54 protein-coding genes and 1 tRNA gene (2 of these 55 running past the window's edge) are annotated in these 57671 nt (G+C 71.0%); 39 read left to right on the forward strand and 16 right to left on the reverse strand.

Going from position 1 to position 57671, the window contains the following annotated elements:
* A protein-coding gene (locus OG738_RS14160; protein WP_329054261.1) for a VIT1/CCC1 transporter family protein crosses the window boundary here: on the reverse strand, positions 1–382 show its 5' portion. 347 nt of this gene lie to the left of the window's left edge; the window shows 382 of its 729 coding nt (coding positions 1–382); its start codon is at positions 380–382; its stop codon lies beyond the left edge, outside the window.
* Between the two features lie 129 nt (positions 383–511).
* On the opposite strand from OG738_RS14160, the gene OG738_RS14165 reads away from it, so the two are divergent.
* Positions 512–853: a cupin domain-containing protein gene (locus tag OG738_RS14165; protein WP_329054263.1), complete on the forward strand. Its 342-nt coding sequence runs from the start codon at positions 512–514 to the stop codon at positions 851–853.
* A gap of 66 nt (positions 854–919) precedes the next feature.
* Here the strand turns inward: OG738_RS14165 and OG738_RS14170 are convergent, their stop codons facing one another.
* The 3 genes from OG738_RS14170 to OG738_RS14180 all read right to left on the reverse strand — a co-directional run bounded on the left by OG738_RS14170 (position 920) and on the right by OG738_RS14180 (position 4208).
* On the reverse strand, positions 920–1381 hold the full coding sequence (locus tag OG738_RS14170) for a DUF6319 family protein (protein ID WP_329054264.1): 462 nt from the start codon (positions 1379–1381) through the stop codon (positions 920–922).
* A 142-nt stretch (positions 1382–1523) separates the two neighbouring features.
* On the reverse strand, positions 1524–3506 hold the full coding sequence (acs, locus tag OG738_RS14175) for an acetate--CoA ligase (RefSeq protein ID WP_329054266.1): 1983 nt from the start codon (positions 3504–3506) through the stop codon (positions 1524–1526).
* Positions 3507–3605: 99 nt separating this feature from the next.
* Positions 3606–4208 carry a GNAT family N-acetyltransferase gene (locus OG738_RS14180; protein WP_329054268.1) on the reverse strand — a complete coding sequence of 201 codons (603 nt, stop codon included), beginning with the start codon at positions 4206–4208 and terminating at the stop codon, positions 3606–3608.
* A gap of 112 nt (positions 4209–4320) precedes the next feature.
* Here OG738_RS14180 and OG738_RS14185 point away from each other — a divergent pair, with 112 nt between their 5' ends.
* Complete coding sequence (locus tag OG738_RS14185; RefSeq protein ID WP_329054270.1) at positions 4321–4818, forward strand: phosphoribosyltransferase; 498 nt, start codon at positions 4321–4323, stop codon at positions 4816–4818.
* A complete protein-coding gene (locus OG738_RS14190) occupies positions 4811–5533 on the forward strand; it encodes an oxidoreductase (RefSeq protein ID WP_329054271.1) in 723 nt (240 codons plus the stop codon). Before OG738_RS14185 ends, OG738_RS14190 begins: the two co-directional genes overlap by 8 nt.
* Here OG738_RS14190 and OG738_RS14195 read toward each other — a convergent pair.
* The 7 genes from OG738_RS14195 to OG738_RS14225 form a co-directional block, all read right to left on the reverse strand.
* A complete protein-coding gene (locus OG738_RS14195) occupies positions 5530–6618 on the reverse strand; it encodes a HoxN/HupN/NixA family nickel/cobalt transporter (RefSeq protein WP_329054273.1) in 1089 nt (362 codons plus the stop codon). The genes OG738_RS14190 and OG738_RS14195 overlap by 4 nt on opposite strands.
* 63 nt (positions 6619–6681) lie before the next feature.
* A complete protein-coding gene (locus tag OG738_RS14200; RefSeq protein ID WP_329054275.1) occupies positions 6682–7611 on the reverse strand; it encodes an N-acetylmuramic acid 6-phosphate etherase in 930 nt (309 codons plus the stop codon).
* A gap of 23 nt (positions 7612–7634) precedes the next feature.
* Positions 7635–8609 (reverse strand): MurR/RpiR family transcriptional regulator, encoded by a 975-nt coding sequence (locus OG738_RS14205; RefSeq protein WP_329054277.1) that lies wholly within the window; start codon positions 8607–8609, stop codon positions 7635–7637.
* A 238-nt stretch (positions 8610–8847) separates the two neighbouring features.
* Complete coding sequence (locus OG738_RS14210) at positions 8848–10569, reverse strand: serine hydrolase domain-containing protein (protein WP_329056699.1); 1722 nt, start codon at positions 10567–10569, stop codon at positions 8848–8850.
* A gap of 46 nt (positions 10570–10615) precedes the next feature.
* Positions 10616–11875, reverse strand: a complete 1260-nt coding sequence (locus OG738_RS14215) for an exo-beta-N-acetylmuramidase NamZ family protein (RefSeq protein ID WP_329054279.1) — start codon at positions 11873–11875, stop codon at positions 10616–10618.
* On the reverse strand, positions 11872–13629 hold the full coding sequence (locus OG738_RS14220) for a glycoside hydrolase family 3 protein (protein ID WP_329056701.1): 1758 nt from the start codon (positions 13627–13629) through the stop codon (positions 11872–11874). The genes OG738_RS14215 and OG738_RS14220 overlap by 4 nt, the downstream gene beginning before the upstream one ends.
* Before the next feature lie 663 nt (positions 13630–14292).
* Positions 14293–15123, reverse strand: coding sequence for an HAD family hydrolase (locus OG738_RS14225; protein ID WP_329054281.1), 831 nt, complete (start codon positions 15121–15123; stop codon positions 14293–14295).
* 610 nt (positions 15124–15733) lie between these two features.
* On the opposite strand from OG738_RS14225, the gene ssd reads away from it, so the two are divergent.
* The 9 genes from ssd (at position 15734) to OG738_RS14270 (ending at position 22153) form a co-directional block, all read left to right on the forward strand.
* Positions 15734–16807, forward strand: a complete 1074-nt coding sequence (gene ssd, locus OG738_RS14230; RefSeq protein WP_329054283.1) for a septum site-determining protein Ssd — start codon at positions 15734–15736, stop codon at positions 16805–16807.
* Between the two features lie 35 nt (positions 16808–16842).
* Positions 16843–16989 carry a hypothetical protein gene (locus tag OG738_RS14235; protein WP_329054285.1) on the forward strand — a complete coding sequence of 49 codons (147 nt, stop codon included), beginning with the start codon at positions 16843–16845 and terminating at the stop codon, positions 16987–16989.
* Positions 16986–18137, forward strand: a complete 1152-nt coding sequence (locus tag OG738_RS14240; protein ID WP_329054287.1) for a TadA family conjugal transfer-associated ATPase — start codon at positions 16986–16988, stop codon at positions 18135–18137. Before OG738_RS14235 ends, OG738_RS14240 begins: the two co-directional genes overlap by 4 nt.
* Positions 18138–18201: 64 nt before the next feature.
* Positions 18202–18960, forward strand: coding sequence for a type II secretion system F family protein (locus OG738_RS14245; RefSeq protein ID WP_329054288.1), 759 nt, complete (start codon positions 18202–18204; stop codon positions 18958–18960).
* Between the two features lie 49 nt (positions 18961–19009).
* Positions 19010–19732 (forward strand): type II secretion system F family protein, encoded by a 723-nt coding sequence (locus OG738_RS14250; RefSeq protein WP_329054289.1) that lies wholly within the window; start codon positions 19010–19012, stop codon positions 19730–19732.
* A 20-nt stretch (positions 19733–19752) separates the two neighbouring features.
* Positions 19753–19929, forward strand: a complete 177-nt coding sequence (locus OG738_RS14255; RefSeq protein ID WP_329054290.1) for a DUF4244 domain-containing protein — start codon at positions 19753–19755, stop codon at positions 19927–19929.
* Positions 19930–19949: 20 nt separating this feature from the next.
* A complete protein-coding gene (locus OG738_RS14260; protein WP_329054291.1) occupies positions 19950–20282 on the forward strand; it encodes a TadE family type IV pilus minor pilin in 333 nt (110 codons plus the stop codon).
* 139 nt (positions 20283–20421) lie between these two features.
* Positions 20422–20754, forward strand: a complete 333-nt coding sequence (locus tag OG738_RS14265; protein ID WP_329054293.1) for an Rv3654c family TadE-like protein — start codon at positions 20422–20424, stop codon at positions 20752–20754.
* Positions 20755–21535: 781 nt separating this feature from the next.
* Positions 21536–22153 carry a bifunctional DNA primase/polymerase gene (locus OG738_RS14270; protein WP_329054295.1) on the forward strand — a complete coding sequence of 206 codons (618 nt, stop codon included), beginning with the start codon at positions 21536–21538 and terminating at the stop codon, positions 22151–22153.
* Between the two features lie 85 nt (positions 22154–22238).
* Here OG738_RS14270 and OG738_RS14275 read toward each other — a convergent pair whose 3' ends face one another.
* On the reverse strand, positions 22239–24761 hold the full coding sequence (locus OG738_RS14275) for a DEAD/DEAH box helicase (RefSeq protein ID WP_329056702.1): 2523 nt from the start codon (positions 24759–24761) through the stop codon (positions 22239–22241).
* Between the two features lie 349 nt (positions 24762–25110).
* On the opposite strand from OG738_RS14275, the gene OG738_RS14280 reads away from it, so the two are divergent.
* The 3 genes from OG738_RS14280 to OG738_RS14290 all read left to right on the forward strand — a co-directional run bounded on the left by OG738_RS14280 (position 25111) and on the right by OG738_RS14290 (position 28847).
* Positions 25111–27405 (forward strand): sodium-translocating pyrophosphatase, encoded by a 2295-nt coding sequence (locus tag OG738_RS14280; protein ID WP_329054296.1) that lies wholly within the window; start codon positions 25111–25113, stop codon positions 27403–27405.
* A gap of 149 nt (positions 27406–27554) precedes the next feature.
* Positions 27555–28145, forward strand: a complete 591-nt coding sequence (locus OG738_RS14285; protein ID WP_329054298.1) for a hypothetical protein — start codon at positions 27555–27557, stop codon at positions 28143–28145.
* 51 nt (positions 28146–28196) lie between these two features.
* Positions 28197–28847, forward strand: coding sequence for a hypothetical protein (locus tag OG738_RS14290; protein WP_329054299.1), 651 nt, complete (start codon positions 28197–28199; stop codon positions 28845–28847).
* An 18-nt stretch (positions 28848–28865) separates the two neighbouring features.
* Here the strand turns inward: OG738_RS14290 and OG738_RS14295 are convergent, their stop codons facing one another.
* Positions 28866–29672 carry a S1 family peptidase gene (locus OG738_RS14295; RefSeq protein WP_329054301.1) on the reverse strand — a complete coding sequence of 269 codons (807 nt, stop codon included), beginning with the start codon at positions 29670–29672 and terminating at the stop codon, positions 28866–28868.
* Between the two features lie 296 nt (positions 29673–29968).
* On the opposite strand from OG738_RS14295, the gene topA reads away from it, so the two are divergent.
* The 9 genes from topA (at position 29969) to OG738_RS14340 (ending at position 40160) form a co-directional block, all read left to right on the forward strand.
* Positions 29969–32842: a type I DNA topoisomerase gene (topA, locus tag OG738_RS14300; protein ID WP_329054302.1), complete on the forward strand. Its 2874-nt coding sequence runs from the start codon at positions 29969–29971 to the stop codon at positions 32840–32842.
* A 119-nt stretch (positions 32843–32961) separates the two neighbouring features.
* A complete protein-coding gene (locus OG738_RS14305) occupies positions 32962–33570 on the forward strand; it encodes a hypothetical protein (RefSeq protein ID WP_329054303.1) in 609 nt (202 codons plus the stop codon).
* Between the two features lie 86 nt (positions 33571–33656).
* Positions 33657–34448 carry an ESX secretion-associated protein EspG gene (locus OG738_RS14310; RefSeq protein ID WP_329054304.1) on the forward strand — a complete coding sequence of 264 codons (792 nt, stop codon included), beginning with the start codon at positions 33657–33659 and terminating at the stop codon, positions 34446–34448.
* Positions 34441–34638 (forward strand): hypothetical protein, encoded by a 198-nt coding sequence (locus tag OG738_RS14315; RefSeq protein ID WP_329054305.1) that lies wholly within the window; start codon positions 34441–34443, stop codon positions 34636–34638. Before OG738_RS14310 ends, OG738_RS14315 begins: the two co-directional genes overlap by 8 nt.
* Positions 34631–34804, forward strand: coding sequence for a hypothetical protein (locus tag OG738_RS14320; protein WP_329054306.1), 174 nt, complete (start codon positions 34631–34633; stop codon positions 34802–34804). The genes OG738_RS14315 and OG738_RS14320 overlap by 8 nt, the downstream gene beginning before the upstream one ends.
* Positions 34797–35588 carry a hypothetical protein gene (locus OG738_RS14325; protein ID WP_329054307.1) on the forward strand — a complete coding sequence of 264 codons (792 nt, stop codon included), beginning with the start codon at positions 34797–34799 and terminating at the stop codon, positions 35586–35588. Before OG738_RS14320 ends, OG738_RS14325 begins: the two co-directional genes overlap by 8 nt.
* A 444-nt stretch (positions 35589–36032) precedes the next feature.
* Complete coding sequence (locus tag OG738_RS14330; protein ID WP_329054308.1) at positions 36033–36638, forward strand: hypothetical protein; 606 nt, start codon at positions 36033–36035, stop codon at positions 36636–36638.
* A 148-nt stretch (positions 36639–36786) separates the two neighbouring features.
* A complete protein-coding gene (locus tag OG738_RS14335) occupies positions 36787–38958 on the forward strand; it encodes a bifunctional MFS transporter/dTMP kinase (RefSeq protein WP_329054309.1) in 2172 nt (723 codons plus the stop codon).
* Positions 38955–40160: a DNA polymerase III subunit delta' gene (locus OG738_RS14340; protein WP_329054310.1), complete on the forward strand. Its 1206-nt coding sequence runs from the start codon at positions 38955–38957 to the stop codon at positions 40158–40160. The genes OG738_RS14335 and OG738_RS14340 overlap by 4 nt, the downstream gene beginning before the upstream one ends.
* Before the next feature lie 65 nt (positions 40161–40225).
* Here OG738_RS14340 and OG738_RS14345 read toward each other — a convergent pair whose 3' ends face one another.
* On the reverse strand, positions 40226–41884 hold the full coding sequence (locus tag OG738_RS14345) for a hypothetical protein (RefSeq protein WP_329054311.1): 1659 nt from the start codon (positions 41882–41884) through the stop codon (positions 40226–40228).
* Between the two features lie 133 nt (positions 41885–42017).
* On the opposite strand from OG738_RS14345, the gene OG738_RS14350 reads away from it, so the two are divergent.
* Positions 42018–42091 (forward strand) — tRNA-Thr (locus tag OG738_RS14350).
* Between the two features lie 216 nt (positions 42092–42307).
* Here OG738_RS14350 and OG738_RS14355 read toward each other — a convergent pair.
* Positions 42308–42763, reverse strand: a complete 456-nt coding sequence (locus OG738_RS14355; protein WP_329054313.1) for a GreA/GreB family elongation factor — start codon at positions 42761–42763, stop codon at positions 42308–42310.
* 123 nt (positions 42764–42886) lie between these two features.
* Here OG738_RS14355 and OG738_RS14360 point away from each other — a divergent pair, with 123 nt between their 5' ends.
* From OG738_RS14360 to OG738_RS14385, 6 genes are all read left to right on the forward strand, one after another.
* A complete protein-coding gene (locus tag OG738_RS14360; RefSeq protein WP_329054314.1) occupies positions 42887–43477 on the forward strand; it encodes a TetR/AcrR family transcriptional regulator in 591 nt (196 codons plus the stop codon).
* A gap of 9 nt (positions 43478–43486) precedes the next feature.
* Positions 43487–44017 carry a gamma carbonic anhydrase family protein gene (locus OG738_RS14365; protein ID WP_329054315.1) on the forward strand — a complete coding sequence of 177 codons (531 nt, stop codon included), beginning with the start codon at positions 43487–43489 and terminating at the stop codon, positions 44015–44017.
* 33 nt (positions 44018–44050) lie between these two features.
* Complete coding sequence (rplK, locus tag OG738_RS14370) at positions 44051–44473, forward strand: 50S ribosomal protein L11 (RefSeq protein ID WP_329054317.1); 423 nt, start codon at positions 44051–44053, stop codon at positions 44471–44473.
* A gap of 1 nt (position 44474) precedes the next feature.
* A complete protein-coding gene (locus OG738_RS14375; RefSeq protein WP_329054318.1) occupies positions 44475–44879 on the forward strand; it encodes an ABATE domain-containing protein in 405 nt (134 codons plus the stop codon).
* Between the two features lie 113 nt (positions 44880–44992).
* Positions 44993–46261, forward strand: a complete 1269-nt coding sequence (glyA, locus tag OG738_RS14380) for a serine hydroxymethyltransferase (protein WP_329054320.1) — start codon at positions 44993–44995, stop codon at positions 46259–46261.
* 178 nt (positions 46262–46439) lie between these two features.
* Positions 46440–48092: an MDR family MFS transporter gene (locus tag OG738_RS14385; RefSeq protein ID WP_329054322.1), complete on the forward strand. Its 1653-nt coding sequence runs from the start codon at positions 46440–46442 to the stop codon at positions 48090–48092.
* Positions 48093–48146: 54 nt separating this feature from the next.
* Here the strand turns inward: OG738_RS14385 and OG738_RS14390 are convergent, their stop codons facing one another.
* On the reverse strand, positions 48147–48665 hold the full coding sequence (locus OG738_RS14390) for an inorganic diphosphatase (RefSeq protein ID WP_329056703.1): 519 nt from the start codon (positions 48663–48665) through the stop codon (positions 48147–48149).
* A gap of 176 nt (positions 48666–48841) precedes the next feature.
* On the opposite strand from OG738_RS14390, the gene dacB reads away from it, so the two are divergent.
* The 8 genes from dacB to OG738_RS14430 form a co-directional block, all read left to right on the forward strand.
* A complete protein-coding gene (gene dacB, locus OG738_RS14395) occupies positions 48842–51178 on the forward strand; it encodes a D-alanyl-D-alanine carboxypeptidase/D-alanyl-D-alanine endopeptidase (RefSeq protein WP_329054323.1) in 2337 nt (778 codons plus the stop codon).
* Positions 51179–51425: 247 nt separating this feature from the next.
* Positions 51426–52436 carry a zinc-dependent metalloprotease gene (locus tag OG738_RS14400; RefSeq protein WP_329056704.1) on the forward strand — a complete coding sequence of 337 codons (1011 nt, stop codon included), beginning with the start codon at positions 51426–51428 and terminating at the stop codon, positions 52434–52436.
* Positions 52433–53392: a tRNA lysidine(34) synthetase TilS gene (gene tilS, locus OG738_RS14405; protein ID WP_329054325.1), complete on the forward strand. Its 960-nt coding sequence runs from the start codon at positions 52433–52435 to the stop codon at positions 53390–53392. The genes OG738_RS14400 and tilS overlap by 4 nt, the downstream gene beginning before the upstream one ends.
* A gap of 3 nt (positions 53393–53395) precedes the next feature.
* Complete coding sequence (gene hpt, locus OG738_RS14410; RefSeq protein ID WP_072475819.1) at positions 53396–53947, forward strand: hypoxanthine phosphoribosyltransferase; 552 nt, start codon at positions 53396–53398, stop codon at positions 53945–53947.
* Between the two features lie 144 nt (positions 53948–54091).
* A complete protein-coding gene (locus OG738_RS14415) occupies positions 54092–54457 on the forward strand; it encodes a hypothetical protein (protein WP_329054328.1) in 366 nt (121 codons plus the stop codon).
* Positions 54458–54479: 22 nt separating this feature from the next.
* Positions 54480–55898, forward strand: a complete 1419-nt coding sequence (locus tag OG738_RS14420) for a hypothetical protein (protein ID WP_329054330.1) — start codon at positions 54480–54482, stop codon at positions 55896–55898.
* Between the two features lie 60 nt (positions 55899–55958).
* On the forward strand, positions 55959–56744 hold the full coding sequence (locus tag OG738_RS14425; protein WP_329054331.1) for an ESX secretion-associated protein EspG: 786 nt from the start codon (positions 55959–55961) through the stop codon (positions 56742–56744).
* Between the two features lie 139 nt (positions 56745–56883).
* On the forward strand, positions 56884–57671 hold the 5' portion of the coding sequence (locus OG738_RS14430; RefSeq protein WP_329054332.1) for an ESX secretion-associated protein EspG. Its footprint extends 28 nt past the window's final position; the window shows 788 of its 816 coding nt (coding positions 1–788); its start codon is at positions 56884–56886; its stop codon lies off the right edge, out of view.

Here is a 57671-nt window from a genome sequence, read left to right on the forward strand (position 1 = left end):
CGACCCGGCCGGCCAGCTCCGGCGAAAGCCCTTTCCGCTCGTAGATCTCGGCGAGCTCGCGCTCCTCGGCCTCCGGCATCGTCTTGAGCTCCTGCTTTTCCAGCCGGAGCAAGGCCTGTTCGGTGTCGCGCTGGGTGCTCACCGAGACGTATTCCCCGCCGGCCATGGAAAAGGCGCCGGCGACGAGCCCGGCGATTCCGGCGGTGAGGATCGTGGTGCTTTCGGTGGTCGCGCCGGCCACGCCGACGACGATCCCGGCGACGGACACGATCCCGTCGTTCGCCCCGAGAACCCCGGCCCGCAGCCAGTTCAGCTTGCCGCCCACGCCCTCGTGCGGTTCGTGGGCGTGTTCCACGGCGTCGCCGTCGATCGTTTCGGTCACCGGACCAGTGAAACACGAACGGAGAATCGTGGCGAGACCTCCGGTTTGGGTCAGGTTCGCCTAATTAACGCGTGCCTTGCCTAAGCCAGTCCTGTGTGGACTCGGCGGTTCTGGGTCATCATGGGCGGCATGGACGAGCAAGTGTGGCAGCCGCTGACGACGGTCGAGGGCCGGCCGCTCCAGGGCGGCGAGGGCCGGTTCCGGCAGCTGGAGACGGCGGAGAGCGGTCTGGCGTACTTGATCCACTACCCGGCCGGGGTGGCTTCGCCGACGCACGCCCACGACCACGACTCGATCGTCTACGTCCTATCGGGCCGGCTGCGGGGCGCGGTCGACGGCGTCGAGGCGGAGCTGGAGCCGGGGGATTCGGTACTGCACCCGCGCGGCGTGGCCCACCACGTGGAGGCCCTGACGGACTCGATGTGGGTGGAGTTCAAGTCGCCCCTGCCGGGACGTCCGCCGATCGCCTGAACTGCTCCGAGCGCGGAAACGCCCGGCCCCGCCAACGCGGGACCGGGCGTCTCCCGGAGTGAAGCCTCAGGCGTCCAGCTCGGCGAGGGCCTGCTTGGCCTTCTCGAGCTCGGCCTCCAGCGCCGCGACCTTCGCCGCCTGCGCCTCGCGGGCCTGGTTGATCACCTCGTCGATCGGGCCCGACAGGTCCGCGTGCAGCTCCTTCGCCGCGCGCGAGACGGCCGCCGCCGGGATCTCGAGGCCCTTCGCGACCCACTTGGCGCCGTTCTTCAGCTCGGCCTGCCACTCGCCGTCGGCGGTGCCGGTGACGGTGAGGGTCAGCTCGACCGTGCGGGTCTTCTTCGCCGTCGACGCCGTCGCACCCTTCGGGCGGCCGCGCTTCGGCTTGGGGGCCTCCTCGGCGGCGGGCTCGGTCGAGCCCTCCTCGGAGGTGGACGCGGACTCGGTGACGGTCGCCTCGGCGGTGGACAGCTCCGGAGCCGGGACCTCGGCCGTTTCCTCGTCGTGCGTCAGGACATCCACGGTCATCGTCGTGTCGTCTCCTTGCCCGGGAAGGGGGTGTGGTTCGCGGCACAGCGTAGAACATGCGTTCGAGCCGCGCCACTCGGGGGTGTCATGACAGAGCCCCTCCGGCGCGAAGCCGGAAGGGCTCTGACGGGAGAACGCTAGCTCACTCCTCGGACTTGCCCGACTTCAGGCCCGACGAGATCAGGTCCATCACCGACGAGTCGGCCAGCGTGGTGACGTCGCCGACCTGGCGGTTCTCCGCGACGTCGCGCAGCAGCCGGCGCATGATCTTGCCCGAGCGCGTCTTCGGCAGCTCCGGCACGACCATGATCTGCCGCGGCTTCGCGATCGGCCCGATCTCCTTCGCGACATGGTTGCGCAGTGCCTGGATGGCCTCCTCGCCCCCGTCGACGGCGTTGCCGCGGAGGATGACGAACGCGACGATGCCCTGGCCGGTCGTCGGGTCGGTCGCGCCGACGACCGCGGCCTCGGCCACCGTCGGGTGCGACACCAGTGCCGACTCGACCTCGGTGGTCGAGATGCGGTGGCCGGACACGTTCATCACGTCGTCGACGCGGCCCAGCAGCCAGACGTCACCGTCATTGTCGTACTTCGCGCCGTCGCCGGCGAAGTAGAAGCCCTGGTCCTTGAAGCGCGACCAGTACGTGTCGCGGAAGCGCTCCTCGTCGCCCCAGACGCCCCGCAGCATCGACGGCCACGGCTTGTCGAGCACCAGGTACCCGCCACCGCCGGGCCCGACCTCGGTGCCGGTGTCGTCGACGACCTTCGCGGAGATGCCCGGCAGCGCCTTCTGCGCCGAGCCCGGCTTGGTCGAGGTGACACCCGGCAGCGGCGAGATCATGATCGCGCCGGTCTCGGTCTGCCACCACGTGTCGACGATCGGGGTCTTGCCCGCGCCGATGTTCTCGCGGTACCAGATCCACGCCTCGGGGTTGATCGGCTCGCCGACCGAGCCCAGCACCCGCAGCGACGACAGGTCGTACTTCTCCGGGATTTCCGCGCCCCACTTCATGAACGTGCGGATCAGCGTCGGTGCGGTGTAGTAGAGGGAGACCTGGTACTTCTGGACGATCTCCCAGTGCCGGCCCTCGTGCGGGGTGTTCGGCGTGCCTTCGTAGACGACCTGCGTGACGCGGTTGGCGAGCGGGCCGTAGACGATGTAGCTGTGGCCGGTGATCCAGCCGATGTCCGCGGTGCACCAGTAGACGTCTTCGCCGGCCTTGTGGTCGAAGACGTTGTGGTGCGTGTACGCCGTCTGCGTCAGGTAGCCGCCGGAGGTGTGCAGGATGCCCTTCGGCTTCCCGGTCGTGCCCGACGTGTAGAGGATGAACAGCGGGTGCTCGCTGTCGAAGGCTTCGGGAGTGTGCTCTTCGGACTGTCCGTCGACGAGTTCGTGCCACCAGAGGTCGCGGCCGTCGGTCCACGGGACGTCGCCCTCGAGCTTGTCGCCCGTGCGCTTGACGACGATGACCTTCTCGACGGTTTCGGCGCCTTCGAGCGCTTCGTCGACGTTGGCCTTCATCGGCGCGGCCTTGCCGCGGCGGAACTGGCCGTCGGAGGTGATGACGACCTTCGCGGCGGCATCGTCGACGCGGGCCCGCAGCGCCGTCGGCGAGAAGCCGCCGAAGACGACGTTGTGCAGCGCGCCGATCCGCGCGCACGCCAGCATCGCGAAGATGGCCTCGGGGACCATCTGCAGCTGGATCGCGACGACGTCGCCGGCGGTGACGCCGAGGGACGCGAGTGCGTTGGCGGCCTTGGAAACCTCGGTCTTCAGCTCGGCGTAGGTGATGTCCCGCGTGTCACCCGGTTCGCCGACCCAGTGGATCGCGACCTGGTCGCCGTGCCCGGACTCGACGTGGCGGTCGACGCAGTTGTACGCGACGTTCAGCTTGCCGCCGACGAACCACTTCGCGAACGGCGCATTGGTCCAGTCCAGTACCGTGGTCCACTTCGTGTCCCACGTCAGCCGCTCCGCCTGCTTCGCCCAGAACGCTTCGCGATCGGCATCCGCCTCGGCGTAGAGATCGGCCTTCGCGTTGGCCTGGCCAGCGAATTCGTCGCTGGGCGGGAACGTACGGCTCTCGGTGAGCAGGTTGTCCAGGGCTGGGGACTGCTCGGTCATGGTTGCAAGGCCTCCTGTAGTGCGCCGATCACCGGCTAGCGGCACGCTAGCGACGTTAGTCCGCCTTGTAAAAGGTTGCACCCACGTTGCCCGGTCGTTTCACCGAGCCAGGCGAGTCGCGGTGACTAAGCGTTCGTTCAGCCGTGCCTTCGCGGCCGGCCACTCCGGCGCCAGCATCGAATAGAGGACGGTGTCGCGGGACGAGCCGTCCGGCCGGATCCGGTGCGCGCGCAGCACGCCTTCGCGAAGCGCGCCAAGTCGCTCGATGGCGCGTTGCGAACGCAGGTTGCGGAGGTCCGTCTCCCACGCGACCCGTTGCGCGCCAAGGGTTTCGAACGCGTGCGTGAGCAGGACGAGCTTCGCCTCGGTGTTCAGCCCGGTGCGTTGCCAGTCCGCGCCGATCCACGTGTGCCCGATCGAGAGGATCCGGTGCGCCTCGACGACCTGGTAGTACGACGTCGTCCCGGCGACGCGGCCGGACGTGACGTCGATCTGCGCGAACGCCCGGCGCGCGGGGTCGGCGAGCGCCTCCTCGACCATCCGCTCCGCAGCCGGAAGATCCCCCGGCTGCCGGATGCTCAGCCACGCCCAGATGCCCGGGTCGGCGCCGGCTTCGAGGAGGCCCTTGGCGTGGCCGGGCGTCAACGGCTCCAGGCGGACGTGCTCGCCGGACAGGGTCGGTCGGGTGCTCCAGTCGCTCACGTGATCACCGTAAGCACGGTAATGGCTTCCTGTGATAGCCAATTTCCGAGCATTTCCAGAGGCCACTTCGGCGTTGCCTATGCTCGGCGGACCACGACGAAGGGCGAGATCGATGGCCGAAGAGCGGGAAGAGCTGAGCTGGGAGCTGTTCGGCACGGCGAGCCGTGAACTGGCTCACACCATCGCCGACGACGGCTTCGCGCCGGACCTCGTCCTGTCCATCGCCCGCGGCGGCCTGTTCGTCGCCGGCGCGCTCGGCTACGCGCTCGACGTGAAGAACCTGCACGTGATGAACGTCGAGTTCTACACCGGCGTCGACCAGCGCCTCGACCTGCCGGTGATGCTGCCGCCGGTGCCCAACGTCGTCGACCTGACGAGCAAGAAGGTGCTGATCGCCGACGACGTCGCCGACACCGGCGCCACGCTCAAGCTGGTCCGCGACTTCTGCCTCCAGCACGTCGCCGAGGTGCGCTCGGCGGTCGTCTACGAGAAGCCGCACTCGACGGTCAAGTGCGAGTACGTCTGGCGGCACACCGACCGCTGGATCAACTTCCCGTGGTCGGTGCTGCCGCCCGTGGTCTCCCGCGAAGGCCAGGTCCTCGATGCCTGATCCGCTGAAGCCCCTCCTCGACCTCGAAGGCGTCGCGGCGGCCGCGAAGTCCGCGCAGGACGCCGTGTTCGCGGTCCACCGCCTCCCCGCGAACCTTCGCGGCGGCGCGGCGACCGCTGCCGAAGCGTCGGTCCGCGCGGCGCGGGCGTCGGCGGGGATCGAGGGCGCGAACCCGGAACTGCCCGCCGACGGCGCGGTGGCCGACCCGGTCCTGGCGGGCGCGCTGCGCGTCGCGGAGACGTTGGAGACGCTGCTCCCGACGTGGCGCCGCGCGCCCATGCAAGCCTTGGCGCGCATGCACGTTCTCGCCGCGGCGGACCTCGTCGACGACCCGGATGCGTTGGGGCGCCCGCATTCCGGCGGCGGCCGCCTCGAACTGCTCGCCCAGCTCGTGACGGGCGCGACGTCGGTACCGGGCCCCGTCCTGACCGCCGTCGTGCACGGAGAACTGTTGGCGCTCAAGCCGTTCGGCAGCGCGGACGGCATCGTGGCCCGCGCCGCGGCCCGGCTGACGATGGTCGCGACGGGCCTGGACCCGAAAGCCTTGAGCATTCCCGAAGTCGCGTTCTTCCGCCGCGTTCCGCGTTATCTCGAAGCGGCGGAAGGATTCGCGAGCGGGACGCCGGAAGGCGTACGCGCGTGGCTGCTCTTCAACTGCGAAGCATTCGAAGCGGGGGCGCGCGAAGCGAAGAGCATTTCGGATGCGGCTTCTTAAGCGGACAGCTTCGCCGACCATTTCTCTTCGATCCGCCCGAACCGCCACACCGCCAGCGCGATCACCCAGGTGAGCACGAACAGCCCGACGATCCCGAAGCCGACGTAGTCCAGGTTCACCGAAGCGATCGCGGCCAGCGGACCCGACGTGATGGCCAGCTTGTCGGCGAGGATCGACACCAGCTCGATCGTGCCGATGACGAACGCGACGGCTACCGACAGCGCCGTCACCGTGAGGTTGTAGAAGATCTTGCGCACCGGCCGCGCGAACGCCCAGCCGTACGCGAAGTTCATGAAGCAGCCGTCCACGGTGTCGAACAGGCTCATCCCGGCGGCGAACAGGATCGGCAGCACGAGGATCGCGTACCAGGGCAGGGCGAACGTCGCGGCGCCCGCGGCGAGCACGAGCAGGCCGATCTCCGTCGCGGTGTCGAAGCCCAGCCCGAACAGCAACCCGACCGGGTAGATGTGCCACGGCTTGCGCACGGCCTTCGTCGCCCCGCGCAGCACGCGGTTCAGCAGACCACGGTTGTCCAGTTGGTGCTCCAGCGCGGCCTCGTCGAACTCGCCGTGGCGCATCCGCCGGAACACTCGCAGGATGCCGATCAGCACCCCGAGGTTCAGGATCGCGATCACGTACAGGAACACGCCGGACACCGACGTCCCGATCAGGCCGGTGGCGTTGTGCAGCGCCGACGAGCCGTCCTCGACCTGCCCGGCCAGCGCGCGGACGCCCAGGGAAAGCAGCAGGCACAGCGCGAAGACGATCGTCGAGTGCCCGAGTGAGAACCAGAAGCCGACCGACAGCGGGCGCTGGCCGTCGGCCATCAGCTTGCGGGTCGTGTTGTCGATCGCCGCGATGTGGTCGGCGTCGAACGCGTGCCGCATGCCGAGCGTGAACGCCGTGACGCCCAGCCCGATCCCGAACACGCCGGAGGTGCCCAGCGCGTAGTGGTGAGGTGCGACGAAGGCCGCCAGCACGACCCAGCCCACGACGTTGAGGAGCAGGACGAACCCGGCCATCCCGCCGATCGACACCCACTCGCGGCGCGACAGCGCGCGCCGCGAGTCCTCCGTGTCCGCCATCGCCCACCCGCCTTCCCTCATCTGAGAGGTTAGACAGGTGAACAGATGAACGGCAATGAAGTTCTAGCTGGCGCGCACTCGCACCAGGTCCAACGCCTTGCGCACGTGCCCGCCCGACGCGTGCAGTGCCTTCGCCGCGCTCTTGACGTCCTCCCCGGACAGCAAGTGCACCAGCGCCACCTTGAGGTCGCCCCCGGCCTCGGTGAGCGCGTCCGAGCAGTCCGCCATCGTCATGCCGGTGGCTTCCTGCAGGATCCGGATGGTCCGGCCGCGCAGCTTCGCGTTCGTCGCCCGCATGCTGACCATCAGGTTGGAGTAGGTCCGGCCCAGCTTGATCATCGTCGCCGTGGAGAACGACGTCAGGATCATCTTCTGCGCCGTGCCCGCCTTCATCCGGGTCGAGCCGGCGATCGCCTCCGGGCCGGTGTCGACGGCGATGAGCACGTCGACGCCCGCCGGCTTGGCGGCCTTCGGGTTGCCCGACACCAGGCCGGTGCGGGCGCCCTGGCGCGACGCGGCCAGCAGCGCGCCCAAGACGTACGGCGTCCGGCCCGACGCCGTCAGCCCCAGCACGAAGTCGCCCGGCTGGACCATGGCGGCCAGCTCGGCCGCGCCGGCCCCGTCGTCGTCCTCCGCGTTTTCGACGGCCTGGCGCAGCGCGCGCTCGCCGCCGGCGTGGTGCGCGATGAACCAGTCCGCCGGCACGTTGAACGTCGGCACCAGCTCCGCCGCGTCCAGCGTGGCGAGGCGCCCGGACGTCCCCGCGCCGACGTAGTGCACCCGGCCGCCGGCCCGCAGGGCGTCCACCGCGTAGTCCACCGCGCGCGCCACCTGGGGCAGCACCGCGGCCACGGCGCCGGCGACCGTGCGGTCCTCGGCGTTGATCGCGCCGAGGATCCCCGCGGTGGACATCAGGTCGATGTCCGTGGTGCGGGGATTGCGGGTTTCGGTCGGCGAATCGACGTGCACCGCCTGCGTGGGGACGGTCATCATGCGCCTCACATTTTCTTCGGTCATTACTTGCCGGTTTCCCGCGGACGGCGACGACCGTCCGGCCTGACCCCCAAGCGGTGCGAGCCGACCGCGTCCCTGGTCGCGTCCAGGGCGTTGACCGACGCGTCCATGTGCCGCTGCGCGACGCCGATGAACAGGCAGTCGATGACGGTGAGCTGGGCGATGCGGCTCGCCGTCGCTCCCGAACGGAACGTGGTTTCCCGTGCTGCCGTGGTCAAAACGTAATCGGCGACCTCGGTGATCGGGGACCGCGGGAAGTTCGTCACGGCGATGGTGATCGCGCCGTGCTCGCGGGCCACCCGCAGCGCCTCGACGGTGTCGGTGGTCGCGCCGGTGTGCGAGACGCCGATCGCGACGTCACCGGGGCTCAGCACCGCGGCCGAGGTGAGCATGATGTGCGTGTCCGACCACGAGAAGCACACGCGGCCGATGCGGTGCAGCTTCTGCTGCAGGTCCGCGGCGACGAACGCGCTGGCGCCCACGCCGTAGACGTCCGCGCGGCCGGCGTTCGCGACGACCTCGATCACGCGCTCCAGCGTGGCGACGTCGAGCTGGTCGGCCGTCTCCTCGACGGCGCGCGCGTCGGCGAAGCTGACCTTGCCGATGACGGCCGCCAGGTCGTCCTCCGGGCCGATCTCGCCACCGAGGTTGCGCGTGGTGCGCGCCTCGGTGCGGGCGGTGTCCGCGGCCAGCGCGATGCGCAGCTGCGGGTACCCCCCGACGCCGACGGCCTTGCAGAAGCGCGTCACCGTCGTCTCGCTCGTGTTCGCGGCCAAGGCGACTTCGGTGATGCTGCGTCTCGCGACGTGCGCGGGATCCTCCAGCACCACCTTCGCCACGCGCTGCTCGGCGCGGGCCAGTCCGGGGAGCAGGGACCGGATCCGCACCAGCGGGCTGGAGTCCGCGTCCCGCACGGCCGTCTGGACCGCTACGGTCTCGGACGGTGCCGAGCCGACTACGGATTCGGTATCACTCATCGTCGGAAAGTTACTAACCGTCGGCATCTGCGACAAGGCTACCCACACCCTTCGGTCGGATCGCAACCCGTCCGTGTCTGCGGATCTGGATTTGCGATTAATCACTGACCAGAAAGTCGCCAACCAGGTCGGTCTTGTTAACGAGGTCAAGCTAACGACTTGGCAACTTAGTGTCGCAGCGCAAACGGCAAGAGGACGGTTAATTCGGCCGAAAGTTCGACAGTCGGCGACAGCGGTGTCACCTTGAGCTCAACTGCCAACCCTCAGCGACGAAAACGGCCGGGTTCCGTTCACCGTCGAGGAGTGATCGGCCGCTCTCGGTGACTTTCACACCGTCGACCGAAACACCGCGCCCGGTGTAGTTCGGATCGGTGCTGTAACGCCACCGGAGGCTCACCGACGCGCCATGGGGCAGCGGACCGCTCGCCTTCCACCAGGCACGGTGCCCGTGCCCGGAGAGCGACGTCACATCTCCGGAGGGTGCGCCCGGCCCCGATACCGATAGCGCGACCGGTTGCCAGTTCACCCCGTCGGTGGACGCCTGCAGCTGTAGTGGATCAGTGCTTCCCTCGGTGTCCACGAAGGCGTAGAAGGACACCCGCGCTTGATCACTTTGCGTAGTAAATGGTCGAGTACTCAGCGTGGCCACGCTGGCATTACCCAGCGTGCTCGTCCACGCGTCCTTCCCCACCTCGGGCTGGACGGCCATGGCCCTGGCCAGCGACGTCGCCCACACCTGGCGCGCGGTGTTGATCGAGCCCCAGCTGCGGCTCGGGTGCACGCGGTTGGTCAGCAGGATCGCGAAGGAGCGCGACTCCGGGTCGATGACCAGCGTCGTCCCGGTGAAGCCGGTGTGCCCGGCGGTGACCGGGGAGGCCAGCGCGCCCATGTACCAGGGCTGGTCGAGTTCGAAGCCCAGGCCGTGCGAGTCGTCGGGGAACTGCTGGTTGTAGTTCGTCAGCATCTGCCGCACGGTCTCCTGGCGCAGGATCCGGTGCCCGCGGTAGGTGCCGCCGTTGAGGATCGTCTGGGCGAGGGTGGCCATGTCGTTCGCGGTGCTGAACACCCCGGCGTGCCCGGCGACGCCGCCGAGCGACCACGCGTTCTCGTCGTGCACGCTGCCGCGCACCATCCCGCGTGGCGGGTTGGCCTCGAACTCCGTCGCGGCGATCCGGTTCAGCTTCGACGCGGGCGGGTTGTACCCGGTGTCGGCCATGCCCAGTGGCGCGGTGATCCGGTCGTGGACCACCTTGTCCAGGGTCTGCCCGGTCAGCTTCTCGACGATGAAGCCGAGGGTGAGCAGGTTGATGTCGGAGTAGAGGTACGTCGTGCCCGGCTTGTTCTTCAGCGGGCTGTCGAGCACCGCCTGCCGGCGCGACGGGATGTCCGGGTAGCCGGCCCACAGCGACGGGATCGGGTCGGCGTCGAACCCGGAGACGTGCGTGAGCAGCATCTTGATCGTGATGGCGGCCTTGTCGCCGGTGGCGAACTCCGGGAAGAAGCGGCTCACCGGCGTGTCGATGGTCAGCTGACCGCGTTCGACGAGCTGCAGCACGGCGATCGAGGTGAACAGCTTCGAGATCGACGCCATGTCGAAGATGGTGTCGTTCTTCATGGGGACCTGCTGGTCAGCCGGCAGTTCGGTGCCCGCGGCATCGGCGTACCTGAGCGCGCCACCGACGGCGTACCGGTCGACGACCACGCCGTCGTGGGCCAGGAGGCCGACCGCGCCGGAGAAGTGCGGGTGCCCGGTGGCGTCCGGCGTCGTCCAGCTCGCGAGGAAGTCCTCGGCGGCCTTGATCGGCGCCGGGTCGAGGTTCACCTCTCGGGGACTTCCGGTGCGCAGCGTCGTCCACGGCGGGGCGAAGCCCTGCTGCGGCCGGTCGAAGCGGCCCGCGTCGTCGTGGTGTCCGGTGATGGCGCTGGCTCCCGAGGTAAGCGTGGTCAGCGCGACCAGCACTCCGGTGGCCGCGGCGATGACCTTCCTAGCACGCACGAGTTCCCCCTCAGCGGTAGAGCAGGTGGCGACGACGTTTCCGGTCGAACTCGGCCAGCTCGGCCCGCCAGGCCCCGGTGACCTCGTCGACGCCCGCGCCGGCGTCGACCATCGTCCGGAGCCGGTCCGACCCGGAGAGCTTGTCGATGTAGTTGTCGGGCCGCCAGGCGAAGACGTCCGGGTGCAGTGCCTTCGCCGTCACGAGCATGGCGACCGCGGTCCGGATCGCGTCGAAGGCCCGCGGGTCGTCGACGCTCACCTGCACGCCCCCGCAGGTCTGGTTGACGAACTTGCTGAACGTCGGCACGAAGTAGATCTCGCGGAACCTCGCCCCGGGCAGCCGCAGCTCTTCGAGCTTCTCGCGCCAGCGCCAGTCGAGCCCGGGCGCGCCGATGATCTCGAACGGCCGGGTCGTCCCGCGGCCCTCGGAGAACACGGTGCCTTCGAACATGCCGGTGCCCGGGTAGACGAGCGCCGTGTCCGGCGTCGGCATGTTCGGGCTCGGCAGCACCCAGTTCAGCCCGGTCTGCGCGAAGAGCGTGTCGCGCTGCCAGCCGCGTACCTGGATGATTTCCAGCTTTTCGAGCCGGACGCCTTCGCCGGGCAGGAACTCTTCGGCGAAGAAGTGCGCCAGCTCGCCGACGGTCATGCCGTGCTGCTGGACGATCGGCTTCTTCCCGATCCCCGAGGCGAACTTCGGGTCGAGCAGCGGGCCGGCCGCCCGGCCGCCGATCGGGTTCGGCCGGTCGAGGACGACGAAGGCGGCCTTGACCTGCGCCGCGGCCACCATCGCCGTGTAGAGCGACCAGATGTAGGTGTAGAAGCGCGCGCCGACGTCGGCGATGTCGAAGACGACAGTGTCGACGCCCGCTTTGGTAAAGAGCGAAGCGAGCTTCGTCGCGTCGACGCCGTACGCGTCATACACGGGCACGCCGGTGCGCGGGTCCGTGTAGTCGCCTTCGGAGCCGCCGGCCTGCGCGCTGCCGCGGAAGCCGTGCTCGGGCCCGAAGGCCGCGACCGGCTTGACACCGGCCGCGACCATCGAGTCGACGATGTGGTCGCCGTTCAGCAGGACCCCGGTCGGGTTCGACAGGACGCCGAGCTTGCGGCCCTTCAAGGGCCCCCAACCTTGCGCGGCCAGCTGCTCGGCGCCGGTGAGAACCCGCCCCGGGCGGTTTTCCGGCTCGGCCCCGGCGACGGCGGAGCCGCCCGCCAACGCCGGGACCGCGAGCGCACCCGCGCCGAGGAAGTGGCGCCGGTTCAGGTTCACCAGGTCAGCCCGTGGCCGAAGGGGTACTTCACGGTGTTCACGTCGGCGCCCGCCGGGATGTCGACCGGCAGCTTCCCGACCGGCTTCGTCTCGCCGAGGATCACCTTGGCCAGCGCCTCCAGCGTCGGCCCGATGTAGCCGTACGTCGCCAGCCAGGTCTTCACCGTGGATGCGTAACCGGCGTCGTACGGGATCTGCGCGGCGACCGCGACGACCGGCTTGCCGGTGGCCTGCAGCGCGTCGAGGAGCTTCGTCTGCCGCGGGTAGGCGCCGATGTTGTTGGTCAGCACGACGACGAGGTCGACGTTCTTGGCGTTCGCGACCGCCTGGGCGATCTGGGCGTCCGTCGGGGCTTGGCCGGTCTGGTACGCCGTCGCGGCCGTGCCGTGCGCGGTCAGCTTCTGCGCGAGCGTCGCCGTCGTCGAGACACCCCAGCCGGTCACGAGAGTGCTCGCGGGCTTCTGCTTGAGCGGCAGGACGCCGGCGTCGTTGGCGATCGCCGTGATGCCGCGGTCGGCGATGTCCTGCGCCGTCTTGAGGTTCGCCGGCGTGCCGACGGTCCTCATCACCCGGTTCGGATCGTTGAACGGCGAGAAGAGGATGCCGCGTTCGAACTTCAGCTTCAGCACGCGAAGCACGCTCTGGTCGATCCGCTGCATCGGGATGTCGCCGGACTTCACCGCGTTGAGCACCGCGTTGATGGCGACGTCGAGGTGCACCGGCATGAGCAGCTGGTCGACGCCGGCCTTGAGCGCGAGGACCGGGATCTCGGCGTCGCTGTGCATCTCGCGCACGCCCTGCATTTCGAGGGAGTCGGTGATGACGACGCCGTTGTAACCCAGCTCGCCCCGCAGCTTGCCGGTGACGATCGGCTTCGACAGCGTCGCCGGCTCCAGCGACGGGTCGAGGCTGGGGAACTGGATGTGCGCGGTCATGATCGAGTCGATGCCGGCCTTGATGGCGGCCTTGAACGGCGGCACGTCGATGTCACGCCACTGCTGCTCGGTCCGGTCGATCCGGGGCAGGCCGGTGTGGCTGTCGGTGGCCGCGTCGCCGTGGCCGGGGAAGTGCTTGGCGGTCGCCGCGACGGTCTTCGTCGGCAGGTCGGAGTCCTGGTAGCCCTTGACCTCGGCGGTGACGAACTGGCTCGCCAGGCCGGGCTGCCCGGCGAAGGAGCGCACGCCGATGACCGGGTTGGCGGGGTTCGAGTTGACGTCGGAGTCGGGCGCGAAGTCCTGGTTGATGCCGACGGCACGCAGTTCGTGGCCGAGGATCGTGGCGGCCTTCGTCGCCCTCGCCGGGTCCCGGCCGGCGGAGATGGCCATCGAGTTCGGGAACTCCGTGGCGGGCGCGCCCATCCGGGTGACGGTGCCACCCTCCTGGTCGGCGCCGATCTGCAGCGGGATGTGCGCCCCGCTGCCGATGGCGGCCTGCTGGAGGCCGTTGGACAGCTTCGCGACCTGGACGGGGTCGTCGAAGTTGTCGCGCGTGTCGTTGTTGAAGTAGATGACGCCGCCCAGGTGGTACTTCTGGATCACCTGAGCAGGGGTGTCGACGCCGAAGTCGGTCTGGTTCTTCGGGTTCACCTCGTCGGCCGACTTGCCGTTCACCCAGGTCACGAACAGCTGGCCGACCTTCTGCTCGAGCGTCAGCCCACGCAGTGCCTGCGTCGCCGCGGCCTCCGCCTGTGCGCTCGCGGTCACCCGCGGTGCGCTCGCCGCGGTCGCGACACCCACACCGGTGAGGGCGAGCACCCCCGCGACGGGCAGGGCGAGCGCATGGAACCTCCGATTTCGGGTCGTCACGACCAGCCTCCCAGAAAGTTGCGGCGCCCGGCGGACGTCAGAAGTCCACTCGGAGGCGCCGGTATCGGGAAGCTACTCACCGAATCCGTCGATGTCCATCGACCGACGGCACCAACGGAGGAGTTCGTACCCGGATCGGTAAGAAACTCGCCGTTCGCACCGTGCAGGGGGGTCCGAACGGGTGGCGGGGCACTCCAGGCACAAAACGAGGCGGCGCCCGTGGCCTAGGGCCGACGGGCGCCGCCTGCAGAGCGCGAACTTCTCGGGCGACCAAGCGTGCAACTCTGGTCGTACCTACATGGACTCGGCGTGTGGCGTCCCACTACGCAGTCCCTAGACGACGAGCCTCCCGCGGCGCGCTGCGCGTGGGTACCCGGAGTCCGCGCACGGAGGTTTGCCGGGGTGGAACAGGCTTCTCTTCTACCTGCTCCCTGGCCGACCGAACGTCCGCACCTACTTTCTACGCCGTGAGCCCGGTCACTTCAAGTGCGCGGACGGGTGCACCGGTACAGAGGCTGGATCGGGTGACATCGGCACCCTCCGCGACGGACAATTCGGGGCTGGGCCAAGCAAAGCGGAGGCCGTACGGCCGTGTGGGTGGATCGCCGCCGGCTATCGGGACCGACGGCGACGGTTGAGGCCGTACCAGGTCGCTCCGGCCGCCATCGCGCCGACGCCGAGCGCCACCATCCCCGCCGATCGGGTCGGGATCCGGCTGCGGAGAGACATGGGCCGCTCGAAGGCCAGGATCGGCCAGCCGCGGTCGAGCGCCTCGCGCCGCAGCAGCCTGTCCGGGTTGACCGCGTGCGGGTGCCCGACGACTTCGAGCAGCGGGATGTCGGTGCTCGAATCGGTGTAGGCGAAGCACTCGGCGAGGTCGTAGCCGTGGGTCGCGGCGAGCTGCTTCGCGGCGACGGCCTTGTTGGCGCCGTAGCAGTAGAAGTCGACTTCGCCGGAGTAACGGCCGTTGACGATCTGCATCCGCGTGGCGACGCTGCGGGTCGCGCCGAGCATTTCCGCCACCGGCGCGACGACCTCCTCGCCGGTCGCCGACAGCACGATGACGTCGTGCCCGTCCTCGCGGTGGCGCGCGATCAGCTCGGCCGCCTCCGCGTAGACGAGCGGATCGACGACGTCGTGCAACGTTTCGCGGACGATCGCCGAGACCTGCGCGACGTCCCAGCCGGCGCACAGCGCGGAAACCTCGGCCCGCAGCCGCTCGGTCTTGTTCTCATCGGCTCCGGCGAGCGAGAACACCAGCTGCGCGTAGGCACTGCGCAACGCCGCGCGACGGTTGATCAATCCTTCTTTGAGCAACGGTTTGCTGAACGCCAGCGCGCTCGACGAAGCGATGATCGTCTTGTCCAGGTCGAAGAACGCGGCCACCGCGTGCTCCGGGCCCGGGTTCCGGATGCGCGACGGCGCGCTGCTCGGTTCGGCCACGTGCCCAGGATAGGAGCTTGATCGCGGCGCGTCCCGTTGATCCGCCACCCGCGCGCCGTGGCGGGGGAAAATCCATGACAGGAAGGCACTTCCGGCGCGCTGTGCCGTTACCGAACTGTATGCCTCGCCCGCCGCGCGCACCGGCCACCGGCGGAGTTACAGTGAGGGAGCCCGGTGTCCAACCGGGCCGGTTCAGTCCGACCCCCCGGGGCTGAACCCACGGCGGCCCCCGTCCCTCCCCCCTGGCGGGGGCCGCCCTCTTAACCTTCCTCTTGCATTTCGGTTCACGACGTCGGCGCGCGTCTTCTTGCCTTCGTCTTACCTTTCTCGATTCCGTTTTCGCGAGTCGGATCCGGCTTTCTTCGATACGGTCGAATCATCGAATGCGGATATTCCCGCCGTTTCCCGCCGCGCGTGCGTCGCGGGCGGGCGCGATCTTGTCACAACCCACCGACAAAACCGGCCCGCGAGCCCTCTGCCGGACGGCAGTTGTCCACAACACCCCGGTTGTCCACAGCCGCCCACTCGCCCCATTGCGCCCCCGAGCCGCCCACCGCGACGGTGGAACCCGGGCCACCCACGGCCCGCACCGATGACGGGGGAGGAACGCATGACGGGGGAACGACCGCTCGTGGTCGCCGCGGACGAAACCGTGCTCGACGAGATCCTGCGCGTGGCCGCGGTGGCGGGCTGCGAGCTCGACCGGGCACCGGATCTGACGGCGGCCCGCGGGCACTGGGCCCGGGCCCCGCTGGTGGTCCTCGACGAAGAAGCCGCGCGGCAGCCGCAAGTCCTGCCCCGCCGCGGCGGGATCCTCCTGGTCTGCAAGGGCAGTCCGGGTCCACGGACGTGGGAGCACGCGTTCCGCGTCGGCGTCGAGCGCGTGATCTCGTTGCCCGACGAGGAGACCGAGCTCGCGGGCGCGTTCGCCGACGTCGTCGAAGTCCCGGCGGAGGAGGCCGGCCTGGTCCTCGGCGTGGTCGGCGGCCGGGGCGGCGCGGGTGCGTCCGTCTTCGCCTCGACGTTGGCGCTGGCAGCCGACCGCGAGCCGGGCGGCGCCCTCCTGGTGGACTGCGACCCGCTCGGCGGCGGCCTGGACCTGTTGCTGGGCCTGGAAAAGACGTCCGGCCCCCGCTGGTCGGAGGTGCGGCTCAGCGGCCGCGTCTCGGTACCGGCACTGGCGGCAGCCCTCCCGCAACGAAGACATCGCGGCGGCAGCCTGCCGGTACTGGCGTGCGGTCGCGAGGGCGAGGGCCCCGCGGTCGAGTCCCTGTCGGCGGTCCTCACGGCCGGCCGTCGCGCCGGCCGCACGGTGGTCTGCGACCTCCCCCGCACCCTGAGTGGCGCGGCGGCGGAAGCGGCCGCGGTGGCCGACCTGGTGGTGCTGGTGGTCCCGGTGGAGTTCCGCGCCTGCATGGCGGCGAAGCAGGTGCTCCGAGGCCTGTCGGAACTGACGGCCCGCCTGGGCGTGGTCGCATGTGGACGATCCCGCGCCGGCGTCACACCGGTCCAGACGGCCGGCCTCCTCGGGCCGCCACTGCTGGCATCGATGGCTCCGGAGCGAGGCCTGCCATCGGCCATCGAGCGCGGCGAGTTCCCGGCCAAGCCGTCGGGCCCGCTGGCCCAGGCGGCAGCGGACGTCCTGTCGGTAGCCCGCCGCGAAGCCCGGGCAGCGGCCCGATGATCGCCCGCCTCCGCCCGCCGGGAGCGCCGATCAGAGTGGCCAACCTGCTCCTGCCGACAATCCTGACCCTCGCCGCCCGCGGCCCAGTGAGCGCGGCGAACTTCCTGACATTGCTACCGGGCACCCGCGTGACAGCCGGCCGTGCCTCCGACGACACCCAGCCCAAGGCGGTGAACCGATGACCACCGACTTCGTCGACCGCGTCCGCAACCGCCTCGCCGGCGACCGCCGCCAAGCCGATCCGGTCGCCGTCGCGACGGCGGTCCGTGCCGAAGCGGGTGGCGCGCTCGGCCACGTCGCGGTCCTCGACGCGGCACGCCAAGCCCGCGACGAGTTCATCGGCGCCGGCCCGCTGGCCCAGCTCCTCGAGGACCCGGCGACGACCGACGTGCTCGTCACCGGCCCGCACGAGGTCTGGACGGACGGTCCGGGCGGCCTCACCCGCACCGGCGTCCGCTTCACCGACGAGGAGGCCGTCCGCCGCCTGGCCCAGCGCCTCGCGCTCGCCGCCGGCCGACGGCTCGACGACGCCCAGCCCTATGTGGACGGCTGGCTGCCCGGCACCGGCCCCCACGGCCGCATCCGCGTGCACGCCGTCCTCCCACCGGTCGCGGCCGGCGGCACGTGCCTGTCATTGCGCGTCCTCCGCCCGGCCACGCACGACCTCACCGCGCTGCAGGAACTCGGCGCGTTCGACGCGAACGGCGCGAAGCTGCTGCGGACGGTCGTTTCGCGGCGGATGGCATTCCTCGTCACCGGAGGAACCGGCGCGGGCAAGACGACGCTCCTGGCCGCCCTCCTCGGCGCGGTCGATCCGGCCGAGCGGATCATCTGTGTCGAGGACGCCGGCGAACTACAACCGGCGCACCCACAGTTCGTCAGCCTCGTCGGCCGCCCGGCCAATGTGGAGGGTGCGGGCGCGGTAGGCCTGCCGGAGCTCGTCCGCCAGGCGCTGCGGATGCGTCCCGACCGGCTGGTGGTCGGCGAAGTCCGCGGTGCCGAGGTCGGCGCCCTGCTCACCGCCTTGAACACCGGCCATGACGGCGGCGCGTGCACAGTCCACGCCAACTCGCCGGCCGAGGTACCGGCCCGCATCGAAGCACTGGCGGCCCTCGGCGGCCTGGGTCGCGAAGCGGTGCACAGCCAGCTCGTCGCGGCGATCCGCGTGGTCCTCCACATGCGACGCGAGCCCGGCGGCCGACGACGTCTCGCAGAAGTCGGCGTGCTCCGCGCGGACCACGGCCGCGCGCGAGTCGTGCCGGTGTGGCGCGCCGGCCGCTGGACGGTCGACCGCCACCTGTTCGTCACGGCGGGAGCGATCGCGTGCTGACCCTGCTGCTGGTGCGCATCTCGTTGCTGGTGACCGTCTTCCCGCGCCGGCGAAGGAGGCCGCGATGATCACGCCGTGGTTCCCGCTCTGCGTCGGCGCGGCACTGGCGTGCTGGCCCGCGGCACCGACCCGCCTCGAGGCCGCGGTCGCGCAACCGACGACAGTGCACCTTCCCGACGTGTGGGCTGTGCTCCGATGGCTGCTCCCGGCTGGCCTCGCCTGCGTGCTGGCGGGACCCGGCGGCGCGATCGCCGCCGGCGTGCTGACGCTGGCGTGGCACCAGGAGCGCCAAGCCCATCGCCGAGCGACGACGGACCTGGAAGCGGCAGCCCACACGGCGACGGCCCTGCGCACCATGGTGTCCGAGCTCCGCTCCGGCGCCCACCCGGTGACGGCGGCCGAAGCGGCGGCGGAGGTCGTCCCGGCGGTGTCGAGCGACCTCCGGGCCCTGGCGACATCAGCCCGCCTCGACGGCGAGCTTCAGGCATCGGCCCTTCCGGAACTCGCGGCGGCCTGGACGTTGGGCAAGCGCTACGGCCTGCCCATGGCGGACGTCCTGAACGCGACCCGCCGCGACGCGGAAGCGAGCTTGACCTTCGCCCGCCGAGCGCGCGCGAAGCTGGCAGGCCCTCGGGCGAGCGCAGCGGTACTGACCGGTCTCCCGGCTTTGTGCATCGTGCTCGGCCAGGCGATGGGCGCGTCCCCGCTGCCAGTCCTGACCGAGAGCACGCCAGGTCAACTGCTCCTGGTGGTAGGCAGCATCCTGCTCTGGGCGGGAACGGCCTGGTGCCGAGCCCTGACCGGCAAGGTCCGCATCCGGTGACCGCAACGACCCGCCCGCGTCGGCCCTTCCTCAGCCGAGGACGGATCCGATGACCCCGACGGCACTCTTTCTCTGCGCTGCGGCGCTCCTCATCTGGCCGAGCAACTCGGCGGCAGCACGACGCTTCACCTGGCTGACCGGCACCGGAAACCCGGAGCCGCGCAGATGGCCGAGCGCGGTCCCACCCCTCGCAACGGCCTTGGGCGGCGTCTCGACGGCAGTTCTGGTCGGCGGCCTACCCGGCGCGGTCGCGGGCACCCTGGTCACCGCGACCGGATGGTGGGCGATCCGCCGCACCCGACGGCCGCGAGCACCGGGAATCGGCATAGCGGCCAAGCTGCGCCTCGCCGGCACGCTCGATCTCCTCGCGGCCTGCCTCCGCGCGGGACTACCGGTCCCGTCAGCCCTCGACGCGGTGGCCGACACCGCGCCGGCCGAGGCAGGCACGGCGCTGCGCTCGACCGCCGGCCTGCTCGCCCTCGGCTCCGGCCCGGAAGAGGCCTGGGCGCCGGTGCAGGCGGTCCCCGGCCTCGGCGAGCTGGCGGCCGCGGCCATCCGGACGTCCCGCTCGGGCGCGGCCTTCGCCACGTCGGCAGCCGACCTGGCCGGACGGTTCCGCGACGAGCTGGCCACCGAAGCGGAGGAACGCGCGGAACGAGCCGGAGTCGCTCTCGCACTGCCGGTCGGCCTGTGCTTCCTGCCCGCCTTCTTCTGCCTGGGCGTGCTGCCGGTCGTCCTCGGCCTGGCCGCACGTCTCGGCCCGCTCTTCTGACCAGTACCGAAGGGAATCCCATGCGCACGTTCAACCACCGGCCCGGCTCCGACGACGGGTCCACGACAGTCGAGTACGCGATCGTCACGGTCGCCGTCGCGGCTTTCGCGGCTGTCCTCTACACGTTGCTCACCGGCGACTCGGTGGTCTCCTGGCTCACGAGCTTGGTCATGAAGGCCCTGACGGTGCCGTCGTGAGATCCCGCGACGAAGGTGCGGTGACGGTAGAAGCGGCCTTCGGACTGGCCGGTCTGACCGTGGTGACCGTCCTCTTGATCGCGGGCTTGACGGTGCTGACAAGCCAGCTGCGCTGCACAGACGCAGCCCGCGAAGCAGCGCGGCTCCTGGCCAGAGGCCAACCCGAGGAGGCAGCGGCGGCGGTCCGCGAGATAGCCCCACCAGGCGCGAACCTCGACATCCAGCAGGCAGGAGACGCCATAACGGTCAAGGTGAGAGCCCACCCGGCAGGAGGCCTGCTCCCGGCGATCGACCTGAACGCAACGGCGTACGCGATGGCCGAGCCGGGAACGGGGGCGTCCGGTGCAGGTTGACCTCCGATCGCGGGCGCGTCGCGGACAGCGCCAGGGCGCCCACCGGAACGCCCGGGTTGCGGCTCGAACCTGGTGCCGGTCCGACACCCCGGTTGCCGGACCCAAGACCCGACAAGGCGTCCGCCGACCTGACAGTGGAGTGGCCACCATCTGGACAGCGATGGCGGTCGCCGCGCTGACCGGGGTGGCGGTGCTCGGCTTCTGGCTGGGCGCCGCGGTCCTCGCCCGCCACCGAGCCGAGACGGCCGCCGACCTGGGCGCACTCGCCGCGGCCTCACACGCGGTGGAGGGCCCAGCCCGAGCGTGCGAGCGCGCGAGATGGATCGCCGACCGGATGGCGGTCAGCCTCCTGACCTGCCGTTGGCAGCGCCTGGACGCCTTCATCGAGGTCCAGGCGCCAGGCTTGGGTTTCGCCGGACTGCCCGGCCCATCAGCCAGGGCTCGTGCCGGACCGACCGGTCAGCCGCCCTGAGTGCGCGGGGCAGCGCGCCCGGCGCGAAGACCGCCGACCACCAGGCAGCCAGTCCGGCGGCTCGCTCGCCGTGGTGACCACGCAGACCGCGGTGACCACCCAGAGGGCCGCGATCACCCACGCAGCGGTGACTCCCAGGACACCGCGATCGCCGGCACCGCCGTGACCACGCGTGCCGCCGCGGCAGCCCACGCGACCGTGACTACCCAGGCCGCGCCGACCACCCGCGGCCGTGACCGCGTACACCACCGCGACCGCCCACGCCAGCGTGACCGCTCGTCGCGACTCGTCCCGTCACCTCACCTCCGACAGCCCACCCGCCGCCACCGATGACCGGTGTGAGCCCCTCTCCGACCGTTCACCGGGACGCCCGCTCGCCGGACGCCGACCGGTCGGTATGCCACGGTGACCGGCTGATCCGTCCGGGCGGACGATGAGCGGCTGGTGGTCACGGGCAGCGGTCGGTAGTGCACGGCGAGCGGTCGAAACGGCTGTCCACCTGGGCCGATAGGACGCGCCTCGGCCGCCGTGTGCGTCTCCCGCGGTGGCGTGATCCCTGGGATTCGCACGACGAACGGTCCGCGGGCGGCTGCCGTTCACCGTCGATCCGCGCCGCCGGGTTCGGTCGGGCCGTAGGGATCACTGGGCGTTCATCGCCGCGTAACCACCGGTTGTCGCGTGGGGGTTCCGGGCAATGTGCAACTTGCCGTTAAGTGAGATGTGCGACACCACGACAGGGTCTAGCGGGTCGCGGAGAACCGAACCTAAGGCAGGAAAGACAATGTTGGACGCGAATTGGCCGGACAGCTGGCGGGGCGCCTTCCGCATCGAACTGCGGGCGGAGGCGATCGGTCTCGCCTGGCGTGGCTGGCCGGTGCTCCCGGGCGTCGACCCCGCTCCGCTCGGCGAAGGCGACGACCTCACCTGGCGCCGTCCGGTCCCGGCCAGTGACCACTGGCGCGAGCAGATCGGCACCCACGCCCACGAGGTCGCCACCTGGTTCTCCGACCGGACGCACAGCCTGCTCGTCGCCACCGGCACCGTGCTCGACGCCATCGAGGTCGACGACGAACTCGGCAAGCGCGCCTGCCGCCTGCTGCGCGCCCTCGGCCACCCCGCGCCCATCGTCGCGATGCCGAACGGCCGCTGGCTCTTCCTCACCACCGTCGCCGACCACATCCCGGCCGAGCTGGCTTCCGTCGCCTCGATCCAGTGGCACGGCAAGGACAGCTGGATCCCGCTCCCGCCCTCGCCGTTCCAGCACGGTGTCGTGCACTGGCGCGTGAAGCCCGAGGTGTGCGGCTGGCAGCTCCCCGACGCCGCCGAGGTGCACGACGTTCTCGCCCGCGCGCTCGTCGGCGAGCAGGTCCCGCAGCTGGTTCAGACCACCGCGGCCTGACCCACCCCGAACCACCGCCGCCGGCCGGTCCCAGCCCGGCCGAGGCGGAGCAGGACACAACTCCATGAACCACCAAGTGGCCGTTCTAGGCGCCGTGTAGACGCAACGCCCCGAGCACGGTTTCCAGAACAGCCACCGCACCCGCCTTGTCCAGCGGATCGTTGCCGTTCCCGCACTTCGGCGACTGGACGCAGGACGGGCATCCCGTCGGGCACTCGCAGGAGACGATCGCCTCCCGCGTTGCGGCCAGCCACGGGACAATCGCGGCATAACCGCGTTCGGCAAATCCCGCACCCCCGGGATGGCCGTCATGCACGAACACCGTCGCCTCCCCGGTGTCTTCGTGCCACGCGGTACTCACCCCGCCGATGTCCCACCGGTCGCACGTAGCAAACAGCGGTAGCAGGCCGATCGCCGCGTGCTCGGCGGCATGCAGGGCACCGGGGACCCGTGCCGGAACCAATCCGGCACCCCCCGGTGCCCTGCCACCCTCGTGAGCGGACCCCCGACCGCTCGCCAGGGTCTCCTCCCCGGTCCCCACCGGCCCCGCAGATTCGGTCCCCACCCGATGGCCCCCGGTCCCCGCCTCGCCATCGCCTGAAACCCCCGAGCCGCCCGCCGCGGAACCGGCCAAGACACCAGAACCACCCGAAGTCCCGGAGTCACCCGAACCACCGGCACCCGAAGCCCGCGAACCACGCCGCCCGCTCTCGGTCCCGAGCAACTCGGCCGAAATCGTGTACCAGACCGCCCGCGTGTGCAGGCTCTGCTCCGGCAGGTCGAGGGGTGTCGAATCCAGCACCTCACCCGACGGGCGCCGTCGCAGGTAGCCGACCACCTGGGAGGTCACCGCCACCTCGCCCAGGCACACGCTCACTCCGCCGAACTCCTGCTTCTCCTGCGTGCTCAGCACCGCGATGTCCACGATCTCGCGCGGCGTCGTCGTCCAGTCCGGGTTCTCCGCGTGGACCATCGCCAGGCCCTGGTCGAGGTCCAGTTCGTCGACGACGTACGACGACCCCTGGTGCAGGTACACCGCGCCGGGGTGCACCGCGAAGCAGGCTGATCCCGGGTCGACCGTTCCCAGCATCCGCCCGGAGTCCGACTCGACGACCGCGATCTGCTCGCCGCCCGTTCCGCGGATGCCGACCTCGGCGTGCGGCCTGTCCCGTGACGTCCAATACCAGCCGCTCGACCTGCGCCGGAGCAGCTTCTGCTCCGCCAGTTCCGTCAGCACTTCCTGCGCCGCCGCGCCGCCGAACATCTCCAGTTCGGGGACGGTCAGCGGCAGCTCGGCCACCGCGCACGCGAGTTGCGGCGCCAGCACGTACGGGTTCGCCGGGTCGAGCACCGCCGTCTCGACCGGGCGGTCGAGCAGCGCCGCCGGGTGGTGCACCAGGTACGTGTCCAGCGGGTCGTCCCGCGCGACGAACACCACCAGCGCCGAATCACCCGAACGACCCGCCCGGCCGGCCTGCTGCCAGAACGACGCGAGCGTGCCCGGATAGCCGGCCAGCACCACGGCGTCCAGCCCCGCGATGTCGACGCCGAGCTCCAAGGCGTTGGTCGTCGCGACGCCCAGCAGCCGACCCGACAGCAACGCCGCCTCCAACGCGCGACGCTCCTCGGGCAAGTAGCCAGACCTATATGCCGCAACGGTTTCCGCAAGCGCCGGGTCCACTTCGGACAGAATGCGACGCGCTCCCAGCGCGGCCAGCTCCGCGCCCCGCCGCGACCGGATGAACGCCAGCGACCGCGCGCCTTCGACGACGAGGTCGGCCAGGATCCGGGACGTCTCCGCGCCCGCCGAACGCCGGACCGGCGCGCCGTTCTCCCCGGTCAGCTCTTCGAGCAATGGCGGCTCCCACAACACGACCGTCCGTGCGCCGCGCGGTGAGGCATCCTCGGTCACCGCCTCACACGGAACCCCGGTGAGCCGCGAAGCAAACGAAGCAGGCGAAGCCGTCGTTGCCGAAGCGAGCACGAACACCGGCGAAGCGCCGTAGTGCTCGGCTACGCGCCGAAGCCGGCGAAGCAACAACGCGACGTGCGAGCCGAAGACACCGCGGTAGCTGTGGCACTCGTCGACCACCACGCAAGAGAGCCGCCGGAAGAACGGCGCCCACCGCCCGTGCTGCGAAAGGATCCCGCGGTGCAGCATGTCCGGGTTGGTGAACACCCAGTTCGCGTGCGCGCGCACCCAGTCGCGCTCCACCATCGGCGTGTCCCCGTCGAACGACGCGGCCCGGACGCCCGGCACGTCCAAAGAGGACACGGACCGCAGCTGGTCCGCCCCCAGCGCCTTGGTCGGTGACAGGTACAGCGCGTTCGCCTTTTCGCCCGCGGCCAGCCGCGACAGCACCGGCAGCTGGTAGGCCAGCGACTTGCCCGACGCCGTGCCCGTCGAGATCACGACGTGCCTGCCCGCGTACGCGTGCGCGGCCGCCTCCGCCTGGTGCGCCCACGGCAGCGAGACGCCGCAGTCACGCAGCGCGGCCACCACCGCCGGATCGGCCCACGACGGCCACGGCACGGACCGCGCGGCGCGTCCCGGCAGGTCCGCGACGTGCGTGACCGGGTCCTCGCGCGGCGGGATGCCGGCGGTCACCCGCCCCAGCAGCCGCCGCCCCCGTGAATCGTCCACGCGCCGAGCTTGGCACAGGGGTACGACAGTTCCGGAGAAGCCCGCCACCCCAACGAAATCCGGGCAAAGGGATCGATCAAGTGAGGAGGCTCACAAGGTAACGGAATGTGCTGTCCCCGGGACGGCTTGAAGACGCTGGTTGCGATACCAATACACTCCCGCAATCCACACCCTCTGTGGTGAGCGTCATGCGAGATGTGCATCGCCGCACGGCTAGCGTGTCGCTCGGTACAGGGTCCATGCCAGCGTCGGCCGTGTCGAACCCCCGGCCTGCCGTCGACGCTGGCGCACGGCGACGTCTCCTGGAGGACGAATGTCACGGCAGTTCCTCGCGGAGGGCGGGTCCATCACGCTCTCCGGAGGTGGCTACACGATTGTCGGTGTAGTCGCCGTGGTCGCGCTTGCCGCACTCGTCATCGGCTACGTCCTGCTCAAGGAGGTGCTGGCCGCAGGCCAGGGCACCGCCAAGATGCAGGACATCGCCAAGGCGGTGCAGGAAGGCGCGGCCGCTTACCTCAAGCGGCAGCGGAACACCCTCGCCATTTTCGGCGTGATCGTGTTCCTCCTGCTCTTCGCACTTCCCGCCGACGACTGGAACGAGAAGATCGGCCGTTCGATCTTCTTCCTGGTCGGCGCGGCGTTCTCGTTCGCGATCGGGTACCTCGGCATGTGGCTGGCGACGCAGGCGAACCTGCGCGTGGCCGCCGCGTCGCGCGAGGAAGGCGGCCGTGAGGTCGCCATGCGCGTGGCGTTCCGCACCGGTGGCGTGGTCGGCATGATCACCGTCGGCCTCGGCCTGTTCGGTGCCGCGGTCGTCGTGCTGGTCTACACCGGCCAGGCGCCGAAGGTGCTCGAGGGCTTCGGCTTCGGCGCCGCGCTGATCGCGATGTTCATGCGTGTCGGCGGCGGCATCTTCACCAAGGCCGCCGACGTCGGCGCGGACCTGGTCGGCAAGGTCGAGCAGGGCATCCCGGAGGACGACCCGCGCAACGCGGCGACCATCGCGGACAACGTGGGCGACAACGTCGGCGACTGCGCCGGCATGGCCGCGGACCTCTTCGAGTCCTACGCCGTCATGCTGGTCGCCGCGCTGATCCTGGGCAGCACCGCCTTCGGCGTGCACGGCCTGATCTTCCCGCTGATCGTGCCGGCCATCGGTGTCATCACCGCGGTCATCGGTGTCTACATCACCAAGGCACGCGCCGGTGAGGGCGGTCTCGTCACGATCAACCGCTCCTTCTACATCTCCGCGGTCATCTCCGCGGTGCTGTCGGCGATCGCGGCGTTCGTGTACCTGCCGAGCAGCTTCTCCGACTTCGGCGCGGGCTTCGAGAACTCGGGCAACCCGGCGGTCATCGCGACCGTCGCGGTGATCATCGGCATCGTGCTCGCCGCGGTCATCCTGAAGCTGACGGGCTACTACACCGGCACCGAGTACAAGCCGGTCAAGGACGTCGCGCAGACGTCGGAGACCGGCGGCGCGACCGTCATCCTCTCCGGCATCTCGGTCGGTTTCGAGTCCGCCGTCTACACCGCGCTGGTCATCGGCGCGGCCGTGTTCGGCGCGTACCTCCTCGGTGGCGGCGTCGCGCTGTTCGCCGTGGCCCTGGCCGGTACCGGCCTGCTGACCACCGTCGGCGTCATCGTCGCGATGGACACCTTCGGCCCGGTTTCGGACAACGCGCAGGGCATCGCCGAGATGTCGGGCGACGTCGACGAGAAGGCCGCGCAGATCCTCACCGAGCTGGACGCGGTGGGCAACACCACCAAGGCCATCACCAAGGGCATCGCGATCGCGACCGCCGTCCTCGCGGCGACCGCGCTCTTCGGCTCCTACTCGGACGCGATCACGAAGACGCTGGCGGGCATGGGCAACGGCGTCGTCACCGGCGTCGACGCGGCCAAGTCGTTCGTGAACGCGATCGTCAGCCCGAACACGCTGGTCGGCGTGATCATCGGTGCGGCCGTGGTGTTCATGTTCTCGGGTCTGGCCGTCAACGCGGTCTCCCGCGCCGCCGGTGCGGTCGTGTACGAGGTCCGTCGCCAGTTCCGCGACATCCCGGGGATCATGGAGGGCACCACCCGCCCGGAGTACGGCAAGGTCGTCGACATCGTCACGCGCGACTCGCTGCGTGAGCTGACGACGCCGGGTCTGCTGGCGGTCTTCGCCCCGATCGCGGTCGGCTTCGGCCTGGGCACCGGCGCACTCGCCGGCTACCTGGCCGGCGCGATCGCCTGCGGCACCCTGATGGCGATCTTCCTCGCCAACTCCGGTGGCGCGTGGGACAACGCGAAGAAGCTGGTCGAGGACGGCAACCACGGTGGCAAGGGCTCGTCGGCGCACGAGGCCACCATCATCGGTGACACCGTGGGCGACCCGTTCAAGGACACCGCCGGCCCGGCGATCAACCCGCTGATCAAGGTGATGAACCTGGTCTCGGTGCTGATCGCGCCCGCCGTCGTCCAGTTCTCGATCGGTCCCGACGAGAACGCCGCGGTCCGCATCATCATCTCGCTGGTCGCGGTCGCCATCATCGTGGCGGCGATCGTGGTCTCGAAGCGCCGGGGGACGGTCCTGTCCGACACCCCGACGGAGATCAAGGCCTGACGCACACTCGTCCCTGGGCCCGGCACGCAGCGTCGCGTGCCGGGCCCGGGGCGTGCCGGGTCGTCCCACACAGGCTCGGCGACTTGCGAAGCGGCATCGAGTCAGTACCGTCGGCCCTTCCGGGACGTCGTCGAGCAGGAGGTGTTCAGGTGCGGCCGCGGTCAACCGTCTTCGCCGTCCTGACCACGACGATCACCATCGGCCTCGCCGCCTGCGGGCAGCAAGTCGCCACGCAGCAGCCGGCGCGGGACCAGGGTCTGTCGGTGACGACCGTGGTGCCGCCGGCCGATCCCGCAGCGAGCTGGGCGGGTGCCTACTGCGGTGCGGTGACGCACCTGGTCCGGGCGCTGGCGGAACTGCCGAACGTCGACCCGAGCACGCCGCAGCAGGCGTCCCGGACCTCCAGTGACCTGCTCTCCTCGGTGGTCGCGGGCCTCGACCGGAGCCTGGCCGGGCTGAACGCGCTCGGCGCGCCCCCGGTGCCGTCCGCGGATGGCGGCCGCGAGGACGTCATCGGGCAGTTCGCCGACATCCGCGAGCAGGCCGAGAACGCCCGCGAGCGCATCGACGCCGTCCGCGGCGACGCGGCGGCCACCAAGCAGGCTCTCGGCGAGGCCAAGGCCACGCTCGACCGCATCGACGGCCTCGACTACCTGAAGGGCCTCAAGGGCGTGCCGGCACTGGCCGCGGCGGAGCAGCGCGCCCCCGCGTGCCGTCAGCTGGATCAACCGCCCCGGTGAAGATCGGCGTGACGCTCGCCTCGAATCGAACTTGTGTTCTAGTATAGCGCGGTGGATCGGACGATCTCGCTCTTCTCCGCCGAGGCCAGCGGGCCGGGTCTGGGCGACCTGGCCGGGCTGTTGTGCTGCCACGGCCAGATCACCGGCTTCGGGCGCACCGCCGCCCGGCTCTCCGTGGTCGTCGAAGAGCCGTGGCGGGCACACATCCTGGCGCGCGAGTTCCGCTGCCGCGGCTCGGACGCCCAGGTCTCGAAGGCCGACTGCGGCCGTCCGCAGGTGCGCACGTCGTTCCGCGTCGACCTGCTCCCGCTGGCGCTGAGATGGCTGCGTGAGGGCTGCGCGGGCCCGGTCGAGGACGACTCGGGCAAGGCGGTGCCGGACGGCTTCCGGTTGAGCGGGGCGATGCTGCGGATGTGGGCGCTGGCCGGCGGCCGTCCGGGCACGCAGGGTTACCTGCTGGGCGTCGATCCGCTGGCGCCCGGGATGCACGAGCGGCTGGTCGAGGCGCTGACGCCGTTGGGCGTCGCAGCGAAGCTGACCGGCCCGAAAGCCGAGGTCCCGGCCGTCAAGGTCACCGGGAAACGCCGGTTGGAGGCGCTGCTGGAGCTGATCGGGGAGCCGCCGCCGGGCGCCGAAGCGGCGTGGCCGGGTGCGGAGCCGCTGCCGGTCCCGCACCCGGAGGCCGTGACGAGCACGGCCTGACCGGGTGCGAGAACAGCGTCAGGGCCGGGGCAGGGTGCAGCCGGCCTGCGTGAGGGCGATTTCGTTGGCCGCGGTGAGGCAGGCGGGAATGCCGTAGGTCTCCTGGCCGTAGTTCGTCTTGTAGTGCACGGTGACGTTCCCGGCCTGGTCGACCTCGCACGGGTTGTTCTCCGTGCAGCGCTGGCCGTCCTCGTTGCCGGTGTTGTTCACGCCGACGACCTTGCCGCCGGAGACGATCGGCGAGCCCGAGGTGCCCCCGATGGTCTGGCAGGCGGAGGTGTAGCGGATCGAGTCCTTCCAGGTCCAGCTGCCCTCCTTCAGCCGGTAGACGAAGCCGTCGACGCTGCAGGAGTAGATCCGCTTCCAGTAGCCCGAGACGACGTCGATCGCGGCGCCGGCCGTGGGGTGGGCGTTGGACAGCTCCAGCGGCGAGATCCCGTAGCTCGACTTGATCTGCGCGTAGGTGGTGGTGAGCTGGTAGAGCGACACGTCGGTGTCGGTCATCGTCCCGTAGACGATCTTCTTCGCCCGCAGCGTGCCCGCGTTGCCGCCGTTCGCGTTGAGCAGCGTGAACGTCCGGCTGGACGACCGGTTGGTGATGACCTCGCCGGGGCCGGGGAAGCCGGTCTCGAGGCAGTGCCCGTTGGACATGACGAGCGCGGGGGCGGTGTCGGGCGTCGCGGCGGGCTTGACCACCGAGCCCGAGCAGTTGGACAGGGCTACCGTGCCGGCGAAGTTCGCCGTGGCCGCGCTCGCCGGAGCGGTCCCCAGTAATACTGTGGCGGTCGCGGCGGTGAGCAGGGCGCCGAGGAGGCGTCGGGTCATGGCGGATCCTTTCGGCTGGGCGGGGAAACCAGTGAAGCGGTGCCGTCCCGCGCCCACCACCGTCGAACGGAGGGTATCCGGACGGTCACGCGCTAGGCTGCGCGGGACGTGGCCGAAATCACGTGACAGGTACGTTGGGGAAACATCGTCGAGGTCAGCGGCGATGCGCTGGACACAGGACCGGCGGCGTGTTGGGTCACCTCCGCGCCATCCGGGCCGGGAGAGCGTGCACACTGGCAGGTCGAGACGCGGGCCCTGGGCAGGGACGCGGTGCAGTCCCGCGGCGGCGGGACGAGATGAGCGGAGAGCAGGACAGCGTGGCAGGAGCACGGACCAAGAAGAACGGAGCCTCGGCGGACAACGGCGCCGGGCACCGGCGGCTGGTCATCGTCGAGTCGCCGACGAAGGCCCGCAAGATCGCCCCCTACCTGGGCGGCGGTTACGTCGTCGAGTCCTCCGTCGGGCACATCCGCGACCTGCCGCGTGGAGCCGCCGACGTGCCCGCCCAGTACAAGGGCGAGGCCTGGGCGCGCCTCGGCGTCGACGTCGACAACGGCTTCAAGGCGCTCTACGTGGTCACCCCGGACAAGAAGTCCAAGGTGACCGAGCTCAAGAGCCTGCTCAAGGACGTCGACGAGCTCTACCTCGCCACGGACCCCGACCGCGAGGGCGAAGCCATCGCGTGGCACCTGCTCGAGACGCTCAAGCCGAAGGTCCCCGTCCGCCGGATGGTCTTCCACGAGGTCACCGAGCAGGCCATCCTCGCGGCCGCCGACTCGACCCGTGAGCTCGACGCCGACCTCGTCGACGCCCAGGAGACCCGCCGCATCCTCGACCGCCTCTACGGCTACGAGGTCTCGCCGGTGCTGTGGAAGAAGGTCATGCCGAAGCTTTCGGCGGGCCGCGTGCAGTCGGTGGCGACCCGGATCGTGGTCGAGCGCGAACGCGAGCGGATGCGCTTCACCTCGGCGTCTTACTGGGACATCTCCGCGACGATGGACGCGGGAGAGGAAGCTTCGCCGCGAAACTTCTCCGCCCGGCTCGTCGCCGTCGACGGGGCGCGCCTGGCCACCGGCCGCGACTTCGGTTCGGATGGGCAGCTCAAGGCGTCGAACAACGAAGTCCGCGTGCTCGCCGAGGCCGACGCGCGGCGCCTGGCCGACGCGCTGAAGCAGCGTGACTTCAAGGTTTCGAGCGTCGAGGAGAAGCCGTACACGCGGAAGCCGTACGCGCCCTTCATGACCTCGACGCTGCAGCAGGAGGCGGGCCGCAAGATGCGGTTCACCTCGGAGCGCACGATGCGGATCGCGCAGAAGCTGTACGAGAACGGCTACATCACCTATATGCGTACCGACTCCACGACGCTGTCGGAGTCGGCGATCTCGGCCGCGCGCAGCCAGGCCACGCAGCTGTACGGCAAGGAGTACGTCTCGCCGTCGCCGCGCCAGTACACGCGCAAGGTCAAGAACGCGCAGGAGGCGCACGAGGCGATCCGGCCGTCGGGCGAGGTCTTCCGCACGCCGGGCCAGGTCGCGAGCGAGCTGGACACCGACGAGTACCGCCTCTACGAGATGATCTGGCAGCGCACGATCGCGTCGCAGATGGCGGACGCCAAGGGCACCACGATGTCCGTGCGCATCGTCGGCAACGCGACTTCGGGCGAGGAATGCACCTTCGCCGCTTCGGGCCGCACGATCACCTTCGCGGGCTTCCTGAAGGCGTACGTCGAGGCCGTCGACACCGAGACCGGTGGCGAAGCGGACGACAAGCAGAGCCGCCTGCCGGTGCTGGAGAAGGACCAGGACCTCACCGCTTCGGACCTCAACCCGGACGGTCACACGACCTCGCCGCCGGCGCGGTACTCGGAGCCGAGCCTGGTCAGCAAGCTGGAAGAGCTGGGCATCGGCCGCCCGTCGACGTACGCGTCGATCATCAAGACCATCCAGGACCGCGGCTACGTCTGGAAGAAGGGCTCCGCGCTCGTTCCGTCGTGGGTCGCGTTCGCCGTGATCGGCCTGATGGAACGGCACTTCGAGCGGCTCGTCGACTACGACTTCACCGCCGGCATGGAGGACGAGCTCGACCGCATCGCCAACGGTGACGAGCAGCGCGCGCAGTGGCTGTCGAAGTTCTACTTCGGCGGCGACATGGGCGTCGACGGCTCGATCGGCCGCCTGGGCGGGCTGAAGAAGCTGGTCGAAGGCAGCGTCGAGGACATCGATGCGCGGGAGATCAACTCGATCCCGCTGTTCAGCGACGCCAACGGCCACACCGTCGTCGTCCGCGTCGGCCGCTACGGGCCGTACCTCGAGCGCGAGGTCGACGGCGAGTCGCAGCGGGCGAACCTGCCCGAGGACCTGCCGCCGGACGAGCTCTCGCAGGAGATCGCGGAGAAGCTGTTCGCGACTCCGCAGGAGGGCCGCACGCTGGGCGTCGACCCGGTGAGCGGGCACGACATCGTCGCGAAGGAAGGCCGCTTCGGGCCGTACGTGACCGAGGTGCTGCCGGAGATCGAGATCCCCGAGGACGCCACGGCCGCGCAGAAGAAGACCGCCAAGGCGAAGGCGCCGAAGCCGCGTACGGGTTCGCTGTTCAAGTCGATGGACATCGAGACCATCACGCTGGACGACGCGCTGAAGCTGCTTTCGCTGCCGCGCGTGGTCGGCAAGGACCCGGAGTCCGGTGACGAGATCACCGCGCAGAACGGGCGCTACGGGCCGTACCTGAAGAAGGGCACGGATTCGCGGTCGCTCTCGACCGAGGACCAGCTCTTCTCGATCACGCTCGAAGAAGCGCTGAAGATCTACGCGGAGCCGAAGCAGCGTGGGCGCTCCGCGACCGCGAAGCCGCCGCTCAAGGAACTCGGCGAGGACCCGGTGTCGAAGAAGCCGATGGTGGTCAAGGACGGGCGCTTCGGCCCGTACGTGACCGACGGCGAGTACAATGCGACGCTGCGGAAGGGCGACGAGATCGAGTCGCTGACCTCGGAACGGGCGTCCGAGTTGCTGGCGGAGAAGCGGGCGAAGGGCCCGGCGCCGAAGCGGAAGGCGCCGGCGCGCAAGCCGGCTTCGACGACGGCGAAGACGGTCAAGGCGGGCACGAGCAAGACCGCCAAGGCCGCGAAGTCCACCACGACGAAGCGCAGCTCGACCGCGACGAAGGCCAAGTAAGACACCTCCATGAAGGCCCCTGGTACGCCGGGGGCCTTCATGGCGTCTGGCCACGCTTTCGGGTGACATCTCGAACGGATGTTCGGGAAATTGTCGGTGGTCCCGGGTTTCATGAACGCGTGACCAAGACACCACGCACCGTGCACACGGTGACCACCAAGATCCTCAAGCCCGTCCGCGCGGCGGCCGCCGGCAGCTCCACTGCCGTGGACCTGATCGAGTCGCTCCCCGGCTTCGGCGGCAGTGGCGGCGTCTGCGGCGTGGCCGTCGCGATGTTCGACGAGCCGTGGACCTCGGCGTTCTTCGACGACCGGACGCGGTTCGGCGTCGCCGGGGACGGGCTGCGCCTGTCCGGGCCCTCGCCGGGTTCGGTCGCGGAGTTCCTCGGCTTGGCGCTCACGCGGCTCCCGCCGGTCCCACCGGCGCCGGGCGAGGGGCTGTACCTCGACGCCGACGAGCGCGGAGTGCTCGAGCCCGAGCAGGAGTGCCTGCTCTTCGACCTGATGGAGGACTTGCGCCGGCCACGGCTCGGCACCGTGCAACTCGACATCGTCCGCGACGGCGCACGGCAGCCGTGGGAGATGCTGGCGGTCGTCGACGACGACCGCGGCCGGCATCTGGCGGCGCTGGGCAGACGCCGGGGCGGCCATCGCCGGTTCTGGTGGCTGCCCGGGAGCGTGGCGAGGCTGGCGGAGTTCGTCGAGGGGCGGGTGCCGGAGCATGCCTGAGCCGCTCGCCGACCGCTCACCGAACAGTGTCACCCGGTCGAACATATGTGCGAGAAATTGTCGGTGCCAGGGTGTTCAATCTAGGGGTGAACACTTCAGTCGCCGTCTTCGACGTCATCGACGAGGTCATCGCCCCGCTGTCGGCCGAGGTGCCGGAGCGGCCCTCGGTGATGGAGTTCTACGACCCCGAGTTCGAGATCCCGCCGGTGCTGGCGGACACCGAACCGCTGCCCGGTCGCCGCTGCGCGCCCGCGCGGAGCCTCGCCGACGAGGTGGAGCAGTACACGCGGTTCGTCGCCGGGATGTCCGCGATCGGTCTCGCCCCGGGTGGCGAGGTCACGGCCGAGGCTGTCGGACTCTACCGGGCGCTGCGCGGCGGCTTCATCCGCGGCGTGGTCACCGGCGTCTTCCCGGCGCGGCGGGAGCCGTGGGAGGTGCGGTTCTTCGGCGACGAGGACTACACCACGGTGCTGCACAAGCTGGGCAACCGCGCGCGGCTGCGGTCCGGGTTCCTGAGCGAGCTGCCGGGCTGGGTGTTCGACGGCCTGCCCGACCGGCCGCCAGGCCCCGGGCCGCACCTGCGCATCGAGACCGACGAGGGTGGCCTGATCCCGCGCCGGTGCGAGCGGGCGGTGGAGCTGATCCGCGAGTGCGCGGCCCGGCCGCGGCTGGGCACGGTGCTGGTCGACCTCGCGGTGCGCGACGCGATCCTGGCCGAGTACCCGCACGGCGCGTTCGGGCTGGTGGACAACGACCTGGGCCGCTACCAGTTCAGTGCGGCGGTAGGCCGCAACGGGCGCTGGACGGTCACGTGGGGTCCGGCCTCGCGCAGCACGGCCGAGCAGTGGATCGTCGAGGCGGTGCAGAGCCATGCCTGAGCACGCGGCAGTCCACACAACGACCGGCGAGGGAGTGGACCGAGTGGTCGCGGCGGCCCCCAGGGACCTGACGGTCCGCGAGGCGATCCTGGCTGCGGCCGAGCTGAACAGCGGCGTCCCGGAGCAGCGCCGCCCGGCCGCGCCCTCGGCGGCCGAGGCGGACGCGAGCGAGAGGAGGCGGCATGGCTGAGCAGGTGCCACCGGAGGGGGTGGGCGGGAGAGGCTTGGCGGTTCGCGAGGCGATCCTGGCTGCGGCGGAGCTGATCAGTGACGTGCCGATCCCGAGGAGTGCCACGGTGGCCGAGCAGGGCTGCGGGTCGTCGCTCGGTGCGGGTGAGAGGTGGCGGCATGGCTGATCGCACGGCGGCCCGGGAGCTGCTCGAGCTGGCCGCGGGCCCGGTGCTGGCCGCGATGCCGGACCGCGATCCGGTCGACCGGCTCTACAACCCGGAGGTCAGCGACCACGACATCCTCGTCCACGGTCCGGTCTCGGACGACCCCGCGGACCTGGTGGAGGAGATCGAGCGGCACACGGCGTGGGCCGCCTGGATCGACGGCACGCCGTTCGGCGAAGACGGTGAGCTGAACGAGGTCGGCTTCGAGGTGGTGTCGCTGATGCTGCGCGGTTCGGTCCGGGCGGCGCTGTGCGGAGTCTTCGACGAAGGGCCGGAGACGGCGGACATCCGCTGCTACGCGGACGGCGAGCGGGCGTTCATGATGGGCTCGCTTCCCGGCCGCACGGCGATCCACCTGGCCGACTTCGAGGAACTGCCGGAGATGCTGGTGGCGGAGCTGCCGGAGGCTCCGTTCGGCGCGTCGCCCCGGGCGATCTGGCTGTCGGTGGACGACGACGGCCTCGTCCACGACGGCCAGGACGCCGACGTGGGCGCGATGCGCGAGCTGCTGGCCAGGCCCCGATCCGGAACGGCGGTACTGGACATGCTCGCCTTCGGCGGCCTGTGCGCGGAGTTCCCGGACCACGGGTTCGTCCTGGTGGACACGGACCTGGGCCGCTTCGCCCTGGCGGCCCTCGACCGCGGTGACGGCCGCCGCCAGCTGGTCCTGAGCCCCTTCAGCCGCGGAATGCTTCGCGACTGGTGCCGGAAGATGGTCGACCTTGGCCAAGAGGAGGTTCCCTGAGAGGAGAGACGCCGCTGAGCGTTCCGGCCGCGCGGCACCGGGCAGTTCGGTGGCGCGGTCGTACGACCCGGGCCTGCGTCACCGTCCCAGCGCCGGAGGCCGCCGGACGCGAATCCGCCGCGGGTCGCTGGACCGCGCCGACGAGCCCACCCGGCCACCGCGGGGAAAACCCGTCCCCGAGTCGGCCGCGAACCGGCGAACTGGTCGCCAAAGGCCAGCCACGGGCCAGTCCCCGTGCGAAGGTCCTGTGACCGGACTCACTACGATCCGTCACCATTGGTGGTCGACCGAACCACCGGTGGACTGGACACTGCAGGGGGTTCGGGCGTGGGCTTGCGCTGCGTGACGAACCCTCCAATGCAGACAGAGCCATTGGGCGGATGCGTTATCCGCCATCGTCGCTACCCTGGAAAGGCGAGGACATTCAGTAGTGAGGTGGTCACCATGAGCGCGAACGGTGAGGCTCCCTTCTTCAATGCCCCCGAGCTCACTCAGCGCGACGGCACTTTGTCCGAAGCCCCCGGCGAAATGTTCGCCGACCCCGTCTCGGGACTGGTCACGGCGGCCCCCGAGCCACGTCCGGCGGTCGCCAATGGCCACGAGCCCGCCGCCTTCCGGGTGGCTGGGCCCGTGCCGCACGACGAGGAAGCCGTGCGGCGGATGGTCGAGGAGACCCTCCGGGAGGACGACACCCAGACCCCGAAGGCGATCCCGCCGGCCGGCACGACCGGCGGCCTCGGCGAGGTCGTGGCGCCGCCGCTGGGAGTGCTTCCGCGGCAGCGGAACCGGCGGCGCACCTGGCCGGACCGGCCGCCACTGCAACGGCCCGCGCGGCAGGCGCCGCCCGAGGACGCCGACTTCGACGAAGACCTCGAGGTGGTACCCGTCAAGCGGCGGCGGCTGCCGTCGGTGTCGATGCCGGCGTTCAACCGGCCGTCGTCGAGTGCGGCGGGGGTCATGCTCGCCGTGACGTTGCTGATCGTGTTCGGTTTCGTCGCCATCGAGCTGGTCTCCAGCCTGGTCAGCAGCGTGACCGGTCTGTTCGACTAGCGCTCGCTCGCTGTTCCCCACCCCATCGGCACCTCGGGGCCGTCCGCGAGGCAGGGGCCGATCGGGCTACCCTGACTTCACGGTCGGGCGACCTCACGGGGACGTCCGGCACCGCGGTGACTAGTGGGGTGGGCGTATCAGCGAGGGCGTGCGATCGGTACCCGGGGCCGGCCCGGGTAGGTCGTCGGGCGCCGAGGCGTCCACGATCAACCGGGTCCGGCGGGTACTGGCGATCAAACCGTTCCGGCGCCTCTGGGGCGTCACGTACCTGTGCAGCGTGGCCGACTGGCTGAACATCCTCGCCCTCACCGGGCTGGCCACGAAGCTGACGAACAACTACTTCGCGCAGAACTTCGCCTTCGTCGGCGTCGTGCTGACCGGCCTCGCGCCGGGGCTGCTGTTCGCCCCGGTCGGCGGGCTGCTCGCGGACCGGTTCGACCGCCGCAAGGTCATGGTGGTCGCCGACCTGCTGCGCTGCGGGTTCCTGCTGTCCATCGCCTTCGTCAGCGCGCCGTGGTGGCTGCTGGTCGGCAACTTCCTGGTCGGCAGCGCGGCGAGCATGTGGATCCCCTCGAAAGAGGCGGCGGTCCCCAACCTGCTCCGCCGCCCGGACCAGGTCGAGACGGCCAACCAGCTCGGCATGGTGATGACCTACGGCCTCGCCGTCATCACCGCGGCCGGCGCGAACGCCATCCTCACCGGGGTCAACACCACCTTCCACCTGTTCTCCGGCGACAACGCGAGTCTCAGCATCGCGAAGCTGGTCGTCATCATCACCGGCCTGCTCTACCTGGCCAGCGCGATCATCATCGCCACCCGCATCCCCGAGCTGTCGCTGCGCAACGTCCACGCGCTGCCGGAGCAGAAGGTCAAGGCGGCCGACGAAGAGAAGCTCGGCGTCGGCGCGATGATCGCCGACGGCTTCCGGTTCATCCGCAGCACGCCGCTCGTGCGCGGCCTGCTGGTGGGCGCGTTCGGCGCGTTCGCCGCCGGTGGCGCCGTGATCGGCTCGGCCAAGCCGTACTCCTCGAGCCTGCTGGCCGGTGACTCGGCGTTCAGCCTGCTCGTCCTGGCCGTCTTCCTCGGCCTGGCCTCCGGGATGGCGTTCGGGCCCAGGCTCTCCCGGCGGCTCCCGCACGATCGGCTGTTCGGCGTCTCCATCATCGCGGCCGGGCTCTCGCTCGCGCTGGTGGCCTTGTCGCCGCACCTGTCGATCTCGCTCATCACCGTGGTCCTGGTCGGCTTCTGGGCCGGGACGGCGTTCCTCACCGGCGTCACGATCATCGGCTCGCGGGTCGAGGACGCGATCCGCGGCCGGATCAACGCGATCTACCAGCTGATGATGAAGCTGGTGCTGTTCGGCACGACGGTCACCGTGCCGGTCCTGGTCGGCGTGGTGGCGCCGCACACGATCAACGTCTGGGGCAGCCCGGTCACGATCGACGGCACCCGGCCGATCATGCTCGCCGGCGCCGCGATCGCGCTGGTCGCCGGCCTCTTCGCCTACCGGCAGATGGACGACAAGCGCACCGAGCCGATCCTGTCGGACCTGCGCAACGCGCTGCGCCGCACGCCGCGGCGCGTCAACGGCTTCCTCATCGCCGTCGAGGGCACCACCGCGATCAACACCGCGATCCAGGCCGTCAACCTGGCCGACTGGATGCGGGGCGGCACCCGGCCGGTCGTGGTCGCCGCCGACCCGGCGCTCGACGACCAGCGGCTCACCGCGCTCGTCTCCGGCGCTTCGCTGACCGGCGCGCGGGCCCAGGCCCTGGCCGCCGCCGCGGTGCGGGCCGACATCGTCGAGCGCCACGTGCAGCCGGCGCTCGACGCCGGTTCGGTCGTGGTGATGGAGCGGTTCGTCGACTCGCCGCTGGCGCACCTCTCGGCCGTCGCCGGCCTGGACAGCGACGAACTCGAAGGCCTCGCCGACTGGGCGACCGGGCGGCTGCGGCCGGACCTGACCGTCCTGCTGGACTCCGCCCCGCACGGCGCGCCGCGCGACCGGTCGACCACGATGAACGACCAGTGGCGCGTCCAGCACCTGCTCACCGAGATGGCCGCGGCCGACCCGGAACGCTACGTCGTGATCGACGCCGACGGCACCGACACCGAGGTCGCCCGGCGCATCCGCACCGCGCTGCGCGCCGTGTTCGTCGGCCGTCTGTCCGCGCTGGCCCCGGCGGCCGACGCGCCGACCAACGAAGACCCGGCGACCACCGAAGGACCGACGACCGACCGGCCGTCGACCCTGCCGCTGGACATCGACGACCCGCTGCCCGCCGCGACCCCGGAAGAGCCTCGCGTGGAGGCGAAGTGACGACGACCGAACGCATCGGCGTCTGGAACCAGCTGGTCGGCCAGGGGCCCGCGGTCGAAACGCTGGCCTCGGCCGCGGCGGCCGCGGCGAAGATCGTCGCCGGCGAGCCCGCGCCGCCCGGCGCGATGACGCACGCGTGGCTGCTCACCGGGCCGCCCGGGTCCGGCCGGTCGGTGGCCGCGCGGACGTTCGCCGCGGCCCTGCAGTGCAGCACCGGCACCGGCTGCGACGCCTGCCCTGGCTGCCACACGACGATGGCGGGCACCCACGCCGACGTCCGGCTCGTGGTGCCGGAAGGCCTGTCGATCTCGGTCGCCGAGATGCGCGCGCTGGTGCAGGCGGCCGCGCGCCGCCCGACCACCGGCCACTGGCAGGTCGTGATCATCGAAGACGCCGACAGGCTCACCGAAGGCGCGTCGAACGCGCTGCTGAAGGCCGTCGAGGAGCCGCCGGAGCGCACGGTCTTCCTGCTCTGCGCGCCGTCGGACCACCCCGAGGACGTTTCGGTGACGATCCGCTCGCGCTGCCGCCTGGTGACACTGCGGACGCCGCCGCCGGAGGCGATCGCGGACGTCCTGATGCGCCGTGACCACGTCGATCCGGAGCGCGCACAGTGGGCGGCGTCGGTGTGCGGCGGCCACGTCGGCCGCGCGCGCCGCCTCGCCACCGACGAGGCCGCGCGCCAGCGGCGGGCGACCGTGCTGCGGATCCCGCTCGGACTGCGCCGGCCCGGTGACGTCTTCACCTGCGCCGACCAGCTGATCAGCGCGGCGGAGGCCGACGCGGGCGAGGCGAGTAAGGGCCGCGACGAGGACGAGCGCAACGAGCTGCGGACGGCGATGGGCGGCGACGGCATCGGCAAGGGCGTCGCCGGCGCGAAGCGGGCCGCCGAAGCGGCGGTCAAGCAGCTCGAGAAGAAGCAGAAGTCCCGCGCGACGCGCACCCAGCGCGACACGCTCGACCTGTCCCTGATCGACCTGGCCGGCTTCTACCGCGACGTCCTGGTGACGACCACCCGCTCCGGCGCGACGCTCAACCACCCCGACCACGCTGACCAGATCCGTGAGGCAGCGCAGGCGTGGACGCCGGAATCGACGCTTCGCCGCCTCGAGGCCGTGCTGGAATGCCGCGAGGCCATCGACCTGAACGTGAAGCCCCGCATTGCCGTCGAGGCGATGGTCACGACGCTCCGCCAAGGCTGACGCACAAAGAACCCGCCAGGAGCGTGGCTCCTGGCGGGTTCTTCACTGCCCCCGGGGCGTCCGGTTCACTTGCGCGGACGCGGTGACGGCTTGAACGGCTTCGGCTCGACCGCCACGGCCAGCGGACGGCGTCGCGTGCCCGGCATCGCGGCCACCATCACCACGCCCAGCAGCAGCATCGCCGTGCCCGACCAGAACAGCGGCACCGTGTCGTACGCGCCGCCGGTGTAGGCGAGGTTCTTCACCGGCCCCTTCGGCGCCTGGCCGCCCGCGGGCGGCGTCAACGTCGACCCGCAGATCACGCCGCCGGTCGGCGCGTAGGCCCGTGCGACCTGCTCGCCGAGCGACAGCTGGGCCAGCGACGACGGCAGGTTCTTCGCCTGGTCGGCGGGCAGCAGGCTCTTCAGCTTGGTCGTCGGCAGCAGCTGCAGGTCGAACAGCCGCGCCGACGCACCCAGCTGGAAGCCCTTGAACGGCGTGGTCATCTGCGCCGACTTCTGGTCCAGCCCGGCGATGCTCAGCCGCAGGACCCCGAGGTCCAGCACGGTCCCCGTGGTGTTGCTGACCTGCTGGATGCCCTTGGTCAGCGTCGAAACCAGGCCGCCGACCACCGGGATGTCGTTGAGCTGCCCGAACTGGTCGCTCAGCCCGGTCAGCGGCAGCCCGATCGGGATGTCCTTCGTCGGGTGCGCCGCATCCAGCGTGTACAGCGTCTTGCCGGCCGCCTCGATGGTCAGCACCGGCGCGGTGTACTCCACTTTGGACGTCTTCGCGTCGCCGGTGGAGGTCACCTTCAGCGTCGGCTGGCTGGCGACCTTGATGCTCAGCGCCAGCGGCGTCCCCTTGAGGATCTCGATGTCCGCGGCCTGCAACGTCGACGTCGACTGCACGGCCTTGTTCTTCGAGCCCGCGACGTCGACCAGCTTCACCTGCGAACGCGACGACAGCGTGTTCGGCAGGCTCAGCAGCGAGCCGGTGCCGTCCGCCGCGGTCTGGCCGCCGCCCTGCAACAGCCCACCCAGGCTCTGCAGGCCCTTGGTCAGGTCGAAGCCCTTCGCGAGCGTGCTCGGGTCCAGCGCGAGCTTGTCGAGGCCGAGGTTCGGCATCGACGGGATGACGTTCAGCAGCGACAGGCTCGCCACCGACGTGCTCGCGTCCGCGATCGTGTCGACGCACGGGCCCAGCGTCGGGCTCCACCGCGCGTGCGCGCTCCCGTTGAGCAGCCCCACGTTCAGCAGCGGGTTCGACGGCGCGTTCAACCCGCCGCTGATCGGCTGCGGGTTGTCCGGCAACGCCGTCTGCACGACGCTGCCCGGCGTCTGCGGCGCGTTCCCGCCCACCGACAACCCGAACGGCGACGCCTGCGCGATCGCCTTCTCGTAGCTCAGGTAGGCGTCGGAGTTCGCCGACGCGCTCGACAGGCCCATCCCGGCCTCGAGCGCCGACTGCTTCGGCAGCGTGTCCCCGAACCCGGGCAGGATCGTGCTCGTCGGCACGGCGTTGGGCAGCAACCGGATGATGCCGAGCGCGGTCCCCGCATCCCCGACGGCCTGCCCCAGCGGCTGCGGCCCGATCGGCGCCGAGATCGGCGCCTGCCCCGGATTCGCCGGCTGCGGGATCGGCGTCGTCGGATAGGTCGGGTCCGCGTTCGCCGGCGCCGCGCTGAACAGGAGCAACGCCGCAGCCGCCGGCAGGGCCACCGAACGGGGCAGTCTTCGCCGCATGTGCCAGAGCCTCCAGATAGGTCGACCGGGAGTTGAGACCGACGTCATAGGGCCCTAACGACGGTCCCCCCGGAAAGTGACGCCGACAGCCTCCGCTACACTTGCCGACGTCGCCAGCGCGAGCCGGAGACATGCCGCCTTAGCTCAGTCGGCCAGAGCGATTCACTCGTAATGAATAGGTCGGGGGTTCGATTCCCCCAGGCGGCTCAGCCAATGCATTGCCCCTGCCCCTTGAGGGCAGGGGCCTTTTTTGGCTTCGCGTATCTTGCGGGGCTCCGCCCCGCACCCCGCCCGGTGGGCTCCGCCCCCGGCCCCCCGCCGTGGTTGCCTTGCGTTGTCTGGTTCCGATTTTGTTTTCGGGAACCACCCGTAAGGGTCAAAGGCCCCCGGCTTGGGGGCCGGGGGCCTTCGTGGGGCTTGGGGTTACTTCGGGGCCGTCAGCTTGACCACCGTGGCCTTTGCGTCGCCTCGGGGGGTTCGGTAGGTGATCTCGTCGCCCGCCTTTGCTCCTACCAAGGCCAGGCCCAGGGGGCTGTCGGACGTGATCGCGTCCGCGTCCTCGCCGGGGACTGTCACCACCTGGAACGTCTCTTCGTCGCCGTCCGAGAAGCGGAGGGTGACCGTTGTGCCGTCGGGGAGCTGGGAGTTGCCGTAGCCGCCGTGCTCCATCTTCGCGGCCAGGTCCGCGATCTGGCGGTCGAGGCGGGCCGCCGCCTCCGCGCGGTCGATCACGTCCGCCTGGTCCGCCGCGTCCCCCGTGCGCTCCTGCTCGCCGGGCTGCGGCGCGAGCGCTGCCCGTTGCGCGCGCAAGTTCGCGATTTCCTTCTCCAGCTGGCTGCGCGCGGCCGAGCTGAGCCCCTTGTCCCCTGAGATCACCATGCCGCGCATTGTCCGCCGCGCGGACCGGGGTGGCCAATCCGGTTTTTCACCCGGCAGCCACCTGTAGGACGTCTGCCCTAGACTTCGGGGCTGCCGTCCAGGAAGAAGGTAACGAGAATCACCGTGAGCGCAGTCCCCGGTCGCAGCGAGCGGCTCTCTCCGAACCAGCTGGCCAAGCAGGAACAGATCGTCGAAGCCGCGCGAGTCGTCCTCGCGCGCGACGGCCTCGCCGGGTGCACCGTGCGGGCCATCGCCGACGCCGGGCCGCTCACCAAGAGCGCGATCCACTACTACTTCGCCGACATCGACGTCCTCATCGACCGCGCCATGGCCGCGCACATCACCGCCTTCGCCGCGGGTCTGCGCGAGGTCGCCGCGAAGCACGACGAGCCCCGCGCGCGGCTCTTCGCCGTCCTCGAGGAGTACCTGAGCGTCTTCGCCGCCAACCCGAACGCGGCGTTCCTCTGGTTCGAGTACTGGATCGCGGCCGGGCGCGCGCAGCACCCGCAGGCCATCGACGCCATGCTGACTTCGCTCACCGAGCTGCTGGCCGAGCTCCTCGCCCCGCTCGACGTCGACGACCCGCGCGCGCGGGCCCGCGCGCTGCTGTCGTACCTGCTGGGCACGGTCGTCCAGCAGCGAGTGCGCCCGCGGCCGTTCGCCACGCTGCGCGCCGACATCGAGGCGCTCTGCTTCGCCGACTACGCGGTTTAGGGTCTGGGCATGCCTCTGTTCTCGTTCGAAGGGCTCAGCCCGCAGGTCCACCCGGACGCCTTCATCGCGCCCACCGCCACGCTCATCGGCGACGTCGTCGTCGAGAAGGACGCCTCGGTCTGGTACGGCGCCGTGCTGCGCGCCGACTTCGGCAAGATCGTCGTCCGGGAGGGCGCGAACATCCAGGACAACTCGGTCGTGCACGTCAACGTCGGCAAGGTGTGCGAGATCGGCAAGAACGTCACCGTCGGCCACCAGTGCCTGGTGCACGACTGCACGGTCGGCGAACAGGCGCTGATCGGGAACGGCTCGACCGTCCTGGACGACGCGAAGATCGGCGCGCGGACGCTGGTCGCGGCCGGCGCCACCGTCACGCCGGGTACCGACGTGCCGTCCGAGGTGGTCGCGATGGGCAGCCCGGCGAAGAAGTTCGTCCCGCTGACCGACTCCGCGCGCCTGTGGGTCGAGCACAACGCGGCCGTCTATCAGGACCTGGCGAAGCGGCACATGGCCGGCGTCGAGCCACTGGATCGAGGTTGACCCTCCAGTAACTGGAGACTCTAGCTTCGGGGCATGGCTCCGAAAAAACTCACCCACCAGGTCACCCTCGAACTCAGCGCGGGCAACGCCCCGGTCGTCGACCTCGGCAAGATGCTGGGACAGACCGGCGTCAACCTCGTCGAGATCAAGAAGGCCTACGACGCGGCGACGGCGGCCCAGCGCGGCGACGTCGTGCCGGTGGTCGTCTCGGTGTTCGAGGACCGCTCGTTCGCGCTGCGGCTCAAGACGCCGCCGACGGCGTTCCTCATCAAGAAGGCGTTGGGGGACAAAGGTTCGTCGCGGCCCGGGCACGAGGTCGCCGGCAAAATCACGAAGGACCAGCTGCGCGAGATCGCCGAGCGCAAGCTGCCGGACCTGAACACCTCCGACGTCGAGATGGCGATGCGCACGATCGCGGGCACCGCCCGGTCCATGGGCGTCGTGGTCGTCGACTGACGTGCGCAAGCACGCCGTCGTCCCGCCGTTCCGCGCGCTGGACCCCGAGCTCGGGGTGGCGGAACGGTTGCTGCGCAAGGGAAACCCGCAGCTGTGCGGGATCGCCGCGCAGCTGCCCGACGAACCCGCGGCCGCGCGCCGCCTCAACGCCGTGCTGGCGGAGGCCGGGGCGCGGCCGCGGCTCGTCGACACGGGCGTGGCGTGGCGGATCGTCTACGTGACGCCGCGGCCCGGCGCGAGTGAGCTCGCCGCGGCCGCCGCGGGGCTGGCCGAACTGGTGACCGTCGGCGGCTGGCGGCGCGTCAAGCGCTGCGCGGCCTGCGCCCGGCCGTTCTGCGACCGGACGTCCGGCTGCACCCGCAAGTGGTGTGCCGAACACCGTCGAGCCTCGAGCGCGGTGGACTAGGCTTCGACGCGCAGCAGCGACTGGCGCCATCGAGGTGGAGCACCACCGGGAAGCGACCGACGAGGCCGGCACCGCGCGCCTGGGTGAAGGCCACTCCAGAGCCGGAGTACGCCATGACACACCAGCCGAAACTGAACGCACTCGCCGCCGCCGACCCCGCGATCGCCGGGCTCGTCGAGGACGAGGCGAAGCGGCAGCACGACAAGATCCGCCTGATCGCGTCGGAGAACTACGTCTCGCAGGCCGTGCTCGAAGCGACCGGCACCGTGCTCACCAACAAGTACTCCGAGGGGTACGCGGGCAAGCGCTACTACGAGGGCCAGCAGTTCATCGACCAGATCGAGCAGCTGGCCATCGAGCGGGCGAAGGCCGTGTTCGGCGCCGACCACGCGAACGTCCAGCCGTACTCCGGGTCACCGGCGAACCTGGCCGTGTACCTCGCCTTCGCGCAGCCCGGCGACACCGTGCTCGGCATGGCGCTGCCGGACGGCGGCCACCTCACGCACGGCTGGAGCGTGTCGGCGACCGGCAAGTGGTTCACCCCGGTGCGCTACGGCGTCGCGAAGGAGACCGGCCGCGTCGATCTCGACCAGGTCCGCGACCTGGCGCGGCAGCACCGGCCGAAGCTGATCTTCGCCGGCGGCACGGCGATCCCGCGCACGATCGACTTCCCGGCGTTCGCCGAGATCGCGCGGGAGGTGGACGCGGTGCTCGTCGCCGACATCGCGCACATCGCCGGGCTGGTCGCGGGCGGCGCGCACCCGTCGCCGGTCGGGCACGCGCAGGTCATCACGACGACGACGCACAAGACCCTGCGCGGTCCGCGCGGGGCGATGATCCTTTCCGACGCCGACCACGCGAAGGCCGTCGACAAGGCGGTGTTCCCGGGCCTGCAGGGCGGCCCGCACAACCACACGACCGCGGCGATCGCCGTCGCGCTCGGGGAGGCGCAGCAGCCGTCGTTCAGCGACTACGCGCACACGGTCGTCGCGAACGCCCGCGCGCTGGCCGACGCGTTGCTCGCCTGCGGCTACGACCTGGTGTCCGGCGGCACGGACAACCACCTGCTGCTGATCGACCTGACGAACAAGGGGGTCGCCGGCAAGCCGGCCGCGCAGGCCCTGGACCGCGCGGGCATCGAGCTGAACTACAACACGGTGCCGTTCGACCCGCGCAAGCCGTTCGACCCGTCCGGCATCCGCCTCGGCACGTCCGCGATCACGACCCGCGGCCTGCGGCCGGAGCACCAGGTCCAGGTCGCGGAGTGGATCGACCGCACGGTGACGGCGGCGGCCGCGTCCGACGACTCTTCGCTGGACACGATCGCCGCGGAGATCCGCGAGTTCGTGGCGCCGTTCCCGATCCCGGGCTACTCGGCCTGACTCCTGTCCGCCGAAGGCGGCACTTTCCCGGGAAAGTGCCGCCTTCGGCGTGTCCGGGACGGCGAGACCGGTGTCACAGAAAATTTGATTGCTCGATACAAGCTTCTGGAGGAATACTTGGCCGAGACAAGTAGTTGAGAGGTACAAGCAACTACCGCGAAGGCTGAGGGAGACCACCATGAGCGACACCACCACGGCGGAAGGAGCAGCCGCTACGAACGGCCGACTGTCCCACCGTCAGATCCTGACCGTCCTGTCCGGGCTGATGCTCGGCATGTTCCTCGCCGCGCTCGACCAGACGATCGTGTCGTCGTCGATGCGCACCATCGCCGACGAGCTGCACGGCCTGAGCCTGCAGGCCTGGGCGACCACGGCCTACCTGATCACCGCGACGCTTTCGACGCCGCTGTACGGCAAGCTCTCCGACCTCTACGGCCGCAAGCCCATGTACCTGACGGCGATCTCGCTGTTCCTGGTCGGCTCGCTGGCCAGCGGCATGGCCACGTCGATGTACGAACTCGCCGCGTTCCGCGCGTTCCAGGGCCTCGGCGCCGGCGGTCTGATGTCGCTCGCGCTGGCGATCATCACCGACATCACCGCGCCGCGTGAGCGCAGCCGCTACCAGGGCTACTTCATGGCCGTGTTCGGCATCTCGAGCGTCGCCGGCCCGGTCGTCGGCGGGTTCTTCGCCGGTATCGACACCTTCGCCGGCATCACCGGCTGGCGCTGGGTCTTCCTGGTCAACGTCCCGATCGCGCTCGCCGCGCTGGTCGTCGTCACCAAGGTGCTGAACCTCCCGCACACCCGCGTCGACCAGAAGGTCGACTACTGGGGTGCCGTCGCGCTGGCCACCGGCCTGGTGCCGCTGCTGATCGTCGCCGAACAGGGCCGCGAGTGGGGCTGGGGCTCGGCCGCCTCGATCGCGATGTACGCCGTCGGCGCGCTGGGCGTGACCGCCTTCGTCTGGATCGAACGCCGGATGGGCGATGCCGCCCTGCTGCCGCTGCGCCTGTTCAGGCGGCCGGTCTTCCGGATGTCGACCATCGTCACGGTCGTGCAGGGCGCCGGGATGTTCGGCGCGATGATGTCGCTGCCGCTGTACCTGCAGATCGTCAAGGGCGCGACGCCGACCCAGGCCGGCCTGCAGATGCTCCCGCTGACGCTCGGCATCATGATCGCCAGCCTGACCAGCGGCCGCCTGATCTCGAAGACCGGGCGCTACAAGATGTTCGCGGTGGCCGGGATCGGCCTGATGGCGGCGGCGCTGTTCGCGCTGTCGACGATCACCGTCGACACCTCGCTGAGCCTGGTCATGGTGATCGCCTTCGTGATCGGCCTCGGCCTCGGCGCCTCGATGCAGACGCTGGTGCTGGCCGCGACCAACGACGTCCGCCCGCAGGACATCGGCGTCGCCACCTCGGCGGCGACGTTCTTCCGGCAGATCGGCGGCACGGCGGGCACCGCGGTGTTCCTGTCGATCCTGTTCGGCACGGTCGGCGACCGGATCGCGAACGCCGTCCGCTCGGCGCTGACCACGCCGGCCTACGTGTCGGCGCTGGCCCAACACCCGGAGTTCGCGCAGCAGATGAAGAGCGGCCTGGACGTCAACGACACGTCGTTCCTGTCCTCGCTCGACCCGACGCTGGCCCGGCCGATCCTGCAGGGCTTCGCCGAGTCGATGAGCACGGTGTTCCTGGTCGGCGGGATCGTGCTGACCGTCGGATTCGCGCTGGTGTGGTTCCTCAAGGAGAAGCCGCTCTCGGACAAGTCCGCGATGGAGCAGCGCGCGGAGGCCGAGGAAGCCCCGGCCGCCCTCGCCCTGGCGCACTGACCAGCTGAAACACGAAGAGGCCCCTCGAAACCGAGGGGCCTCTTTCGCGTGACGTCAGTGGGCGACGCCGCCGTTGGCTTTCTCCTTGGCCAGGCGGTCGGTCTCGCGCTCGTACGAGCGGGCGATCTCGGCTTCGGCCTCGGTGCGGCCGACCCAGGAGGAGCCTTCGACGCTCTTGCCCGGCTCGAGGTCCTTGTAGACCTCGAAGAAGTGCTGGATCTCCAGGCGGTGGAACTCGTTCATGTGGTGGATGTCGCGCAGGTGCTCGAGCCGCGGGTCGTTCGACGGAACGGCGATGACCTTGTCGTCCGGGCCCTTCTCGTCGGTCATCCGGAACATGCCGATCGCACGGCAGCGGATCAGGCAACCCGGGAAAGTGGGCTCCTGCACGAGCACCATCACATCCAGGGGGTCGCCGTCCTGGCCGAGGGTGTCGTCGATGAAGCCGTAGTCGGCCGGGTACTGCGTGGCCGTGAACAGGGTCCGGTCCAGCTTGATGCGGCCGGTCTTGTGGTCGACCTCGTACTTGTTGCGCTCCCCTTTGGGGATCTCGATCGTGACGTCGAACTCCACGCCTGTCCTCACTGCTTCTTCATAGGTCTCGGCATGCCACGCGTCGCGGGCGGCAACCTTCATGACTGTCTTGACGTCTCCTAGTGTGGACTACGCCCGGCCGCGGGGCCGCATCGATGTCGGCCTCGCGGCATGTGAGCTTGGCCCCTTCCGGGGCAGGTGAGAAGGAGTGGTGGGTGCCGGAAAACGACCAGCCGATGTGGCCTTCGTCGGACGAAGACCGCTCGTCGTCCGGCGCGCGGAAGACCACCCCGATGTCGCTGCCCGATCCGCCGGCGAGCCCGCCGGAGAAGTCCGGCGTGCCCAAGGTCACAGGTAGTGAGGCGCCGAAGGGGTCGTGGTTCGCGCCGAACGTCGAGCCCGAGCCGATCCCGGGCCTGAACGCACCCGCGGAGGAGCCGCCGCCCTCGCCGTCCCCGGCGAAGCAGGACCTGGCCGACCGGCTGGGCTCGCGGGAGCCGAAGCAGAAGCCCGCCGAGGCCGAGGAGGCCCCGGTCGCGGAGGCCACCCAGTTCATCGAGGTGAAGCAGCCGGAGAAGCAGCCGGAAAAGCCGGAGAAGCCCGAGACGCCGGTCGCCGAGAGCACCCAGTACATCGAGGCGACGCCGTCCGAGGAAAAGCCGGACGCCCAGAGCACGCAGCAGCAGGCGCCGTGGGTACCGGTGGAGCGCAACGTCTGGCCCGGTGAGCAGCAGGAACGCCACGACGAGCCGCCGTCCGGCAAGCCCGAAGCGCAGCCGTGGCGGGAAGAGCTGCAGCTGTGGCGCGAGGAACAGCAGCGCCGCGAAGAGCAGCTGAAGCGCGCGGAGCCGCAGCGTCGCGAGGAGCCCCCGCAGCAGCCGTGGGCGCAGCGCCTCGACGTGCCGGACGAGCGCCGCGCCGCGCTGCCGCCGGAGCCGCCGCGCGGGGTCGTGCCGTCGGCGTCCGTCGGCTCGCTGGCCCGGCCGATGCGGATCGAGCCGGACGGGCAGCGGTTCGACGCCGAGGCGACCGTCGGGATCGAGCGGCCCACCCAGTTCCCCGGGGTCTTCCAGCAGCAGCCGCAACCGCGCACCGAGCCGCCCGCGGAGCCCCCGCCGCCGCCCGCGGCCCAGCCCGCCGCCGAGGAGCCGCCGAAGAAGAAGCGGCGCAAGGGCAAGATCATCGCGCTGGTCGTGGTCGTCCTGCTGGTGCTGGCCGGCGGCGGGATCGCCGCCGCGATGCCGAAGGTCTCGAACCGCCTCGGCCTGCCGTGGGCGCCGAACGCGCCGAAGGGCGACAGCCCGGATCCGGTCGCGGCCACGCGCGAGCTGCGGGGTCCGGACACGTCCGGGCAGGCGCCGACCGCCGACGGCGTCAAGTCCGTGCTGGCCGGCCCGGCGGGCAACGGCGCGCTCGGCCAGCTCAACGGCAGCGTCGTCGACCCGGTGACCGGCACGACGCTGTGGGACCACAGCTCGGCGACCGCGGTGACACCCGCGTCGACGACGAAGGTGCTGACCACCGCGGCCGCGCTGCTCGCGCTGGACCCGGACACGCGGCTGTCGACGAAGATCGTCCAGGGCGCCGACCCGGGCACGGTGATCCTGGTCGGCGGAGGTGACGTCACGCTGACGTCGCTGCCGCTGGGCACCGAGTCGCCGCTGTACCCGGGCGCCGCGCACGTCGACGACCTCGTCGCGCAGGTGAAGAAGGCCAACCCGAACGTCAAGAAGGTGCAGGTCGACCTGAGCCTGTTCAAGGGCGCGACGACCGCGCCGGGCTGGGCCGCCGGCGACGCGCCGTCGACGTTCGCCACCCAGATCGGCTCGGTGATGGCCGACGCGGGGCGCCAGGACCCGAAGAACAACACCTCCATGCGCGTCCCGAACGCGGGCAGCGCGCTGGCGTCGACGATCGCGTCGAAGCTCAGCGCTTCGGCCGGCGGTCAGGCGACGGCGCCGAAGGACGCGAAGGTTCTCGCCGAGGTCAAGTCGGCGCCGCTGACCGAGCTGGTCTCCGACACGATGGAGCTGTCCGACGACGTCCTCGCCGAGGCCCTCGCCCGGCAGGTCGCGCTGGCCGGCGGCCAGGAAGCGACCTTCGCGGGCGGCGCCGCGGCGACCATCAAGGTGCTCAAGGACCACGGCTTCGACACCACCGGCGTCAAGCTGTCCGACGGCAGCGGCATCTCGACGGAGAACAAGATCCCGGCGAAGCTGCTGACCCAGCTCATGGCGGCCGCGGCGGCGCCGGAGGGCAAGAACCCGAACACGGCAAAGCTGCGCGCGATGCTGGCCGGCCTGCCGGTGGCGGGTGGCTCCGGGACCCTCGCCGACAAGCGGTTCGAGACGCCGGCGTCACAGGCCGGACGCGGCTGGGTGCGCGCGAAGACGGGCACGCTCACCGGCGTCAACACGCTCGCCGGGCTGGTTCTGGACCAGGACGGCCGGGTGCTGGTGTTCGCGTTCATGTCCAACGGCTCCGACCAGCAGCCGGGCCGCGACGCGATCGACGCGCTCGCGACGAGCTTGCGCAAGTGCGGCTGCTCGTAGCGGGCGGACGCGGTCCGGCCGACCCTCGTGGCGGTCGTGGTGCGGCTGCTGCCTGCCGTGCCAGCGTCACGAGGCTGTTCGGGTGGGTGCCGATCCGCGCGTATCCAGCCGCCGTGCCCGCGTGACGAGCTTGTGCAAGTGCGGGTGCTCGTAGCGGGAGACACCGAACCGTACGAAGATCGTGGCCGGAAACCCGTCCGGGGCAGGTAGCGTCGGAAGGGTGAGTCAGGAAACCGAGACCCGGCCCATGGTCGACTGGGCGCTCGCCGCGCAGACCGGCGCGCTGCTCGTGCGCGGCGGTCCGCAGGTTCCGCGTGCGGAGGCCGAGGCCGCCGTCACCGACCTGCGTGAGCTGACCGTGGAGGCCGAGGGGCACGTCCGGCAGCTGACGAACCTGGGCCTCGACCTCCCGCTGCTGCCCGGCGAGGTCGTCGACCGCCCCGGCTGGGTGCGCTCGGCCGCCGCCGGGCTCGGCGCGCTGACCGGGCGCGCGCTGCCGCAGCAGGGCGGGCCGTTCGGGCCGATCCTGGCTGGTGGCGCGGGTGTGCAGACCGGGCTGGTGCTCGCGTTCCTGGCCAGCCGCGTGCTCGGCCAGTACGACCCCTTCGGCGGCCCCGAGCGCGAAGGCAGCCTGCTGCTGGTCGCGCCGAACGTCGTCGCCGCCGAACGCGCGATGGACGTGCCGGGCCACGACTTCCGGCTCTGGGTCTGCCTGCACGAGTGCACCCACCGGCTCCAGTTCACCGCCGTCACCTGGCTGCGCGACTACTTCGCCGACGAGGTCGAACGACTCGTCGGCGGGCTCGTGGGCGGCGGCTCCGACAGCCTCGCCGACCTCGTCGGACGGCTGCCCGAGGCGATCAAGCAGGGGCCGAAGCTCAACCTCGCCGAGCTGCTGCAGTCGCCGAAGGAACGCGCGGTCTTCGACCGGCTGCTGGCGCTCTCGACGCTCCTGGAGGGCCACGCCGACTTCGTCATGGACGCCGTCGGCCCGCAGGTCGTCCCGAGCGTCGACACGATCCGGGCGCGGTTCACCGCCCGGCGCAAGGGCGGCGGCGTCTTCGACCGGCTGCTGCGCGCGCTGCTCGGCGTCGACGCGAAGATCCGTCAGTACGAAGAAGGCGCGAAGTTCACGAAGCACGTCGTGGACGCCGTCGGCATGGAGGGCTTCAACGCCGTCTGGCGGTCGCCGAACACCCTGCCCTCGCGCGCCGAGATCGCCGACCCGGCCGCGTGGGTCCGGCGCCTGCACGGATGACCGGGCCGGCCGTCGCGGCCGTCCGGCGAGCCGTCCGCAGCTTCCTGGACACCGTCGAGGGGCTGCCCGAACTCTGCGTCGCGGTCTCCGGCGGCGCCGACTCCCTCGCGCTGTGCGAGGCCACGGCCTACGTCGGGCACCACCGCGGCCTCCGCGTCCGCGCGCTGGTCGTCGACCACGGCCTGCAGGAGGGCTCGGCGAAGATCGCGCTCGATGCGGCCGCCGCGGCGAAGTCGCTGGGTGCCGACGAAGCCGAGGTGCGCCGGATCGACGTCACCGGCTCCGGCGGCCCGGAAGCCGCCGCGCGCAAAGCCCGCTACCGCGCGCTGGGCGGCCACGACCTCGTCCTGCTCGGCCACACCCTCGACGACCAGGCCGAAACCGTCCTGCTCGGGCTCGGCCGCGGCTCGGGCCCGCGCAGCGTCGCCGGGATGCGCCCGCACGACCCGCCGTGGGGCCGCCCGCTGCTCGCCGTCACGCGGGCCACCACCCGCGCCGCCTGCGCCGAGCTCGGCGTCGAGCCCTGGGACGACCCGCACAACGCCGAACCGCGCTTCACCCGCGTCCGGTTGCGCACCGAAGTCCTGCCGCTGCTGGAAGACGTCCTCAACGGCGGCGTCGCCGGCGCGCTCGCCCGCACGGCCGCGCAGCTGCGTGAAGACAATGAGGCGCTGGACACAGTGGCGGACACGATCTTCACCCGCGCGGGCGGCCCCGAAGGACTGGATGTCGGCGTCCTTTCGGCCGAGCCCGCGGCGCTGCGGCGGCGGGTTCTCCGCAGGTGGCTGCTGGCATCGGGCGTGCGTGAGCTCACCGACGCGCACCTGCGCGCGGTCGACGGGCTGGTCGCCCGGTGGCGTGGTCAGGGCGGCGTCTGGTTGCCGGGCAACTTGGAGGCGCGGCGGTGCCATGGCAGGCTCTGCCTCACCTCCCAACCCACCACCCGAGGGGAATGACCCGTGTACGAGGGCGAAATCGCCTCCGTGCTCGTCACCGAGCAGCAGATCAAGGACAAGATCACGGAGCTGTCGGCGCAGATCGCCGCCGACTATCCGGCCAACGGGCAGGGCGAACTCCTGCTGGTGGGCGTCCTGAAGGGCGCGGTCATGTTCATGACCGACTTCGCCCGCGCGCTGCCGCTGCCGACGCAGCTGGAATTCATGGCCGTCTCCTCGTACGGCTCGTCGACGTCGTCGTCCGGCGTCGTGCGGATCCTCAAGGACCTCGACCGCGACATCGCGGGCCGGGACGTGCTGATCGTCGAGGACATCGTCGACTCCGGCCTGACGCTGTCGTGGCTGCTGAAGAACCTCGCCAGCCGGAACCCGGCATCGCTCGAGGTGGTTTCGCTGCTGCGCAAGCCGGAGGCGGTCAAGGTGGACGTCCCGGTCAAGTACATCGGCTTCGACATCCCCAACGAGTTCGTCGTGGGCTACGGGCTGGACTACGCCGAGCGCTACCGGGACCTGCCCTACATCGGGACGCTGGACCCGAAGGTCTACACGTCCTAGTTCACCGACCGTTCATCGCAACCACCGGATTCGCGGAACCCCGCGGTCCGAGTTTGCGTCATACGCTCTGATCACGTGCGTTAACCTATGCGAAGACCATTCGTGCCCGCGGTGACCGGGTCGGGGGAACGGGAGAGAGCTCAGATGGGGAACAGCAGCGCTGCCGACGCGAACGCCTTCAAGGCCGCGGCCGCGGCGGGTCAGGTCGGGATCGACCCCGACGCCGCGCAGACCGTGCTGAACAAGATCCGCACCGGCAAGGACGCGGTCGAGGCACTGCTCAGCGGCGCGGGTGCCCTCGCCCAGCCGCCGAAGCTCGGGGACAACCCGGTCGGCAACGCCATGGCCGCCAAGTTCGTCCAGCGCGCCGACGGCGGGAACGACTCCTACGCCTCCGCGCTGCAGAACCTGCTCGACCAGTACACCGCCGCCGAGGAAGGCATCGTCACGGCGATGTCCCGGTACCACGAGATCGACCAGGCCGCGGCCGACCCGTTCCGCAACGCCTGAGCCCAGAGGGGGACTCGAAATCATGGCTCCGAACCACAGCGACCAGCCGGCGGCGACCACTGGGGGCTTGCCTGCTCAGGGCTCGGTCGTCCCGCTCGGCGACAACTCCGCGTCGCAGAACATCGTCGACAACGCCCGCGGCAGTGCCGGCGGCTTCGACATGGGCAGCGACCGCGCGATCGCCAACCCGCCGAACTGGAACGCGCAGGCCAGCCAGCAGCTCTACGATGGCGCGGTCAACAACAACGACCCCGGCACCGCGGAGGCGACCGGACAGGTCTGGTCGCACCACGGTTCCGAGCTGAAGCAGGCGTCCGACCACCTGTACAACGCGATTGCCGAGCTGGGCAACGCCTGGGTCGGCCGGGGTGCCGCGGGCGCGCAGGGCGCGCTGGTGGCCATCGCCAACTCGGGTTCGCAGGCGTCCGAGGCCGCGCACACGATGTCGGACCGGCTCGCGCGGCAGGCCGCGGCGGCCGCCGAGGTCAAGAAGATGCCGGCCCCGAAGGACTTCGACCCCAAGCAGGCCATGGCGGCCGCGCTGGCCGGCGGCCCGGCGGCGCTGATCGCCGACCAGAAGGCCCAGGCGGACGCGGCCAACGACGTCAAGGCGCAGCAGGTCGCGTTCTTCAACGCCTACACCAAGTCGATGAGCGAGGTCGACAGCTCGACCCCGAGCTTCGGCCCGGAGTCGCTCGGCATGAAGCCGACGGGTTCGCACAACTCCGTGTCGTTCGGCGGGATCAGCAGCGTCGGCAGCGCGGGCCCGGTGCAGGGCCTGTCCGGCGCGGGCGGCGCGGTGTTCGCTTCGAGCACCTCGGGCTTCGGCGGTCACGGCGGCGCGTTCGACGCGCAGCACGCGGTGGTCGGCCCGAACGGCGGCCACAGCGGCGGCGTCGGGGGCTTCGGCCAGGACGCGGCGCTGGGCAGCGACGGCGCCGGCGGCTCCGTCGCGGGTGCGGGTACCGGAACGAGCACCGGCGCGGGGCACGTCGCCACGGGTGCCGGGCAGCCCGGCGGCAGCAACCCGCTCGGCAAGATCGGCATGGGCCTCGGCCTCGGCGGTGCCGCCGGCGGCCTCGGCGCGCTGGCTTCCCGCGCGCTGGGCAAGGGCAACCGGTCCGGCGCGAAGGCCGAGAACAGCACGTCGCTGGCCTCGGCCGACGGCCAGGGGCAGAGCGCCGCGTCGGCCCAGGCGCCGCAGCAGGGCGTCGTTTCGTCGGCAGGCACCATCGGCGGGCAGACCCCGCCGCCGATGAACCCGGGCGGCATGGGCGGCATGGGCGGCATGGCCCCGCACGGCGCCCAGGGCGAGCAGGACGAGGAGCACACGCACGCGTCCTTCCTCATCGAGGCGGACCCGGACGAGGCCTTCGGCGCGAACCAGGCGACTCCGCCGCCGGTCATCGGCGCGTGGTCCGAGGACGACGAAGACCGCTGATCCTTTCGGGCCGGGCACGCTCACGGTGTGCCCGGCCCGGTTTCTCTTGGGGGTGGCTCGATGCCGAACGCTGAGCTGCTCACCCCGGTCGAGGTGGACTTCCTGTGGGAGTCCGCCGGGCTGGGCGAGCTGCCGTACCCGCTGCGCATCCGCTCGCACGGCGAGACCGCGGACGAGCGGTCGTTGCTGCGTCAGCGCACGTTGGAAGGGCTGGCCGCGCGCGGGCTGGCCGACGGCCGCGGCCGGCCGGAACCGCACGTCGAGGACTACTTCGGCGTGCTGGCGCAGGCCGAGCTGAGCCTGGACGCGGTCCAGCTGATCGCCCCGGACGCCGAGCCGCTGCTGGCGATCGCCGGCGTGCTGGGCGGCCAGGGGCTGCTGGCGGTGCAGGACACGCGGGGGCTCCACTTGCAACCGTGCCCGGTGGACGGGCTGGCGAGCGCGATCGTCTCGCTGCTCCCCGGCGCTCCGCGCGGCTCGGAGAAGTCGGTGACGGTCCCGCTGGAGCAGCTGGTCGGCGCCCACGGCGCCGACTTCCTTTCGCGCCGCGGCAACGGCGACGAGCGTGCTTCGGCCGACGATGACCGCAAGGCGCTGGCGAAGCTGCAGGCCCAGCCGCGGCTGCGCGGCGGCCAGATCGCGGCGAACGCGCGTTCGCGCATGGGCGGCCGCACCCGGACACCGGTGCTGAGCTGGTTCGACACGGAAACGGGCCGCTACTTCACCCAGGCGACCCGCGGCCGCGACGGCCGCGACTGGATCACGATCGCCCCGGCCGACGCGGCGACGCTGCGGCACCGGCTCGGCGAGATGCTCGCGGGGGCGTCGACGACCAGCCCGGTCTGACGCCTTCGCCTACCGCGGCGCGCGGTCTCCGCGCCCTCTGCCAGGATCGGGCTCCGGCTTCTCCGAGCGTGCGCGGCCGATGATCACTTTTTGTCGGTGGTGCGGGCTACGCTGAGCAAGAGTCCGATCCGGGAGAGTAGTGATGCAAGAGTTCTTCTCGCCGCTGGCGTTCGACTTCCTCTGGGAGTCGGCGCAGGCCGGGGAGCTGCCGTACCCGCTGGTGGTCCGGTCGCACGGCGCGACCGAAGACGAGCGCGTCTCGCTGCGCCACCGCGTCGACGCCGAGCTGAAGGCGCGCGGCATCCGCGAACCCCGCGGCAGGCTCGCGCCGCCGATCGAGGACGCGCTGCAGCTGCTGGCCTTCGCGCCGCTGACGATCGACGCCCTGCACATCCCGCAGTTCGAGGCGCCCACCGTCGGCGTCCTCGCGGCGGCCGACGCCACCAAGGGCGTCCTCGCGATCCAGGACGCCGACGGCATCTGGCTGCGGGACCTCCCCCCGGACGGCCTGGTCTCCGCTGTCGTCGGAGTGCTCCCGGCCGGGCCGCGCGGGAGCGAGGCGTCGGTCACACTTCCGCTGGACGACGCCCTGCGCACCGCTCCGATCCGGGTGCCGGTGTCCCTGCCGGCCAACCCGGGCGGGGACCGGGGGAAGGCGCGCCGGACACCGCTGAGCGAACGCGTCACGGCCGACCCGCGGGAGGCGTACGGCCGGATCTCCGGGCAGCCGCGGCAGCGCGGCGGTCAGCTGGCAGCGAACAGCCGCTCCCCGGTCGGGGCCAAGCAACGGTCCCGGGTGCTGGCCTGGTTCGACACCGCGACCGGGCGCTACCTCAGCCTCTCCCGCGCAGGTACGGACGGCCGCGAGTGGGTCACGGTCGCCCCGGCCGACGCGGCGACGCTGCGGACCCGGCTGGGCGAGATGGT

It is taken from the genome of Amycolatopsis sp. NBC_01488 (assembly GCF_036227105.1).
In the GTDB taxonomy this organism is placed as follows: Bacteria; Actinomycetota; Actinomycetes; order Mycobacteriales; family Pseudonocardiaceae; genus Amycolatopsis.

Bases quoted from the DNA above. Each gene is read 5' to 3' on its own strand.
- OG738_RS14280 (WP_329054296.1), top strand. From the start codon at position 25,111: ATGTCACGGCAGTTCCTCGCGGAGGGCGGGTCCATCACGCTCTCCGGA.
- OG738_RS14325 (WP_329054307.1), top strand. From the start codon at position 34,797: ATGGCTGATCGCACGGCGGCCCGGGAGCTGCTCGAGCTGGCCGCGGGC.
- OG738_RS14295 (WP_329054301.1), bottom strand. From the start codon at position 29,672: ATGACCCGACGCCTCCTCGGCGCCCTGCTCACCGCCGCGACCGCCACA.
- tilS (WP_329054325.1), top strand. From the start codon at position 52,433: ATGACCGGGCCGGCCGTCGCGGCCGTCCGGCGAGCCGTCCGCAGCTTC.
- OG738_RS14355 (WP_329054313.1), bottom strand. From the start codon at position 42,763: ATGGTGATCTCAGGGGACAAGGGGCTCAGCTCGGCCGCGCGCAGCCAG.
- OG738_RS14170 (WP_329054264.1), bottom strand. From the start codon at position 1,381: ATGACCGTGGATGTCCTGACGCACGACGAGGAAACGGCCGAGGTCCCG.
- OG738_RS14320 (WP_329054306.1), top strand. From the start codon at position 34,631: ATGGCTGAGCAGGTGCCACCGGAGGGGGTGGGCGGGAGAGGCTTGGCG.
- ssd (WP_329054283.1), top strand. From the start codon at position 15,734: ATGACGGGGGAACGACCGCTCGTGGTCGCCGCGGACGAAACCGTGCTC.
- OG738_RS14165 (WP_329054263.1), top strand. From the start codon at position 512: ATGGACGAGCAAGTGTGGCAGCCGCTGACGACGGTCGAGGGCCGGCCG.
- OG738_RS14315 (WP_329054305.1), top strand. From the start codon at position 34,441: ATGCCTGAGCACGCGGCAGTCCACACAACGACCGGCGAGGGAGTGGAC.
- OG738_RS14385 (WP_329054322.1), top strand. From the start codon at position 46,440: ATGAGCGACACCACCACGGCGGAAGGAGCAGCCGCTACGAACGGCCGA.
- rplK (WP_329054317.1), top strand. From the start codon at position 44,051: ATGGCTCCGAAAAAACTCACCCACCAGGTCACCCTCGAACTCAGCGCG.
- OG738_RS14190 (WP_329054271.1), top strand. From the start codon at position 4,811: ATGCCTGATCCGCTGAAGCCCCTCCTCGACCTCGAAGGCGTCGCGGCG.
- OG738_RS14345 (WP_329054311.1), bottom strand. From the start codon at position 41,884: ATGCGGCGAAGACTGCCCCGTTCGGTGGCCCTGCCGGCGGCTGCGGCG.
- OG738_RS14425 (WP_329054331.1), top strand. From the start codon at position 55,959: ATGCCGAACGCTGAGCTGCTCACCCCGGTCGAGGTGGACTTCCTGTGG.
- OG738_RS14330 (WP_329054308.1), top strand. From the start codon at position 36,033: ATGAGCGCGAACGGTGAGGCTCCCTTCTTCAATGCCCCCGAGCTCACT.
- OG738_RS14240 (WP_329054287.1), top strand. From the start codon at position 16,986: ATGACCACCGACTTCGTCGACCGCGTCCGCAACCGCCTCGCCGGCGAC.
- OG738_RS14200 (WP_329054275.1), bottom strand. From the start codon at position 7,611: ATGATGACCGTCCCCACGCAGGCGGTGCACGTCGATTCGCCGACCGAA.
- OG738_RS14250 (WP_329054289.1), top strand. From the start codon at position 19,010: ATGACCCCGACGGCACTCTTTCTCTGCGCTGCGGCGCTCCTCATCTGG.
- OG738_RS14205 (WP_329054277.1), bottom strand. From the start codon at position 8,609: ATGAGTGATACCGAATCCGTAGTCGGCTCGGCACCGTCCGAGACCGTA.
- OG738_RS14415 (WP_329054328.1), top strand. From the start codon at position 54,092: ATGGGGAACAGCAGCGCTGCCGACGCGAACGCCTTCAAGGCCGCGGCC.
- OG738_RS14365 (WP_329054315.1), top strand. From the start codon at position 43,487: ATGCCTCTGTTCTCGTTCGAAGGGCTCAGCCCGCAGGTCCACCCGGAC.
- acs (WP_329054266.1), bottom strand. From the start codon at position 3,506: ATGACCGAGCAGTCCCCAGCCCTGGACAACCTGCTCACCGAGAGCCGT.
- OG738_RS14400 (WP_329056704.1), top strand. From the start codon at position 51,426: ATGGTCGACTGGGCGCTCGCCGCGCAGACCGGCGCGCTGCTCGTGCGC.
- OG738_RS14270 (WP_329054295.1), top strand. From the start codon at position 21,536: ATGTTGGACGCGAATTGGCCGGACAGCTGGCGGGGCGCCTTCCGCATC.
- OG738_RS14245 (WP_329054288.1), top strand. From the start codon at position 18,202: ATGATCACGCCGTGGTTCCCGCTCTGCGTCGGCGCGGCACTGGCGTGC.
- OG738_RS14185 (WP_329054270.1), top strand. From the start codon at position 4,321: ATGGCCGAAGAGCGGGAAGAGCTGAGCTGGGAGCTGTTCGGCACGGCG.
- OG738_RS14420 (WP_329054330.1), top strand. From the start codon at position 54,480: ATGGCTCCGAACCACAGCGACCAGCCGGCGGCGACCACTGGGGGCTTG.
- OG738_RS14195 (WP_329054273.1), bottom strand. From the start codon at position 6,618: ATGGCGGACACGGAGGACTCGCGGCGCGCGCTGTCGCGCCGCGAGTGG.
- topA (WP_329054302.1), top strand. From the start codon at position 29,969: ATGAGCGGAGAGCAGGACAGCGTGGCAGGAGCACGGACCAAGAAGAAC.
- glyA (WP_329054320.1), top strand. From the start codon at position 44,993: ATGACACACCAGCCGAAACTGAACGCACTCGCCGCCGCCGACCCCGCG.
- OG738_RS14255 (WP_329054290.1), top strand. From the start codon at position 19,753: ATGCGCACGTTCAACCACCGGCCCGGCTCCGACGACGGGTCCACGACA.